The sequence below is a fragment of the Thermoplasmatales archaeon genome (assembly GCA_014361245.1).
GTDB lineage: Archaea > Thermoplasmatota > E2 > UBA202 > JdFR-43 > JACIWB01.
The window spans coordinates 1-53,429 of the sequence record JACIWB010000004.1; the positions used below are offsets into that span (position 1 = coordinate 1).

The 53,429-nt window shown below is 34.0% G+C and carries 62 protein-coding genes, 2 tRNA genes and 1 pseudogene; 14 read left to right on the forward strand and 51 right to left on the reverse strand.

Translation table 11 applies throughout. From position 1 onward, the window contains the following. Positions 1–114 precede the first annotated feature (114 nt). Genes H5T45_01330 through H5T45_01355 form a run of 6 tightly spaced genes read left to right on the forward strand, consistent with a single transcriptional unit; the run spans position 115 to position 3,793 of the window. On the forward strand, positions 115–387 hold the full coding sequence (locus tag H5T45_01330; protein MBC7128359.1) for a DDE-type integrase/transposase/recombinase: 273 nt from the start codon (positions 115–117) through the stop codon (positions 385–387). 23 nt (positions 388–410) lie between these two features. Beyond that, positions 411–962, forward strand: a complete 552-nt coding sequence (locus H5T45_01335; protein ID MBC7128360.1) for a 2-oxoacid:acceptor oxidoreductase family protein — start codon at positions 411–413, stop codon at positions 960–962. Further along, positions 959–1,204, forward strand: a complete 246-nt coding sequence (locus tag H5T45_01340) for a 4Fe-4S binding protein (GenBank protein ID MBC7128361.1) — start codon at positions 959–961, stop codon at positions 1,202–1,204. The genes H5T45_01335 and H5T45_01340 overlap by 4 nt, the downstream gene beginning before the upstream one ends. Beyond that, the gene (gene porA / locus H5T45_01345) at positions 1,201–2,313 is read left to right on the forward strand and encodes a pyruvate ferredoxin oxidoreductase (GenBank protein ID MBC7128362.1); all 1,113 of its coding nucleotides are present in this window, start codon (positions 1,201–1,203) and stop codon (positions 2,311–2,313) included. Before H5T45_01340 ends, porA begins: the two co-directional genes overlap by 4 nt. Then, complete coding sequence (locus H5T45_01350) at positions 2,313–3,206, forward strand: 3-methyl-2-oxobutanoate dehydrogenase subunit beta (GenBank protein MBC7128363.1); 894 nt, start codon at positions 2,313–2,315, stop codon at positions 3,204–3,206. The genes porA and H5T45_01350 overlap by 1 nt, the downstream gene beginning before the upstream one ends. Continuing rightward, entirely contained in the window at positions 3,170–3,793 is a 624-nt protein-coding gene (locus H5T45_01355; GenBank protein ID MBC7128364.1) for an N-glycosylase/DNA lyase, read from the forward strand. Before H5T45_01350 ends, H5T45_01355 begins: the two co-directional genes overlap by 37 nt. On the opposite strand, the gene H5T45_01360 is transcribed toward H5T45_01355, so the two are convergent. The 3 genes from H5T45_01360 to metG all read right to left on the reverse strand — a co-directional run bounded on the left by H5T45_01360 (position 3,786) and on the right by metG (position 8,261). Then, entirely contained in the window at positions 3,786–5,462 is a 1,677-nt protein-coding gene (locus H5T45_01360) for a DUF1565 domain-containing protein (protein MBC7128365.1), read from the reverse strand. The two genes, H5T45_01355 and H5T45_01360, sit on opposite strands and share 8 nt — an antisense overlap. Positions 5,463–5,541: 79 nt before the next feature. Beyond that, on the reverse strand, positions 5,542–6,174 hold the full coding sequence (locus tag H5T45_01365) for a PHP domain-containing protein (protein ID MBC7128366.1): 633 nt from the start codon (positions 6,172–6,174) through the stop codon (positions 5,542–5,544). Continuing rightward, positions 6,159–8,261 carry a methionine--tRNA ligase gene (gene metG / locus H5T45_01370; GenBank protein ID MBC7128367.1) on the reverse strand — a complete coding sequence of 701 codons (2,103 nt, stop codon included), beginning with the start codon at positions 8,259–8,261 and terminating at the stop codon, positions 6,159–6,161. The genes H5T45_01365 and metG overlap by 16 nt, the downstream gene beginning before the upstream one ends. An 88-nt stretch (positions 8,262–8,349) precedes the next feature. Here metG and H5T45_01375 point away from each other — a divergent pair, with 88 nt between their 5' ends. Together H5T45_01375 and H5T45_01380 are read left to right on the forward strand one after the other, a co-directional pair. Continuing rightward, positions 8,350–11,811 (forward strand): right-handed parallel beta-helix repeat-containing protein, encoded by a 3,462-nt coding sequence (locus H5T45_01375; GenBank protein MBC7128368.1) that lies wholly within the window; start codon positions 8,350–8,352, stop codon positions 11,809–11,811. Between the two features lie 55 nt (positions 11,812–11,866). After that, entirely contained in the window at positions 11,867–13,021 is a 1,155-nt protein-coding gene (locus H5T45_01380) for a DUF362 domain-containing protein (protein MBC7128369.1), read from the forward strand. On the opposite strand, the gene H5T45_01385 is transcribed toward H5T45_01380, so the two are convergent. Genes H5T45_01385 through H5T45_01395 form a run of 3 tightly spaced genes read right to left on the reverse strand, consistent with a single transcriptional unit; the run spans position 13,016 to position 15,610 of the window. After that, a complete protein-coding gene (locus H5T45_01385; protein MBC7128370.1) occupies positions 13,016–13,732 on the reverse strand; it encodes a DUF92 domain-containing protein in 717 nt (238 codons plus the stop codon). The two genes, H5T45_01380 and H5T45_01385, sit on opposite strands and share 6 nt — an antisense overlap. After that, a complete protein-coding gene (locus H5T45_01390; protein ID MBC7128371.1) occupies positions 13,729–15,192 on the reverse strand; it encodes an RtcB family protein in 1,464 nt (487 codons plus the stop codon). The genes H5T45_01385 and H5T45_01390 overlap by 4 nt, the downstream gene beginning before the upstream one ends. 10 nt (positions 15,193–15,202) lie before the next feature. After that, a complete protein-coding gene (locus H5T45_01395; protein ID MBC7128372.1) occupies positions 15,203–15,610 on the reverse strand; it encodes an archease in 408 nt (135 codons plus the stop codon). A 170-nt stretch (positions 15,611–15,780) separates the two neighbouring features. Here H5T45_01395 and H5T45_01400 point away from each other — a divergent pair, with 170 nt between their 5' ends. After that, complete coding sequence (locus H5T45_01400) at positions 15,781–16,749, forward strand: Dna2/Cas4 domain-containing protein (GenBank protein MBC7128373.1); 969 nt, start codon at positions 15,781–15,783, stop codon at positions 16,747–16,749. Positions 16,750–16,777: 28 nt separating this feature from the next. Further along, positions 16,778–16,882: transfer RNA gene (locus H5T45_01405), tRNA-Arg, on the forward strand. 31 nt (positions 16,883–16,913) lie between these two features. Here the strand turns inward: H5T45_01405 and H5T45_01410 are convergent. From H5T45_01410 to H5T45_01580, 35 genes and pseudogenes are all read right to left on the reverse strand, one after another. Continuing rightward, a pseudogene (locus tag H5T45_01410) lies at positions 16,914–16,982 on the reverse strand (hypothetical protein). Positions 16,983–17,044: 62 nt separating this feature from the next. Next, positions 17,045–17,374 carry a hypothetical protein gene (locus tag H5T45_01415; protein ID MBC7128374.1) on the reverse strand — a complete coding sequence of 110 codons (330 nt, stop codon included), beginning with the start codon at positions 17,372–17,374 and terminating at the stop codon, positions 17,045–17,047. Positions 17,375–17,378: 4 nt separating this feature from the next. After that, on the reverse strand, positions 17,379–17,702 hold the full coding sequence (locus H5T45_01420) for a hypothetical protein (protein ID MBC7128375.1): 324 nt from the start codon (positions 17,700–17,702) through the stop codon (positions 17,379–17,381). Beyond that, positions 17,689–18,066, reverse strand: a complete 378-nt coding sequence (locus H5T45_01425) for a hypothetical protein (GenBank protein ID MBC7128376.1) — start codon at positions 18,064–18,066, stop codon at positions 17,689–17,691. The genes H5T45_01420 and H5T45_01425 overlap by 14 nt, the downstream gene beginning before the upstream one ends. Next, on the reverse strand, positions 18,053–18,880 hold the full coding sequence (locus H5T45_01430; GenBank protein MBC7128377.1) for a metallophosphoesterase: 828 nt from the start codon (positions 18,878–18,880) through the stop codon (positions 18,053–18,055). Before H5T45_01430 ends, H5T45_01425 begins: the two co-directional genes overlap by 14 nt. A gap of 26 nt (positions 18,881–18,906) precedes the next feature. Beyond that, complete coding sequence (locus H5T45_01435) at positions 18,907–19,080, reverse strand: hypothetical protein (protein MBC7128378.1); 174 nt, start codon at positions 19,078–19,080, stop codon at positions 18,907–18,909. Further along, on the reverse strand, positions 19,077–19,427 hold the full coding sequence (locus H5T45_01440) for a hypothetical protein (protein ID MBC7128379.1): 351 nt from the start codon (positions 19,425–19,427) through the stop codon (positions 19,077–19,079). Before H5T45_01440 ends, H5T45_01435 begins: the two co-directional genes overlap by 4 nt. Position 19,428: 1 nt before the next feature. After that, entirely contained in the window at positions 19,429–19,806 is a 378-nt protein-coding gene (locus H5T45_01445; protein ID MBC7128380.1) for a hypothetical protein, read from the reverse strand. Positions 19,807–19,811: 5 nt separating this feature from the next. Continuing rightward, complete coding sequence (locus H5T45_01450) at positions 19,812–20,006, reverse strand: hypothetical protein (GenBank protein ID MBC7128381.1); 195 nt, start codon at positions 20,004–20,006, stop codon at positions 19,812–19,814. A 228-nt stretch (positions 20,007–20,234) separates the two neighbouring features. Further along, positions 20,235–20,720, reverse strand: a complete 486-nt coding sequence (locus H5T45_01455) for a DUF4352 domain-containing protein (GenBank protein MBC7128382.1) — start codon at positions 20,718–20,720, stop codon at positions 20,235–20,237. Between the two features lie 159 nt (positions 20,721–20,879). Then, positions 20,880–21,101 (reverse strand): hypothetical protein, encoded by a 222-nt coding sequence (locus H5T45_01460; GenBank protein MBC7128383.1) that lies wholly within the window; start codon positions 21,099–21,101, stop codon positions 20,880–20,882. 22 nt (positions 21,102–21,123) lie between these two features. After that, complete coding sequence (locus tag H5T45_01465; protein MBC7128384.1) at positions 21,124–23,046, reverse strand: hypothetical protein; 1,923 nt, start codon at positions 23,044–23,046, stop codon at positions 21,124–21,126. Then, positions 23,043–24,623 carry a phage tail tape measure protein gene (locus tag H5T45_01470; GenBank protein ID MBC7128385.1) on the reverse strand — a complete coding sequence of 527 codons (1,581 nt, stop codon included), beginning with the start codon at positions 24,621–24,623 and terminating at the stop codon, positions 23,043–23,045. The genes H5T45_01465 and H5T45_01470 overlap by 4 nt, the downstream gene beginning before the upstream one ends. Next, positions 24,613–24,765, reverse strand: coding sequence for a hypothetical protein (locus H5T45_01475; protein MBC7128386.1), 153 nt, complete (start codon positions 24,763–24,765; stop codon positions 24,613–24,615). The genes H5T45_01470 and H5T45_01475 overlap by 11 nt, the downstream gene beginning before the upstream one ends. Positions 24,766–24,809: 44 nt before the next feature. Further along, a complete protein-coding gene (locus H5T45_01480) occupies positions 24,810–25,151 on the reverse strand; it encodes a hypothetical protein (protein ID MBC7128387.1) in 342 nt (113 codons plus the stop codon). Continuing rightward, a complete protein-coding gene (locus H5T45_01485) occupies positions 25,151–26,029 on the reverse strand; it encodes a hypothetical protein (protein ID MBC7128388.1) in 879 nt (292 codons plus the stop codon). Before H5T45_01485 ends, H5T45_01480 begins: the two co-directional genes overlap by 1 nt. Before the next feature lie 2 nt (positions 26,030–26,031). Next, positions 26,032–26,475, reverse strand: a complete 444-nt coding sequence (locus H5T45_01490; GenBank protein ID MBC7128389.1) for a hypothetical protein — start codon at positions 26,473–26,475, stop codon at positions 26,032–26,034. Positions 26,476–26,602: 127 nt separating this feature from the next. Beyond that, entirely contained in the window at positions 26,603–27,181 is a 579-nt protein-coding gene (locus tag H5T45_01495; GenBank protein MBC7128390.1) for a hypothetical protein, read from the reverse strand. Beyond that, positions 27,178–27,450 carry a hypothetical protein gene (locus H5T45_01500; protein ID MBC7128391.1) on the reverse strand — a complete coding sequence of 91 codons (273 nt, stop codon included), beginning with the start codon at positions 27,448–27,450 and terminating at the stop codon, positions 27,178–27,180. Before H5T45_01500 ends, H5T45_01495 begins: the two co-directional genes overlap by 4 nt. A gap of 5 nt (positions 27,451–27,455) precedes the next feature. Continuing rightward, on the reverse strand, positions 27,456–29,378 hold the full coding sequence (locus H5T45_01505) for a DUF2341 domain-containing protein (protein MBC7128392.1): 1,923 nt from the start codon (positions 29,376–29,378) through the stop codon (positions 27,456–27,458). After that, positions 29,379–29,828: a hypothetical protein gene (locus H5T45_01510; GenBank protein MBC7128393.1), complete on the reverse strand. Its 450-nt coding sequence runs from the start codon at positions 29,826–29,828 to the stop codon at positions 29,379–29,381. It abuts the gene before it with no gap. A gap of 4 nt (positions 29,829–29,832) precedes the next feature. Then, positions 29,833–30,291 (reverse strand): hypothetical protein, encoded by a 459-nt coding sequence (locus tag H5T45_01515; protein MBC7128394.1) that lies wholly within the window; start codon positions 30,289–30,291, stop codon positions 29,833–29,835. Continuing rightward, positions 30,284–30,442, reverse strand: a complete 159-nt coding sequence (locus H5T45_01520) for a hypothetical protein (GenBank protein MBC7128395.1) — start codon at positions 30,440–30,442, stop codon at positions 30,284–30,286. Before H5T45_01520 ends, H5T45_01515 begins: the two co-directional genes overlap by 8 nt. Beyond that, positions 30,420–30,611: a hypothetical protein gene (locus tag H5T45_01525; GenBank protein ID MBC7128396.1), complete on the reverse strand. Its 192-nt coding sequence runs from the start codon at positions 30,609–30,611 to the stop codon at positions 30,420–30,422. Before H5T45_01525 ends, H5T45_01520 begins: the two co-directional genes overlap by 23 nt. A 38-nt stretch (positions 30,612–30,649) precedes the next feature. Further along, positions 30,650–31,609, reverse strand: a complete 960-nt coding sequence (locus H5T45_01530) for a N4-gp56 family major capsid protein (GenBank protein ID MBC7128397.1) — start codon at positions 31,607–31,609, stop codon at positions 30,650–30,652. A gap of 7 nt (positions 31,610–31,616) precedes the next feature. Next, positions 31,617–32,822: a DUF2213 domain-containing protein gene (locus tag H5T45_01535; GenBank protein MBC7128398.1), complete on the reverse strand. Its 1,206-nt coding sequence runs from the start codon at positions 32,820–32,822 to the stop codon at positions 31,617–31,619. Between the two features lie 15 nt (positions 32,823–32,837). Beyond that, a complete protein-coding gene (locus H5T45_01540) occupies positions 32,838–33,170 on the reverse strand; it encodes an HK97 gp10 family phage protein (protein MBC7128399.1) in 333 nt (110 codons plus the stop codon). 43 nt (positions 33,171–33,213) lie between these two features. Beyond that, entirely contained in the window at positions 33,214–33,414 is a 201-nt protein-coding gene (locus H5T45_01545) for a hypothetical protein (GenBank protein MBC7128400.1), read from the reverse strand. Positions 33,415–33,427: 13 nt separating this feature from the next. Beyond that, positions 33,428–34,153, reverse strand: coding sequence for a minor capsid protein (locus H5T45_01550; GenBank protein ID MBC7128401.1), 726 nt, complete (start codon positions 34,151–34,153; stop codon positions 33,428–33,430). Between the two features lie 12 nt (positions 34,154–34,165). Further along, positions 34,166–35,491, reverse strand: a complete 1,326-nt coding sequence (locus H5T45_01555; protein ID MBC7128402.1) for a DUF1073 domain-containing protein — start codon at positions 35,489–35,491, stop codon at positions 34,166–34,168. A 5-nt stretch (positions 35,492–35,496) separates the two neighbouring features. Then, a complete protein-coding gene (locus H5T45_01560; GenBank protein MBC7128403.1) occupies positions 35,497–36,753 on the reverse strand; it encodes a hypothetical protein in 1,257 nt (418 codons plus the stop codon). Then, positions 36,750–37,130, reverse strand: a complete 381-nt coding sequence (locus tag H5T45_01565) for a hypothetical protein (protein ID MBC7128404.1) — start codon at positions 37,128–37,130, stop codon at positions 36,750–36,752. The genes H5T45_01560 and H5T45_01565 overlap by 4 nt, the downstream gene beginning before the upstream one ends. Continuing rightward, positions 37,109–37,414 (reverse strand): hypothetical protein, encoded by a 306-nt coding sequence (locus H5T45_01570; protein MBC7128405.1) that lies wholly within the window; start codon positions 37,412–37,414, stop codon positions 37,109–37,111. The genes H5T45_01565 and H5T45_01570 overlap by 22 nt, the downstream gene beginning before the upstream one ends. Positions 37,415–37,485: 71 nt before the next feature. Then, on the reverse strand, positions 37,486–37,683 hold the full coding sequence (locus H5T45_01575; GenBank protein ID MBC7128406.1) for a hypothetical protein: 198 nt from the start codon (positions 37,681–37,683) through the stop codon (positions 37,486–37,488). Positions 37,684–38,016: 333 nt separating this feature from the next. After that, positions 38,017–38,892, reverse strand: a complete 876-nt coding sequence (locus H5T45_01580) for a tyrosine-type recombinase/integrase (GenBank protein ID MBC7128407.1) — start codon at positions 38,890–38,892, stop codon at positions 38,017–38,019. A 170-nt stretch (positions 38,893–39,062) separates the two neighbouring features. Here H5T45_01580 and H5T45_01585 point away from each other — a divergent pair, with 170 nt between their 5' ends. The 3 genes from H5T45_01585 to H5T45_01595 are packed head-to-tail and all read left to right on the forward strand — an operon-like array spanning position 39,063 to position 42,699. Then, positions 39,063–40,112 carry a hypothetical protein gene (locus tag H5T45_01585; protein MBC7128408.1) on the forward strand — a complete coding sequence of 350 codons (1,050 nt, stop codon included), beginning with the start codon at positions 39,063–39,065 and terminating at the stop codon, positions 40,110–40,112. Beyond that, entirely contained in the window at positions 40,113–41,855 is a 1,743-nt protein-coding gene (locus H5T45_01590; GenBank protein ID MBC7128409.1) for a lamin tail domain-containing protein, read from the forward strand. 1 nt (position 41,856) lies between these two features. Continuing rightward, positions 41,857–42,699, forward strand: a complete 843-nt coding sequence (locus tag H5T45_01595; GenBank protein MBC7128410.1) for a rhomboid family intramembrane serine protease — start codon at positions 41,857–41,859, stop codon at positions 42,697–42,699. Here the strand turns inward: H5T45_01595 and H5T45_01600 are convergent. Both H5T45_01600 and H5T45_01605 read right to left on the reverse strand, forming a co-directional pair. Then, positions 42,687–43,484 carry a hypothetical protein gene (locus H5T45_01600; GenBank protein ID MBC7128411.1) on the reverse strand — a complete coding sequence of 266 codons (798 nt, stop codon included), beginning with the start codon at positions 43,482–43,484 and terminating at the stop codon, positions 42,687–42,689. The two genes, H5T45_01595 and H5T45_01600, sit on opposite strands and share 13 nt — an antisense overlap. Then, positions 43,481–45,580: a PKD domain-containing protein gene (locus H5T45_01605; protein ID MBC7128412.1), complete on the reverse strand. Its 2,100-nt coding sequence runs from the start codon at positions 45,578–45,580 to the stop codon at positions 43,481–43,483. The genes H5T45_01600 and H5T45_01605 overlap by 4 nt, the downstream gene beginning before the upstream one ends. 49 nt (positions 45,581–45,629) lie before the next feature. On the opposite strand from H5T45_01605, the gene H5T45_01610 reads away from it, so the two are divergent. Continuing rightward, a complete protein-coding gene (locus H5T45_01610) occupies positions 45,630–46,832 on the forward strand; it encodes a histidine--tRNA ligase (protein MBC7128413.1) in 1,203 nt (400 codons plus the stop codon). Here the strand turns inward: H5T45_01610 and H5T45_01615 are convergent. The 8 genes from H5T45_01615 to H5T45_01650 form a co-directional block, all read right to left on the reverse strand. Continuing rightward, on the reverse strand, positions 46,819–47,172 hold the full coding sequence (locus H5T45_01615; protein ID MBC7128414.1) for an NfeD family protein: 354 nt from the start codon (positions 47,170–47,172) through the stop codon (positions 46,819–46,821). The two genes, H5T45_01610 and H5T45_01615, sit on opposite strands and share 14 nt — an antisense overlap. A gap of 1 nt (position 47,173) precedes the next feature. Further along, the gene (locus H5T45_01620) at positions 47,174–47,941 is read right to left on the reverse strand and encodes a slipin family protein (protein MBC7128415.1); all 768 of its coding nucleotides are present in this window, start codon (positions 47,939–47,941) and stop codon (positions 47,174–47,176) included. Positions 47,942–48,022: 81 nt separating this feature from the next. Beyond that, positions 48,023–49,441 carry a right-handed parallel beta-helix repeat-containing protein gene (locus H5T45_01625; GenBank protein ID MBC7128416.1) on the reverse strand — a complete coding sequence of 473 codons (1,419 nt, stop codon included), beginning with the start codon at positions 49,439–49,441 and terminating at the stop codon, positions 48,023–48,025. Between the two features lie 42 nt (positions 49,442–49,483). Further along, positions 49,484–49,636 (reverse strand): hypothetical protein, encoded by a 153-nt coding sequence (locus H5T45_01630; GenBank protein MBC7128417.1) that lies wholly within the window; start codon positions 49,634–49,636, stop codon positions 49,484–49,486. After that, on the reverse strand, positions 49,626–50,261 hold the full coding sequence (locus H5T45_01635) for a V-type ATP synthase subunit D (protein MBC7128418.1): 636 nt from the start codon (positions 50,259–50,261) through the stop codon (positions 49,626–49,628). The genes H5T45_01630 and H5T45_01635 overlap by 11 nt, the downstream gene beginning before the upstream one ends. After that, positions 50,258–51,619: a V-type ATP synthase subunit B gene (locus H5T45_01640; GenBank protein MBC7128419.1), complete on the reverse strand. Its 1,362-nt coding sequence runs from the start codon at positions 51,617–51,619 to the stop codon at positions 50,258–50,260. The genes H5T45_01635 and H5T45_01640 overlap by 4 nt, the downstream gene beginning before the upstream one ends. A gap of 33 nt (positions 51,620–51,652) precedes the next feature. Beyond that, a complete protein-coding gene (purH, locus tag H5T45_01645; protein ID MBC7128420.1) occupies positions 51,653–53,137 on the reverse strand; it encodes a bifunctional phosphoribosylaminoimidazolecarboxamide formyltransferase/IMP cyclohydrolase in 1,485 nt (494 codons plus the stop codon). 44 nt (positions 53,138–53,181) lie between these two features. After that, a tRNA-Lys gene (locus tag H5T45_01650) sits at positions 53,182–53,255 on the reverse strand. Between the last annotated feature and the right edge of the window lie 174 nt (positions 53,256–53,429).

Here is a 53,429-nt window from a genome sequence, read left to right on the forward strand (position 1 = left end):
GGTCCACTCAATATAGAGGGGAGAAAACAATATGCTCTAATAGTCATTGATGGTAATTCAAGATTACACTGTAACATTTATGATAGAATAAAAACAGAAGATGTGACCCATTCTTTGAAAGAAACTATTGAAAAATGGTGTAAGAAAGAAGGTATAGAAGTTGAATATACTCCTCCCTATTATCCACAAACAAAAGGAAAGATTGAAAGAGCCATAAGAACTTTCAATGAAGAATTTCTGAAAATGTTCTTTTATTACTTCAGGAATTTATTGAATGGTTTAACAATCATAGATACCACATGGGTATCCATGATTATCCTGCCAATGTATATTTTTCAAAAAATGTTACCGATGTTACTTGACAATACAGGAGGAAAAACTTTTTAATTGATTTGTAATACATTACCAAAATGCTAAAAGAAATAATATTTTATGGAAGAGGTGGTCAAGGCGCTGTTACAGCTGCAAATCTTCTCGCAAGTGCCGCCCTGAAAAGCGGGAATAGAGGAGTTCAATCTTTTCCCTTCTTTGGAGCAGAGCGCAGGGGGGCGCCAGTAAGAGCTTTTGCAAGGATAAGTGATGATGAAATTCTTTTGAGGAGTGAAATAAAGGAGCCAGATATTGTTGTTGTGCTTGATATAGGTATAATAGATGCAATTGATGTGACTGCTGGATTGAAAAAGGAAGGAATTATTTTGCTGAACAGCAATCGCGAGCCATCTAACTTTTCTTTTCCATTTAAGGTTGCTACTGTTGATGCAACGAGCATTGCAATAGAAAATAAAATTCTTGTAGGAGGAATACCTGTGGTAAATACTCCCATAGTTGGAGCACTTATAAAGCTAATTGATGGAGTAAAGATAGAAGCTTTATATGAAGCAATAAAGGAAAGATTTCCTGAAAAAATTTCTCAGGGCAATATAAATGCAGCAAAATTGGCTTATGAAAGGGTGAAAATATGAAAACCGCAATATCATATCCAATTGAAGGAGCGATGGGGAAAACAGGAGCATGGCGTGTATTTAAGCCAGTAGTGGATGAGCAGAAATGCATAAAATGCTATCGCTGCTGGATTTTCTGCCCAGATTGTGCAATAGAAATTGAGCAATTTCCAGTTATTGATTATAACTACTGCAAGGGTTGTGGAATATGTGCAAATGAATGCCCTGTAAAAGCGATTTCAATGGAGAGGGAGGGAAAATGATAGTAATAGATACAGCAAATCATATCTCTGCTCTTGCAGCAAAAATGGCGAGACCAAAAGTTATAGCTGCATATCCTATAACCCCTCAAACAACAATTGTTGAAAGGCTTGCTGAATATGTTGAGAAGGGAGAACTTGATGCAGAATTTATAAGAGTTGAATCAGAGCATTCAGCAATGACAGCATGCATTGCGGCCGAAGCTTGTGGGGTAAGAACTTTTACAGCTACTTCCTCCCATGGTTTGCTTTTGATGCATGAAATGCTTCACTGGGCGGGGCTTGCCCGCCTGCCTGTTGTGATGGTGAATGTGAATCGCGCAATAGGGCCCGGATGGAATATATGGAGCGATGCAAATGATTCGATGGCACAGCGCGATACTGGATGGCTTCATTTTTATTGCTCAAGCAATCAGGAGGTTTTTGATACAATTATACAGGCATATAAAATTGCTGAAAGTAGCGAGGTGATGCTTCCTGCGATGATTTCATACGATGGATTTATATTAAGCCATACATCAATGCCCGCTGGAATTCCTTCTCAAAAGGAGATAGATGAATTTTTACCTCCTTTTAAGCCGGCATGGAGCATTGTTGATGAAACAATAACTCATGGTAATATAATTGAGCCATTAAATTATGCAAAGGTAAGGTATGATATGATGCTTGCGATGGAGAAAGCAAAAAAAGTTATTGAAGAAGTAGGCGAAGATTTTGGAAAAAAATTCGGCCGCTTCTACGGGCTCGTGGATGAATATAAATGTGAGGATGCTGACTATGTAATAGTTGCGATGGCTTCCATAGCAAGTGAGGCAAAGTTTGCGGTTGAAAGGCTTCGAAGCAAAGGAGAAAAGGTAGGCGTAGTAAATTTGCGAACGCATCGCCCTCTGCCATTTGAGAAATTAAAATATGATAAGTTGATTGTAATTGATAGAAATATTTCTCCAGGGCTTGGAGGGATAGTATATAATGAAATTAAGGGAAAAGTAAAGGAAGCATATGGTTTCATAGGAGGGATAGGAGGGATGGATGTTAGCTATAAGGATATTGAAAGAATTTATGAGCTTGCAAAAAAAGGGAAGGAAGGTTTTTATCCATTTGAGGTGAGCTAATGGCAATAAAAGATTTGCCAAAAGAAGAATATATTCTAAAAGGGCATGCTGCCTGCCCTGGCTGTCCCATTACAATTGCCCTGCGAACCGCATTAAAAGCTCTTGGTAAAAAGGTTATATTTGTTATTCCCGCTTCATGCAGTGCTGTAATTCAATCTCTATACCCAAAGACATCTTTTGCATTTCCAACACTGAACATTGCATTTGAGGCAAGTGCTGCTGCAGCAAGTGGAGTTGCTTCTGCTCTTAAAATGCTTGGAAGAGATGATATCACGCCTGTTGTATGGGCTGGAGATGGAGGGACATATGATATTGGCTTACAGGCTTTATCTGGAGCGCTTGAAAGAGGGACAAATTTCATATATGTTTGCTACAACAATCAGATGTATTCGAACACGGGCATACAGCGAAGCGGAGCCACGCCATACGGCGCATGGACAACAACAACATGGAGCGGGAAAAAGGAATATGAGAAAAATTTTGCAGAAATTGTAATGGCTCATCGCATTCCTTATGTAGCAACTGCAACAATTGCATATCCCGAAGATTTATACAGAAAAATGAAGAAAGCGAAAGAGATTAAGGGGGCGCGCTATATAGAAATTCTTGCTCCCTGCCCGCCTGGATGGCGCTTTGATATGAGCAAAACAGTTGAGATGGCGAGGCTCGCTGTTGAAACAGGAGCATGGGTTCTTTATGAAGCAATTGATGGAAAAATTGAATTCAATCTTGAAAGCAAAAAAATTTTGGAAGGAAAGGAAAGGAAGTCAATTGAAGAATGGCTTAAAATGCAGGGAAGGTTTGCTCATCTTAGAGTAGAGGATATTGAAAAAATTAAGAAATGGATTGATGATAAATGGGAGCATTACAGGAAGATTTACTCAATGAAATAAAAATTTTGTATGAAAAAAGGAGAGAGGATATAGAAAAAAGGATAGATGAATTCAAAAAGGAAAAAAATAAGGAAGAAATTCTTGCAGAACTTATATTCTGCATTTTTACCCCTCAATCAAAAGCAAAATATTGCTGGTGTGCTGCAAAAAATATCTTAGAAAAAAATTTAGTTTGTGAGGAGGAAATAAGGAAGGAAATAAGCAGGATAAGATTTAAAAATAAGAAAGCAAAATATGTTTTGAATGCAATGAAAAATTTTGATAGAATATTTGAAAATATAAAAGGTATGGAAGGAGAGGAAGCAAGAGAATATCTTGTTAAAAATATAAAGGGTATGGGATATAAAGAAGCAAGCCATTTCTTGAGGAATATAGGAATTGGATTAAATCTTGCAATTCTTGACAGGCATATATTGAAAAATTTGAAAAATCTTGGAGTAATAGATGAAATACCATCTCATCTCTCTCGAAAAAAATATCTTGAAATCGAGGAAAAAATGAAGAAATTTTCAGAAGAGATATCAATACCTATGAGCCATCTTGACTTGCTTTTGTGGTGCAAAGCCACTGGAGAAGTTTTTAAGTAGAAGTGCTTTCTTTTGTGGAAAATATTACTAAACCCATTACAACAAAACCTTTTCTTGTTTTTTCCTTTCCTCCCGCTTCAAGATAAACTTTTATTTTAGAAAAGGTTATTATAAAGAAAGCTTCTCCCATTATCATGTGTGGAGGAATATCAAATTCGTCACTCTGATTGTGCTCCCTACCCATCACATTAAAAATTACATAATAAGATGCATTAATTGCTTCATTTTTTCCATTATAAACACCAATAACATATCCAAATCCATAATCCTTCTCTTCCCTTAGTTCGCTATTAATACCCGCACCGATATAAAGTTCAACATCACCTTTTTCCTCTATATATTCATATGCCCCTATGTCGTAGTTGTCCCCCTGTGGTCTTGGTATGCCATCATAATCAATTGGTGGGGCATTGTATGGTGTGCCTGCATCTATGGCAATGCTACCTTCTTTTAGATGGAAATCCCAGTTTTCCAAACTAATAAATAAGCTATCAATATCAAAGCAAACTAATGAATTGACATCTTGCTTGCTGTAGATATTCCAGCCCCCTTTTTCAATATCGTTTAATGAAAATTCCTCAGTATATGCAACTGAAATAGCTCTATCTGCATTATCATTGTGGAATATGTTATAATCCCCGTGATAATTTTCTACACTCATTTCTTCAAATGCCAAACCGATGTTATCTCCTTCCGCCACTATGCAATTATACATGCACAAGCTATCGGAGGAATTTTCTACCCATATATTGTATATTTTTGCATCCACGAAATCGCAGTTTTGGAGGAAAATTCTCCCTTCTTTTCCATCCCAGTCCAATTCAGCATTTGTAATACCATTTCTGTATCCCAAACAATTGACAAGCATTATATTATCCTCCCATAACTTATAGCCAGAATTCCAGCAGTGATGGGCTGAACATCTGCTCAGCGTAGTATTTTTTGCGCTGATGTCAAATCCATCAAATACATCATAAGATTCACACCCAATAAATGAAAAATTTTGCTGGTTTCCGTGGCCGAGGGCGAAGCCATCCGCATTCTGGCTGATATCGCTGGCGGAATGGGCGGTGCAGTTAATGAACAGACCATTGTAACAGTCTTTTCCTCCAGATGGAGAGGCATCTATTCCATAAAGGGTGAAATTATATACTTCTAAATTTTCAAAAACAAAGTCATGTGTTCCATCTGCAGCACCAATTCCATAAAAAACATTCCATACTTTACAGTCGCGTATCTCAATATTGGATGAATTTATAATCCATATTCCTGTATCACTCCAATTGCATACCTCAATCCCTATAAATTTAAAATATTTGGAATTAATAACTACACCCGTTCCTTCTACATTTTTTCCATCTATTACTGGCTTCTCTTCCATATAAGCGGAAAATAAGATGTAGCCATTTTCATTTCCTTCTCTTGAAATATAAACCTGTTCGTTGTATGTTCCCCCTCTTATATAAACTGTATCTCCAGCTTTTACCATGTCTGCGGCATGCTGAATGGTTTTCCATGGAAAATTGATTGTTCCTGGATTGCTATCATTTCCCCAGGGAGCAACATAATATACGCCCCCATTTTTTATATTATAAGGATATAATTTTCCGCTGCCTGACAAGGTAAATAAAAAGATTAAACCAATTAGCAGACTAAATAATTTTTTCACAGTTCTAAAAAATTTTTTTATATTTAAGGGTTGCGAAGATTTCACTATTTGGCAAAGTTGTGAGCTCACTATATAAAAATCAAACTCTTTTAAATCCTCTTCTTACAAAAGAGGCAAGAGAATAAATTTTACATTTGAAAGGATTGAAAAAATTGTTTTCTCCTCCTATTTTTACTCTCTTTTTAATTATTTCCTCAATTGCATCATCTACGCTCTCTGCATTCATTTCAGTATATACTTTTCCCATTTCCCATAAATAGTGGCCATCGCTTCCGGCGGTGAATGGCATACTTTTTTCATTTGCATATTTAATTGCTTTTTTATTCTGATAAGGAAAATTCCTCCCATTCATTGCTTCAATTGCATCAGCATCAATCCTTAATTTTGAAAATCGAAATGGATGGGCAACAATTGCTATTCCTCCTTTTTCATGAATTTCTTCTATAACATCTTCATTTGCTTTTATTTCCTCTTCTATGCCTATTGCAAGAATATGCCCCTTTTTTGTTTTTATTTCCATTCCTGGAATTACAAGAAAATTTTCAGCAATCTTTGCTGCATTTTTCGCCCCTTTGAGCGTGTTGTGGTCAACAACAGCCATACCTGAAAAATTCATCTTTTTCATATAATTTACAATATCCTTTGGCTTTTCATTTCCATCAGAAGAATAAATTGTATGTATATGCAAATCAAATCTCATCTTATTACGCATCCATCCTTAACATTCCCATCAATTTCTATGTAGCCAGCCTCATCTCTCAGGAACTTGCCATTGTAATCAACCTTTCCATTTCTGGATAGCATCCTTATCTTGGAAAACTCCTCGTAATCTATTTCTTCTTTCGCCTCTTTTTTTATTCCTTCAACGAAAACATCTCCTCCTTCCTTACCTTTTGCGAGCAAAATAAACGCCCGCCCCATGTCGGCGGCGAGCAGCATGCCCTTTGATGCTACCCCCCTTATTTTTGTTTCCTTAAGGTTTGCGAGATATACAATTTTTTTACCGAGCAATTCCTCTTTGCTATACCATGGCTTTATTCCAGCAACAATCTTTCTTTTTCCAAGCTCTCCAACATCGAGCTCAATTATGTATAGTTTATCAGCATTTGGATGATCTTCGATGCTTTCTATTTTTGCTACCCTTAAATCAAGTTTTGAAAATGGCTCTTCAATTATATCCTCTATATTTAGCTTGCTGAAAAGAGGATATGGAGATGACAATTCATTTTCCTCAATTTCTTCTAAAGCTTCATCCCATCTGTGGGCAAAGATGCTATCTTTATAGCCGAGCATTTTCCATATTTTTTCTGCTGTTTTTGGCATGTAGGGCGAGGATGCTATTGCAATAATTTTTACAATTCTTAGGCAGACATTTATTATGCTCTCGCATCTTTCTTTGTCTTCCTTTATATACTTCCATGGTTCTGAGGCATTTATATACTGATTTCCTATCTGCGCAATTTTCATTACTCTTTTTATTCCTTCCTTGAAGCTGCAATTTTCAATCATTTGCCCAACTTCAATAAAATTCTTTTTGACTTCTTCAAGAGTTATTTCATCAATTTTATCTGCTTTTTTGTATTTAGTTACCCTTCCAAAGTTCTTATATGCAAATGAAATTACTCTATGAATGAAGTTTCCATAAATTCCAACAAGCTCATTGTTATTTTTTGCAACAAAATCCTCCCACTGCCAGCTTGTGTCGTGCTTCTCTGGCATATTTACTGCAAGATAATAGCGGATTGCATCAACATTAAATTTGCTGACTATATCTGGAAGCCATATTCCAATGCCCCTTGATTTAGAAAATTGCTCTCCAGAGAGGGTAAGGTATTCATTTGCTGGCACATCATATGGCAAATTCAGCCCGCCGTGTGCCATAAGCATTGCGGGCCATATTATTGTATGGAAAGGGATGTTATCTTTTGCAAGGAAATAGTAATGCTTTGCCTCCTGCTCCCACCATTTTTTCCATTCATCGCTTTTTCCAATTTTTTCAGCCCATTCCATTGAAGCGGAGAGATAGCCAATTACTGCATCAAACCATACATATATTCTCTTATTTTCATATCCTTCAATTGGCACCTCTACTCCCCAAGTTAAGTCACGAGTTATTGCTCTGTCTTTTAATCCCGATTTTATGAAATTTATCGTAAAATTGATAACATTATCTCGCCACCATTTCTTTTCTTCAAGCCATTTAATTAATCTATCTTCAAATTCTGATATTTTAAAGAATAAATGCTCCGTTTCTTTTAAAAATGGCTTGCTCCCGCAGATTTTGCACACTGGCTCAATTATCTCGCTTGCCTCAAGCGTTTTTCCGCAGTCAATGCACTGGTCTCCTCTTGCTCGCCCATTGCAGTATGGACATGTTCCTTCAACATATCTATCTGGCAGAAATCTATTACAGTTATTGCAATAAAGCGCAAGAATTTTTTTCCTGTAAATGTAATTTTTTTCATATAATTTAAGGAAAAAATCCTTTACAACTCTTTTATGAAATTCATTGCTTGTGCGGGAGAAGTTTTCAAAAAATATTCCAAAGTCCTCTATATTCTTAACATGCTCCGCATGATAGCGGTCAACAATTTCCTTCGGACTCACTTTTTCTTTTTCAGCAGTTATTGTGATGGGCGTTCCATGCTCATCGCTCCCACTAACCATGAGAACTTCATTCCCTTTCATCCTATGATACCTGCCAAAGATGTCGCCGGGCAGGAGACACCCAGCGAGCGTCCCAAGATGCAACGAGCCATTTGCATATGGCCAGGCAACTCCTATGAATATCCTTTCCATAAACATGTATATTTATCCTTTAAAAATAAGTTGTGGTCTGCAATATGAAAATAAAAAGATATATAAATAATAATTTGTTTTGTAAGCGATGAAGGGGAAATATTTGATATATGGGCTTGTTGTGTTTGGGTTAGTGATAGCAATGATTAACCTACCTGTTGCAACAGTGGGTATTGTAGAAACTCCAAATATATTTATTGATAAAAATAAAAACGGGCAATATGATGAAGGAACAGATGAGGGATACACTGCAATTCAGGATGCAATAGATGCAGCAATTGATGGAGACATAATAAAAGTTAATGATGGAACATATGAAGAAAACCTTGTAATAAATAAGGAAATTTCATTGGTTGGAGACCCAGTTATAGATGCTCAAGGTGGAATAGGAATAAGTATAGAAGCAAACAATACTCTTGTTGAAAACTTTACAATATTTAATGGTACAACTGGAATTTATGTTCATAATGAGTCGTTTACAATTCAAAATGTAATAATAAACAATTGCACAATTTATGAATGCTGGGCAGACACGGGAATTTTCTTCTATGATGTCATAAATAGCTGGATTAATAATACCCAAGTTAATGATACAGACACTGGTATTTATCTTTATTACTCAAATAATAACAACATAACAAATTGCAATGTTTCTGATAACGATAACTATGGCATCTACCTTTATTATTCCTCAAACAACAATATAAACAATAATACTATCAATGAAAACGAGTATGGTGTATATCTAGATGAAGACTCAGATGACAACCTAATAGAATATAATAACTTAACTGCTAATGGATACGGCTTTTACATTTGGTATGCAAATAATAATAAAATAGGATACAACTTCATAAATCAAACTTTATGGAGCAATGGTGGCTCATGCCCATTCCTCTATACTTGGGATGGAGAAAAGTATAATTTTGTTGCTGATTTAAATGGAAGAGGAATTCTTGCAATTCCAATGAACAATGGCTATAGACCACCTCAACCTGAAGATTTCGCAATAATAGAAGGAGATAAGTTAAAAGATAGCAGTGGAAATTATCTAATTCAAATAACACAGGAATACGATGAAATTTCTTATCTTGATTTGATAGAATTATTTGCTATCGATCATTCACCTGATTTAGAATTATATACTGGATTGCTCCTCAATGAAGTTGGCAGGATATATACAGTTGGAAAAGAGCATATTAAACCAATTTATGCAAAAGAAAATGGAGAAGATTGTCTCTCAAAAATTCTTAATAAAGATGGAATATACACAGAGGCAAATTCTGATATAAATATTCTTGAAGTTGGTTTCAATGATTTATCATCTGCAAGTGAAATCAAGCTCATCTTGAATGGCTACGCAGATTGGACGCCTGGCGTTTCTGGAAGGACACAAAAATCTTGGATAAGATTCATTCAGGTAAAGGATGAAAGCGGTGAATGGAGAAATGTTTATTCTGGAAACGAAATAATTACTCCAGCGGCCATGCCAAGAACATATGTTGTAAACTTAACTGGAAAATTCATTACAGATTATTCAATAAGGGTAGGGTTTGGTTCAACTGTTAGATGGGATTATATTGCAGTAGATACAACTCCAACAGAAGAAGTAGAGATAAATAAAATAGATATGATTTCAGCTGATTTGCATTTCAGAGGATATTCTGAATTTGAAGGAATTTTCCCAGATTATTACAAAGTTAAAACAAGAGCCCCACCAACATTTTCAAGCCCATCTGGCTATTTCACTAAATTTGGAGATGTTTTACAATTGCTAACAAGCATAGATGATAAATTTGTTATAATGCACCACGGAGATGAAATATCAATAGTTTTTTCAGCTATAAATGAGCAGGAAGGAAAGGAAAGAACATACTTGCTGCACTCCTGGGATTACTACAAGAATAAATATTATGAAACTGGAAGCACGGTTGAGCCATTGCCTTTCAGAAGCATGAGCACATATCCTTATCCAGAAGATGAGCATTATCCAGATAGTGAGGAATATTTAGAATATTTAGCAAACTGGAATACAAGATACTATGAAGGAGAAAAAAGGGCGGGAATTTCATTGCCATATTCAAATAATACTCAGATATACAACAATACAATAATTGGTGGACCAAGTTGCTATGCTATAATGCTTGAAGGGGAAACAAATGCAACTATAAAAAATAATACAATTCTGGATGCCTATTGCGGAATATATCTATGGGACTATTGTGAAAATATTAACATAACAGGAAATACAATACAAAATTGTTCCTACTGTGGAATATATGTTGAATACGGTGAAAATATAACTATAACAAGCAACAATATCTCTGATAATGGCCACGGTGAGAGTGGTGGAGGAATATATTTCTCCAATACAAATAATTCAACAATTTCAGAAAATTATCTTACAAATGATAGAACAGGAGCAATAACTTTATATGATTCCCATCACAACAACATAATTAATAATGATATAATTGAAAACTGCGGTTGGTACTATGGAATGGCTCTCTTTGATGGTTCTTCCTACAATGTTATAGAACTAAATGATGTAATAAATAATACTGGTTATGGAATACTCATATCGAACTCTCCTTATAATGAAATAATAGAAAATTATATCGCAAACAATAATTGGTGTGGAATATATATAGATATAGAAGGAGATTCAAATCATACAAAAATAATTGGAAATACAATTTGCGGGCATGATGATGAATATGAAGCAGGAATATATGTATATGGGGGATACATAGGGGGGGATTTAGATGGAGAAGACGACTCTAATTATTACTATAACACAGATACTGAAATTCACTGGAATAAGATATACAATAACACATATGGTTTGGTTTACTGGATTGGTGGCATGCCAGCCACACCTTACATAAATGCAACTTATAACTGGTGGGGAAATGGAAACGGACCGAGTGGAGAAATGATTGATCCTGTAACTAATGAGCAATCAAATGGCGATGGAGATGAAATTTATGGAGGACAAGCAAATGACAACATCCATTTTGACCCATGGATTGGAAAAGTTAATTTATATAAAGGATGGAACATGATAACATTGCCCGTCTGGAGTGAAGACATTTTAACAGCCGAGGATTTGGGAAATTACATAAATGGAATTGCTGGCTATGATATATGCACTGTTATAACAAAGTGGGATGCTTCTTTGCAGAAATATATAAGCTGTGTAGTTGGAGTTGTTGGCAACTTTGAACTTAAGCCAGGAGAGGGATACTGGATATTTATGAAAAACAATTTCAATTTCAGTATAGATGGAACTGAGATTGAGCCATCGGTTAATATAACATTGAGGAGAGGATATAATTTAATAGGCCATACAAAAGTTTTACCAACAGAAGCACTTGATATCGGAAAAAATATACCAAATTGCACAAAAGTAGGAAGATGGGATGCATCAAGCCAACAATGGCTCCCTGAATGCATAGTTGAGAAAGAACTTGGCAACTTCGATATTTCGATAGGAGACGCAGTGTTCATATTCAGAAACAAAGGAGATGTAATAACATGGAATGGATAGTGCTTTTCCTGGCTAATTTAAGTTAAAAATATATCCCTAAAAAGAATTACAATTGTTGAAAAGCAGGGTTGCAATTGCTAAAAATGAAAACATATATGAAGCAACATTAAAAGCCCTTGATTACTTAGAATATGATTTAAAAGGGAGAATATTAGTTAAACCAAACCTAACTCTTGATGTCCCAATTCAAAGGAGGGCATGCACAAATCCAGAAGTAGTTAGTGCAGTTATAGATGCAATAAGAAACTGCGATGGCGAACCTTTTGTTGGAGAAAGCTCGATGGTTGGATGCGACACAATGATGGCTTATGAAAAAAGTGGCTTGAAAGAAGTTTGTGAGAAGAAAAAAATCAAGTTTATTGATTTCAATAGATGCGAGCCAGTAAAAATTAAAATAAACGGGGAATTTTTGAAAGAAATAGTTGTTGCAAAAGAAATTCTTGATTTTGATAAAATTATATCTGTTCCAGTAATGAAAACCCATGTCCTCACTGGAGTAACTCTTGGAATGAAAAACATGAAAGGCCTGCAATACAGAAACGAAAAAATAAGGTTGCACGAAAAGGGAATAAGAATGCTCCATGTTGGAATTGTTGACATAAACTCCGCTTTCAAGCCCTATCTTACAATCATAGATGCAAGCTATGCGCAGGAGGGCGATGGCCCAGTCGCTGGCAATGTCAGAAAAATGAACCTTGTTATAGCAAGCGGGGATGTTGTGTCTGCTGATGCAACCGCCTGCAGGGTTATGGAAATAAATCCATATAGCATTTACCATATTAAAAGGGCTGAGGAAAGGGGGATTGGAAAAATAAGGGATGTTGATTTGCAGGGAGAAAAATTAAGAAATGTTAGGGAAAAATTTGAAAATCCGGCATCTGGAATAAAATATAGGGTATTTGATTTTGGAATGGTTTTTGCCTCTAGATTAAAAGGTAAAATTGCAGAAAATGGATATGTTACAATAGCAGATTTAATGAGAACAAAACCTTTTATAAACAAAAATTGCAAGAAGTGTGGGAAGTGTGCTGAAATATGCCCTCAAAAAGCGATAGAAAATTTTAAAATAAATCATAGAAAATGCGTTTCATGTATGATATGCATGGAAGCTTGCCCCTTTAATGCAATAAAACCAGAGAAAATTTCTCTTTTAAGAGGAGGAAAAGAAATTATCAGATTTTCCTTCAGAACTTTTTTTAAAAAGTTATAAAATAGTTATAACAAATGCAATAAGAGCAACAATTGATATTGATATTAAATTTACATCGCTGTTATTCAATATTGCATCGGATGAATTTATTGTTCCTTTTCCTTTTGCTTGAAATGTTGCCCCCAAAAATGAGTCAATGTGACAGCCAAAAAATCCAAGAAAAGTGCAGAGAAGCATATTATATATGCTTATTTTAAGAATAAAATAAGCAGAAATTGAAATAATTAAAGCTCCTATAAAAGCAGCAATTTCTCCGAGCAAGGAAATCGCCCCATTTGTGCCAGGCGAGACCTTTTTCATATTTGTTATTAGATATGTATTGTTAGAAAAAACACCTATTTCTGAAGCCATTGTATCAGAAAGGGCAACAGCTATAGAGGCAACAAAAGGAATGGAGAGATCTTTATTTAAGTAAAAAGAAAATAATGCTATAAATGTGGGTATTATCCCATTAGCAATTACATTTGATGCTTTTCTTGACTTTCTTTCAAGCAGTCTCCTTTTCTTTAAATTATGTCTATAACGTGTTACAACTGCTCCAACAACAAGAAAAATAAAAAGAAGGGAAAACCATTCAAATCCCCTTGCAAGCAGTATTGCCATACCTATTGCAACCGCAGAAATTGCTCCATTTAAATCAAGAATTCTGAAATAGAAAGATAGAATGCCGAATATTAAGCATATAAGTATTTTAAGAACTAAAACAATCATCCTTTCACTACACCCAGTGGAACCATCCTTGCAACTTTTAATGATAAACCCGCTCCATGAGTAGCATTTACAACCATGCTCACATCCTTGTATGCGTCAGGGCTTTCTTCAGCCATCACAACCATGCTCGCTGGGTGCGCGTATATGCCCTTCCCTTCAAGCATTCTCGCAATCTCTGAACCGCGCCATCTTCTTTTTGCCTCTTCTCTTGACATAACTCTCCCTGCTCCATGGCATGTTGAACCAAAAGCTTCTTCCGCCTTTTTTGTTCCCTTGAGCAAGTAACTCTCGCTTCCCATATCTCCAGGAATTAAAACAGGTTGTCCAATGCTTCTATATTTACCTGGTATTTCACTGCTATCTGGGCCAAAAGAGCGTGTTGCGCCTTTTCTATGAACGCAGACTTTCATTCTTTTACCATCGATTTCGTGCTCTTCAATTTTTGCTATATTATGGCAAACATCATAAACTATTTTCATTCCCATATTTTCCGCATCTTCCTTGAAAATCTTTTCAAAAGACTGGCGCACCCAGTGCACAATCATCTGCCTGTTAGCCCACGCAAAATTTGCCGCACACGCCATTCCTTTGAAATATTGCTCCCCTTCCTTGCTCTTCAGGGGGGCGCAGGCTAACTGCCTGTCTGGCAACTCTATTTTATATTTTTTTACTGCCTGCTCGAGGACACGGAGATAATCAGTACATATCTGATGACCGCAACCTCTTGAACCAGTATGAATCATAACAACAATCTGGTTTTTTTCAATCCCATAAATTTTAGCCGCATTTTCATCAAATATTTCTTCTACTTTCTGAATTTCAAGGAAGTGATTTCCTGCTCCAAGTGAGCCAACCTGACTCATTCCTCTTTCTTTTGCTTTTTCAGAAACAGCTGAAGCATCTGCTTCCTCCATGCATCCATTTTCTTCTAAATATTCCAAATCTTCTTCCCATCCATAGCCATGCTCAACAGCCCATCTTGCTCCCATCTGTAAAACTTCATCAAGTTGAGGCTTATTAAGCTTTATTTTTGCTTCACTTCCAACACCTGAAGGAATATTCTTAAAAAGCTCATCCGTCAATTCTTTTATTATGCTTTTGTTTATCTGCTCAAATTTAATATTTGTTCTCACAAGCCTTACCCCACAGTTTATATCAAACCCCACTCCTCCAGGAGATATTACTCCTTCTTCATATTCAGTTGCAGCAACCCCTCCAATTGGGAAGCCATAGCCCCAATGTATGTCAGGCATTGCAAGTGATCTGCCCACTATTCCAGGCAATGTTGCAACATTTGCTGTTTGCTCTGGTGCATTATCTTTTCTTATTAAAGGAAGCATTTCTGGCAATGCGTATATCATTCCCGGCACACGCATGTTAAGTTTTCCATCTATGCCTTTATAACTTTTTGGTATCTCGTATCTGTAATCATCTATCTTATTTAAAGGTCCGTTCCACATTTTATTCACCTTAAATATCAAACAATACCCTAATAACAAAACCTTTTTTATTTCTTTTTATCTCGAGCATATGATATGCCACACCTTTTATCTCAACCCCATATCCATGCTTAGCCCTATCATATTTTTCTCCGTATGCAGTTGCTACTAATTTATCATTTATTTTTACTCTGAAATCTCCAAAAACAAGTTTTTCAACATCGTGTAAATAGATAAGCTCTGAAAGCCAGTCAACAAGAAGCATTTCATCATCTCCCTCACGGGCAATTTCAATTTTCCTCTCAATTTTCCTCTCAATTTTCCCATTGTTTGTTATTATTGAAAACATTCCTTTTGCTGCATTTTCAAACGCTTCTTCAATATTTTTTCCACATGCTTCTATTCCAATGTCTGCGGTATGCTCAATTATCCTATACACATCTAATAAGTTAGAAGGATTATAAAAATCTTGGGGGAAGGTAAAAAAGAATTAAAATAAGTGTGGAGGCTAATTCTAACCCTTCCCCTCATAACTATTATAGCATCTATTTTTTAAATTTTTCGGATTTTTTACCAAAATTTTATATTTGGTTTAAAAATCTCTATTAAATGTTTGTGTCAGCAGGAGATTTGGAAAAATATGCTTATTGTCCCCTTTCATGGTGGCTGAGCAAAGAACATAAAGCAGTTTATTCTGAAGGAGTAAAGAGGGATAAAGAAATAAAAAATGAAATTGTTGAAATAAAGGAGAAGGAAGGAAAAATAAGGATATATAATATTGCTGTAACTTTTTTTTCAGTGTCCGCTTCAATAGTTGCAATTCTTGGTATAATATTTTTATATTCGCATCTTGAAAAAATCTGGTTATATCTCTTTTTAATAATTTCTCTTTTATGGCTCTTTAACTCTTCCTTCTTTTTTTATAAATCTTTGAAAACAATAGATGTAATAAGACCCTATTACGAAAAAATAATTATATTATCATCAGTAGTAGCAATTATTATTGCAATTTTTGCAATATTATTTTCTCTTCCAAAAAATGAAAATTTAAGTAGATTTCTGGAAATACTAGCTCTTTCATGGGTAATTTCTGCAAATATATTTTTCTATAGAACAATGTCTTTATCCGAAAAAGTTATTGAAAAGAAAATCAGGTATATGCCAGTTAAAGGAGAAGTTGTATATATCGGGAAGGATAAGCCATCTGAAGAACTAATTTCAAAAAATTATGGAATAAGGGGGACACCTGATTATATAATAAAAATTGATTATGATTACATTCCTGTTGAGGAGAAGTCATCTAACTTGAGTTATCCCCTCATGCACCACGTAATACAGCTGATGGCATACTGCATTATTGTTGAAGAAAATTATGGAAATGTTCCCTATGGGATACTTCGCTATATGGGAAAGGAATTTAAAATACCCTATGAAGAAAAATGGAAAAATAGAGTAATTGATTATGCAAATGCAATGAGGAGGGATATTGAAAGAAACGAGGCACATAGAAATCACAATAAAAAAATAAAATGCGATAACTGCCTGCGAAGAGAATGGTGCCCCGAAAAACTCGATTAAAAATATATATAAAGTATAATTTATAAGAGGGCGTGTGGCCCAGCCAGGATAGGGCGGCAGCCTCCTAAGCTGCAAGCCGCGGGTTCAAAATGCAACTTGCAATGCAAGTTGCTTGAAAATCCCGCCACGCCCGCCTTCAGAGTATCCTCTATAAATTTGGAAATATTTATGCCCAATTTTTTTGCTTTTTTCCAAAGCTCTTCATCAATTCTAATTGATTTTATAACCCGCATTGTATATACAAATGTATATACAGCGGGTTAATATGGTTTTTTATAGAATTTAAAAAATTGATTTAAAGATATTTTCTTGCTTCTTCCAGGCTTACTTCCTCAATTGTTTTATATATTCCTTCTTCCTTCATTTTTTTAACTGCCATTTCTTTCTCAATTCTAATGCAAGATTTTATATGAGTTATGATATCTTCCTGCAATTGCCTAATTTTCCCCATCATTCCATTTTGAATATAAAAGTCAAATCTTTTTTGAAAAATATTATTTGCAAAACTTAATGCTTTTCTAAAAACTTTTTCCTCGTCTGTTATACCACTTTCAATTAAGCTTTTTACATATCCTTGAATTCTGAGCCATTTATTTGCATTTTCATCAAAAATAGCTTTTTTCAAAAGATTATTCATGTTCCTCACTTTCTATTTTATCTCTAAAATTTAACCCTACCAGCAATCTTTCTTTTTCTGCCTGCACTTTTTCCATTTCTTCTTTTTCATCCAGCACCCAGCCCCTCCCGTTGCACTTTGGGCATATTTTCTTTGAGCAATGAGCCCCAAGCCCCCCTGTGCCAATATTCATATTTCTTGCATGCCATAAATCTATAATCTTTTGTATTATCTCAGGCACTTCCCTAAGCAAAAACCTTTGTTCCATTAGTAAAAGCTGTAACTTATCTATATCGCTTTTTGTAACATCAGGTATTAGCAAATCATGTTTTTTCATTTCTTCCCCCTGCAATATCTAAAAGTTTTTCTCCTAAATCTCTTGCCTGCGCAATGGATAAAATAATATGCCCGAATGTTTTCCAATCTTTGTATTTTCTTTCCATTATTTCTTCATTTCTTTTTCCAAAAAATACAATATCCACCTCTAACCCCCTTTTTTTATTTTGCTTTAAATCAATCGCTAATCTTGGCTTTCCATTTCCTTCTGATGTTGCTATGTTTTTATATTTTCCAACATTATTCATTTCAATAGAAGAAATTATCTTAAATTGATTATTATAAGTAGCAATTGCTTTTACTTCCTGCCATCTTCTTTTGATTATTTTATCTACTTTTTTATCCTGAAAATTATTCTGAAGCATGTATATCCCCCGTATCTGGAATAATTGTTATTTTTATAACTCCTAAATCTGTTGGCGGGTATTCATATCTTTCAACATATGAAGTTGTGCTGCCTAATGCATAACCTTGTAAAAATGAGCCTGTTACCCCTCCTATTTTCTTTTTGTAAATCAATTGTTGCTTTTTCTTTCCATTTATTGATAATTGGGATATTGTTGTTAATATTTTTTTATGAGCATGCCCTAACAGATAAATATCAGCATCAAACCATGCCATCAAGTCCTCCAATCTATTTATTTTGTTTCCCCCTCTGCGCCCCCCTGCCCGCCCATGTGTGCTGAAAATAACAAAATTCCGTGTTGCTTTTGTTTTCCAATTATCCTTTCCCCTTATGAATTGCAAAGTTGTAAATGCAGAATACCGCAGATTTTTAACATTAAATTCTTTTGCAATTTCTTCTGTTACATCAATATGATAAAATCGCCTTATCGCTTCCTCATGGTTGCCCGCATGCAAGCCAATGCATTTATGTTTTATTTTTTCAAATAAATTAATGAATTCATTTTTTTGTTCCTCAACTAAATTATCTAAACAATTAAGAAATTTTTTTGCAACAGCGGTTGGATCAAATCGCTTATCTGTATAATTTATCGCCTCAAGATAATCTCCCATTCCTATCCAAAAAGTATTCTCTTTTTCTGCGATCCAATCAATTAATGCTTTAATTTTTTTAATATCGCAACCCGCATTTCCTATGTGTAGATCCCCGATTGGAATTATTCTGAATTTCTCGCCCTTTTTTTCATATGTTATTTTTATTTTATTTATTTCCATTTTCCACCCCAAGTATTTTTATAAAATCATTTCCCTTTCATTCTTCGCATAGAAAGATTATAATATCGCAATAGTGTTTTATTTTCTCCATATCCTCTTTTATTTTTTCCTTGTCTCTTAGCGCCGCCCGCCTTCATTAAATCCAGCGGTTCTATTGAGCCTGTTTTATAATGTTCATTGCCTCTTTCTTTTATGTTCATCTTCCTCTTATTATTTTATTAATCACAAGTTTATCTACTTCTTCCCGTGTTAGCCCAAATTGCTCATATAAGAAGTTGTAGCGTGCTGCTGGAATCTGCCCTGTAAGTTCATAAATTTCCTTTGTTTTCTCAATGGCTGCCCCCATTCTTTTCATCTCTTTTTCTTCTATTGCTTCAATTACTGCTTCCTTTATTTTGCTATAATGGATGGAATTGAATTTCTTGATGTATTCTTTTAAAAAAGAATTTATTACGGGAGAAATTTTTAGTGAATGCTCTTTTATAAAAACATATATATCTTTATCAATTGTAATTTTCAGAATTGCTTTGTTGCCCTTAACCCGCATATTACCCCTCTATTGTTACTGTGAATTTTTTTCCCAATTCTTCTAAAATATTCTTATCAATTTCTCCATACCAGCCCTTTCTTTGATTATCAAATTTAAATCCAATTGCTTTTAGATATTCTCTCTCATTAATTGTTTTTCTTTCCCCATCTGTTACAAAAACCTTAAATAAATCTTTTTGTGGTTCTTTATTCTGTTTATATTGAAAATTCCTTAAAAACTGATTTGCTTGAGCCCGTATTGAAGCAATGATTTCAACATTCATTTTTTCTGCTAAAACCCCATGTTTTTCAAGAAAATCAATGATAAAAAGATGCTTCATGCATTCTTTTTCAAGGGCATTCATTTCTTCTTCTGTTAAAAATTTATTGAAATCCATGCATTTCACCTCTTAAAAAGTTTAATCGTTCTTTTCCCAATCCTAAGTGCTTTGCCGTTCTTCAAAAGTCTCTGTATTGCTTTGCTGACTTCACGAGAATTTACTTTAAAGCCATTCAATCTTAATTCTTTAGTTAATTGTTTCAATGTTATTGTTTCATATTTCCATTCATGTAATATATCTTTTACTGCATCATCCATTATTTTAACTTTTATTTTCCTTAACTCTACTTGCTGCGGCTTTGTGTGTTTATAAAAATTTTGCTTAATGCTGTTAAAAATTTCCTTGTTAGTCTGGAGAGCGGAAGGCAGCAATCATGCTTATCGCCGAGCTTTTTTGTTGTTTTCCACCCCACATTTTCAATTCTTATTAAAAATTATATAAAAAATATAAAAAAGTTGCAGGGGGGATAGATGTATTTATAATTTTTACGGCGGCAATAAGCCTTCATCTATTACCATATCTGTAAAATAGATATATTCTTCATATTTGAGATATATGTTTGTTGTGTATAGCGTATCATATGGCACTTCAAAAACAATTTTTGTTGTGAAATCCCCGCCAGGTAATACATCTACAGCTTGATGCCCTATTTCATCAGCATATGTAACTGAATGATGGGCATATCTTATGTTATCTACATACAAATACCAATTCCATGCATTGGTGCTTATACTTTCCTTGTTATGATTATTTACTATTCTTATTGTTACTACTGCATAAATATATCCTTCTTGTGGTTTAGAATATGCTCCAATCTTATTTTTATATTCTATTTCATAATCCCATAAGATAACATTTTTATTTTCTGATTTTTTTTCACTTGGATAATTCAGCAAAGATATGAATGTAATTGTGAATAATAATCCTATTATTATAGAAATGGCTATAATTATTTTTTCTTTTTTATTCATGATATATAAATTAAAAATTTTTATATAATTTTTTTTATAACCTTTATTTCATGTGGAAATTTTAAAAAACTATTATTTTACACAAGCGGATGGGCATAATGGGCATAATGGGCATAATGGGCATAATGGGCATAATGGGCATAATGGGCATATCTTATGTTATAATAGCTTTAATATAATTCCAATAATTAAAGTAATCAATCCACCGCTTAAGCCTCCTAAAATTTTAAAATAGGTTTTATGAATTGCAAGTTCTTCCTTTATCTTTATTATGCATTCTAATTTGCGTTGGATCTCCTTTATTTCTTCCATAATCATATCTATTTTTTCTGCATTCCTTATTGTTAGCTCTTTTAATGTTTCTTTATTATCATTTTTCATCCTACCACCTCATGTTAAACTGTTAAACTAATTCAACCCCTTTCATTAACTTAGCAATTATACTTTCTATAACATCTTCTGTTTTTCTTCCAAGATAAAGATATGTGCGCCAGCGCCCAGATGGTAAAATTTTATGCTCATAAGAATGCACGCTCATAAAAACATCAACTAAATCATTATTATCAAGTGAATGCAAATAAAGCTTAACTTTTTCAACTAAACTTAATGAATTTATACCCTCAACTTCTATTTCAACAAATTTGTTTGGCGCATTATAATTATTTGCAAAATAATCTGCTATCTTTTTTGCAAATGAATATGTTATTAATTTGTTTATGTTTAACTTATATGGCTTTACTCCATACGCTGCTTGAGAAGATGCATTGCTTGCTGTTGCAACAATTTTATCATAATTAAATCCAAGCTCAAAACATAGATCCTCATTATAAGGAATATTTAAAATCAAAAATTTTCCATCTGGATAATCATTATTTGTTGAAAATTTATACATCAAATCATCTACATATTGCAATAAAAATATGCTGAAGGCATAGTATTGGTTATTTGATAAATTAACAGGATTATTGAAAAAAATCCAATCAGTCCATTGGATATTGTTGTATAAAGAAATCGCATTTGTTTCTGCCAATGCCTTCCCCCGCCAGGCAACACACCACCTGCTGCTATCATATCCTTGCACAAAACAGCCAAATTCATTTATATGAAAATTATAAGTTGTGCCGCTATTATTTTTTACATATAATCTTACTTTATTTGTTGTTACTCCTGAAGCAAGATGCAATTCCCTTGCTAAATCTGCATCAAGATTTCCTTGCTCTACCCAGCTGCCACCAACATATGCATATATTTTATATACAAAATTTTCAACCTTATCACATATTGCGATAAAACTAACAAAATTTTGTGATGATGAAAATTCATAATCAATTGTTAATTCATCTCCATTATTCAGGTAAAAGCTTACATCAGTATAAAAATTTCCATCATATAAATTTGCCAGGCTCCCGCCACTTGGTGTTTTATTCGCAGTTACTGAGCTTGGTTGCACAGATTTTGCAACATTATAAATACATATTTTTAAATCTCCATATTTTTGCGATAGCTTTTTACCTCTTAATTTAATTGCATAGAGATTAGTATAAAGATTTGTGGCCTTGAATATTTGATCTATAATTCTATAATTCTTTCCCAGCCCCACCCCTTCATCATAATCAACAACATTATTTTTTATATAATCTGCAAAATTTTCCTCACCGATTATTTCAACATAATTTCTTATATCATCTTCAACTTCAACACTTGCATTTAAAATTAGCCTATCTGGGTTATCACTTGCATTATCACTAAATTTTTTTGGGCTTGCTGGCTCGCTTCTTTTTATATAATTTATTCTTTTTCTGCTGTTAGCTGTATCCCAATCCATGAAGAATATGCAGCCATCAATTTTTGATAAATATGCTAAGCAATCCCCAAGCATCATTCCATCAAATACTATTTCTTGCTCTATTGCTACCCCTGATGAATAATCTATATTCTTGGTTATTGTTTCTGGAAAAAATCCATCCATCAATGCTGCGGCAATAGTTGCAGTATAACTTCCAGCTGGATATGTATAATTTGCTTCATATCTATACAAATCATAAGTCAAACCCGCACATTCAACTTCTAACCCAACCACTCCATCAAAAAATCTTCTTATATATTTTATATATCCTCTGAATTCCTCTACATTGTTTATTTTAATTACTATTTTTTTACCTATGTTTAAACTTTTCCAATCTGTGCCTGCATCTCTTAACTGAAAGGATGCTGTCTGATATTCTTCATTAACACTATTGCGAATATTTAATTTTTCTACCACAAAATTTTTTTCTGTTAAATTGCCCCAGCTATCGCCTATTAAAATGTTTATTGTTGGTTTCATCTTCCAGCCACAGCCAAAACTTTTTGTATAAATTCTCTTGGGTCAGTTGTAATTGTAACCCCATACATAGTTATATTTGTTGTTGAAGAAGTTGTTGTTATAGGAGTTGCTGCCGCTGTTGTTGATGCTGGCAATGATAATCTTTCTATTTCTGGCAAGCCCGGCAGTTTTGCAATTGTTGCATTATAAAAATCTATTATTGCATTAATGCAACTAATGACTGGAGATATAATATAACTATTTAGAAATCCTTTAAATACTTCTGCCCAATTTATGAATATACTTTTTGCTCCTTCCCATAAATTGCTCCAACTTATAGTTATTGTGTTCCAACATTCTTTTATGCCACTTATCAATACCTTCCATATTCCTGTAAAATAATCTGCCCATCCTACAAATATATTTTTCGCATTTCCCCATAAATTACCCCAGCCTGCAACTATTTCATTCCATTTTTCTTTTAAGAAATCTACTAATTTTTTAAATGCAAACATTGTTGGATTTGTAAATAATAAAACTTTATCACCTGCTTCAATTAAATCATATATGAATGCTCCAAATGCTATTTTTGCATCATGTATTTTATTTTTTAGTAACTCATATTTTGCTGCTGTTCCTGTTTCTATTATTATTGCTTGCTCTAACATTGTGCCACTCGCATTTTCTATTTCCTTATTAATATCCTCAAATGCACTCTTGCCTCTATTAACTACCGCTGCTAAAGCTGAAATTGCCCTTACATCTGCCAAGCCAAGCAAATAGAATATCTTCTGCTGCTCTGTTGTCCCTGCAAGCGCCTTCATTAAATCAAACATTATATCGCTGAAATCTCTAAACCTGCCACTGCTATCATAAACTTTAACACCCAGCTCCCTTAGTATCTCCATTGTTTTTTCATCGCCAGCAGCAAGATTTAGCATTATTCTTCTTAAAGCTGTTCCTGCCTGGCTTCCTCTTATCCCTGCGTCTGCAAACATATCAAGAGTTGTAAGCAAATCATCCAAACTTACACCCAGCGTGGCTGCAGCAGGCGCCGCATACGAAAATGCTTCCTGCAATTCATCCATGTTTGTTAAGCTTAATTGTTGTGCTTTTGTCATTTTATCAAGAGCAATAGTTAATTCATCAGCTGAATAAAGAAATGTTTTCATTATCGTCATTGCTGTGTCTGAAGCTTTGCCCATATCTGTAAAGGTAACTTCTGCAAACTTCGCAACAGTTGGCAAAACTTTCAGAGCTGTTTCAGCATCTAAACCAGCTGAAGCAAGATAATAAAGCCCTCTTGCAGCATCTTCTACATGAATGTAAGGCATTTGCTTCGGAATTTCTCTTATTACCTTCATAGCTTTATTATAAAGCTCATCTGAAAATTTGCCAAACATTGAAAGTGATTTCCTTAGTTCTCTATCTACATTTGCAAATGCCTCAAACGAAGATTTTGCAAGATATGCAATACCTGTAACTGCAGCAGCAACTCCTACACCTTTTAATGAAAGAAATGAAGATGTAATATTATTAATTACTCTACTTGCTTCATCAGTAGCTGAAATTAATATATTCAATCTTTCAGTATTCATCTTTAAGCCTTCTAACTATTTCTAAATCTCTTAATGTTGCTTTCTCTACCTTTATTTTTTCTCCCTCAAACACTTCAGCAAGATATTTCACATCTTCTATTCTCATTTTCCTTGCCTCTTCACATGATATATGCAATGTCAATGCAATTATCGCAATTGCTTTTTTTATTTCTTTATACTGCTTCTCTATTTTTGCTTCCCATGAAAAAAATCAACACCACCTTCGCCCTCTGCCACCTCTGCTAATTTTTCCATCAAAGCCCTACTCAATTTTCTCTGTTCCTTCAGGGAAAACTTCTTTATTGTATCTGATGTAACATTTTTATCTACTCTTGAAAGAATTGAAGCAAAGAAAGCGAAGGCGCCCTCCTGCTCTGCAAGCGCCTTCACTTCATCGATATCAAGAGCATCTTTGTATTGCTTTTTTACTTCAATTATTCTTTTCAGTCTTGCCTCTTCATCTGCTATAGTTACTTCTGGGAATTCGAATTCTTCATTATTATTTATCCCTTGAATTTTTATCCTCATCAGCTCACGCTCGCTGTTTCAGCAACAAATGGCACAGATGTAACAACAACAGCATCTTCATTATTCATTTTAAGCTCTAAGCTCTGGAATGTTGAATTTGAAAGTGTCATTGATGTTGGATTTGAGATGCCAAAAGAAATCACTATATTTGCTTTATTTAAATTTTCAACAAGTTCAAATTCTGTTTGAGCTCCTTTTTCAAGATATATATCAAGTGTGCCTTCCACTTGCACCTTGCCAGCGACAAGATTATCTATTTTGTTACCTTGCACTTTGTAAATCCTTTCAAGATTGTTATTTATTGTTACTGAAAATGTTCTTGTGCCATAGCCGTATGTGCCTCCTCCTCTTGCTACACTTGCCCCGCCGTATGTTGCATATGTGCCATTCAATGCATTTGCATGCCTCAAATTTGCATAGCTGCTTAATGGGTCTGTTGATGATACTACAACTTCTTTTGCAATATATTCTGTGCTAACAATAATTGGTTCCCCTACTTCCCCCCTAACTTCTATTGTATTCGCTTTGCACCCTTTTATTGTATAGTATTTCCCTCCATAAGTTATTATAAAAACATAGCTGTTTAAATCATTGTCCGTATTTCTGTTTATTGCTTCTGATAGTGCCGTATTCCCCTGCTGCAAAAGATAATCAATTTTAAGTGTATATTCTTTCTGCTTTCCTATTGTTGTCACACCATCAACATCGCTTATGCTAAATAGCACCTCGGGGTTTTCATCTGCTGTAAGCAATATGTTTTTTATTACATCGCTTGGCTTTTCCAAATATGTTACGCTTGATGGGTTGTATAGCCCGCCGCCATAGCTATTTTCTTGCAAATATTCTATATTTGCACTAAATCCTGTCTGTATCGGCATTTTTAACTCACCTCATTTATTTCAATTATTTCAATTTCTATTAGCCTTCTTTCTACCTCATTTTTTTCTAAACCTGTTAAATTTCTTACATTTAAAACTCCTATTATACAATTTCCAAATGCATTTATATTTTCATAAATTTCATAAATTAAATTATCGCATACTTCATTAATTAATTCTTCCCAATCATATACTTCCGTTCTTTGTATATATACATTACAATCTATAAGATGGCTGCAAAATAATTTTTTGCCGCCAATATCTGCCACATCAAAAGATGTGCTTGCATTTGATAAAACCACCAATGGTAAAGTTTTTTCATAAGCTTCTTCTGCCTTTACAATAGGCACATTCTTTATATTTGTTGGTATATAGTATTTTGTGCCTATTTTGCCATCATATTCATTTTGGAATAATTGTATTATTATATCTCTTTTATCGCTCATATTCTTATTATTATCTTTTCATCTTTTTCTGCTTTATCTATTAAATCCTTTATCGCTTCCTTTAATTCTTCTTTATTTGATGCTTTTATTTCTATTGAATAACCTAATTTTTTATCTAATCTTGCCCTCATGTTCCCCTCACGGAAGTTTTAATTTTTTTAATGCATTCATCATATAATTTCATAAAATTACTTCCTCTTTCAACTATCATTTTATTTTTTTCTAAATCAGCAATTGTTATTTTTTCCTGCCCTTTCAGCCTACTTTCTAAAAAGAATGCAGTTAAATAGATAACTGCCTGTGCAAATAAATCTTCATTATAATTTTTTGGCTCTGAATAATATGTTATGTATATCTTCGCATTTGAATAAATTTGATTTGTGCCATCCCTTGTAACTTTTATTTTGCCCTCATATTTATCTATGATTTCAACCTTGCAATAATAATAGTTATCATTGTAATAATAAATCCCATAGCAATCTGCGTATTCATTTATTGGCGTATTTTTAAGATAAAATATTGTATTTTCTCCATCAATTTCATTTTTATCATTTTCGCTTAAATCTTCCCTAACATGTTTTAATAAACATGTGCTTATTACATTCATTTGTGCTTTTTCTATCATTTGTTGTATTTCATTATCGCTAACATTTTCGCTTATGCCGGCCGCCACCCTAACTTCAGTTATATCTGTTATGAGCTTCATTTTTCCAACACCCAAACAAAATATTTATCTATTTGTCTATTCCCAGCGCCATCTGTTGCTTCAATATAGAAAATCCATTTGCCAGGTTGCAAAAAATTTATTAATTTATAAAATTTGCCTGTCCCTTCATTATCCATTTCTTCTTCGTCAATTTCTCCCGATGGTTTTATGATTTTGATTTTCACAGTTAAAGGATTAACATATTCATTATTTTTTTTATATTCAACATTTATTTTTCCTGTCTCATTTAAATAAAAATCTGCATACATATTTTTCATCCTCTTGCAAATTCTATATTTGTCTCATATAATTTAGCAAATTCTATATTTGTCTCATATAATTTAGATGCTAAAGCATTTCTTTCATATAATTTTTTAAATATTATTGCTAATGCAAATGGCAACAAAATTGAAAATGAAGCAATGCATGCATCATCTAAATATATATTTTCTTCTAATATTATCTTCAGTATTTTAAATATTTGATAAACTTCATCAAGAGAAATATATTCTTGCAATTCTTTATATGTTTTCTTTTTAATTGCTTCTTCAAGCTTTATTATCTCGCTTATGGAAGCAATATAAATTAATTTTTGAAGAAAATCAACAAGTAAAATAGCATCGCTTTTTGTTATATTTGCTGATTTTTTAATGCTGTCTATAAGATTAATTACATCTTGCCTTTCAAGCAATGCATTTTTAATTATTATATCTGCAATATTAATGCTGTCTGAAAGAATTAAGAAAAATGTTAATAGAATGCTATCTGATAATGTTATATTTTCAGATTTAATTACTTGTAAGTATTTACTTATGCTTTCTTGCAAATTAGCAATTTCTTCAATATTTTTTGATGTTGATTTTTTTAATTCATCGAGCAGCTGCAATGTGTCTTCAAGAATTATCGATAAAACAAGCTCTGTTATTATATTATCTGATAAGCTTATTGTATCTAATTTTTTAACTTCTGCATATTTTGAAAGTAATTCATTTAAAGTTATATTATCTAATTTTTTAACTTCTGCATATTTTGAAAGTAATTCATTTAAAGTTATATTATCTAATTTTTTAACTTCTGCATATTTTGAAAGTAATTCATTTAAAGTTATATTATCTGCTCGTGAAATATCTGGTTTTTTTACTGATAAGTCACTTAACCCCATCCCATCCTGCTTTATGGTTGAAATACCTTTTGCGATTGTATCACTTAAAGTTACTGTATCTGTGCAGGTTTTGCTATAAAAACCAGGACTTGTCCAGCTTCCAAAGCTATTCCAGGATGGGTTTGTTGTAAGATATTTCCTAACTCTTAAATTTTTAAATCTTGAATAATAGCCAGTTCGCCATGAATAACACCAAACACCACAGAGACCGCTTGTTAAAGTAGTGTCTGTCGCTGAAATTTCAACACTTTCAAATCTATAATATAAATTTGAGCCATAAGCACGAGCTAAATATTTGTAATATGTGCCAGACGATAGATTTCCCGATGATGTCTGTGCAAGAGAGGTATCTACACCTGTTGTTTTATAACTTATTGCATGCGTATCTGGACTTTGACTTATATCTGTAAGAAAAGAATATGCCGCAGGTGTTGATGTTCTTCTTGCCCCCAAACCTGCAACATTTAATACATTTGTTAATATTTCTACATAAAGTTCTATATCTCCCTGCTCTCCAAGGGGAATTATTCCCAACAATATTTCATGATGCCCTGTCCCTGATGTTTTGGTGATTTGATAATATCCAGAGCTCCAAGATAACGAATAACTCCCACCATCCCAACCAACACTATAAAATCCATAAGAGCTACGTTTATCCGTGCTTGCATTATCAAACCATAAAAATGTATCTTCCCCAGATGAATATTCACTTGCACCTGAATTGCCACAAAAAAGATAAATAGTAGATGGAGCAGATGAAGGAATTTTTAGCCATACCTTCCTTTCCACTCCATCCGTATAGCTTTCTGTCCATTCGCCAAGTTGTGTAGATGTAACTGGACTATTTGTTGTTCCAAATCTATGGTCCTTCATATCAGAGTAATAGCAATGCCCTTCCTCATAAATTATATTATTTGCTGGATCATTTGTGCCATTACCTCTTTTTATTATAAGTTGCATAGTATAATCTGCTACTGAGTTGCTTATATTTAATGCATAATAGCCACTCCAGCCGCTGGAAGGATCAAGAGCCATTTAAATCTGTTCTATAACAAGTTCCTCATTCGCCAAATAGCAAATCACATCTGTTTTTGTGCCATCTTGCTTAACTACTTTTGCATATACCTTTTCAATATCTGAATTTATATCTGTAATTTCAAAATATTTAAGTTCCCCATTTTGCACTTTTCCTTTTAATTTGCTTCTGATTTTTATATCAAATGTTTCTGGAGTTGGAACTATTACTTCAAATATTGTTGGGTCTTTGTTAAACCATTCAAAATTTGTGCCATCAAAGCTCACTGCATAGATATCATGATTTGCTTTAATTACTCCTTTTTCATCTCTATACCATAAAATCCAGTGATGATATATGCCATTTGGTTCTGTTGTGCCATAATAATTTAGTTTTACTATTGCATCTTCACCATATTTTGCTTTATAGGCACCAATAAGAGCTTGTTCTAATTCTTCTCGGGTTGTCATATTATCAACTTACTACTATTTTATAAGTAATCTGCAGTGCATCTCCATTGCCAACATTTATTGCTGAAAATACTTTCCTGCACAGCATTATTCCATTCGAACTTGCATTAAACACTCCAGCCTCAGTTATTGCATATGAGCTTGAGAAGTTGAAAGTTGCGACCAACTGAGCTGTATCATCCGTCACAGTTGTTGTTACCCTTGAGCCTGTTGCATTCGTCCTCATTACTTCATTAACAAGTGCCGTCTGAGTTGCATTTTCTTCCGTTGTTCCTGTTCCTATTGCAATATAATCAAATTTATCTATGCCTGTCACATCATTTAATATTAAGCCAGCCACTGCCGCCTTGCCGCCATTAACTATTATATTGTCATATGTTCTTTCATCTATAACCTTACCATCCCTTATATGCTTAATATTAAATTGCCCTTTTAACTTAATATTTTCATTTATATTATTCATTTTCCCCCTCCAGCTCTACTAAAACTTTTAATTTACTCCCAGCTCTTGCGATTATATCATCGCTTGCTTCTTTAATTTCACCATAAGCAATGCTCCAGCCTGTTACAGCATCAATATAAAAATATCCTCTATTCAGTTTTACTTTTTGCATTTTTCCCCTCTTCTAAAATTTTATAATCCTTTCCTTCAATAATTTCATTAAGTATTTTTAATATTGCTTTTTTACCTATATTCACATATTCCTTTCTGCCAAAGAAAGTGCCATCTCTTATGCTCATTATGTAAGCATCATCCTGCATTTTCTTAATTTCTATTTTCATGCTAATCTTTTAAATAAATAAAGAAGGGAGAAAGAAGATTATGCCTTTGCTGAAATCAGCAAGCAAATTCCATTGTTATCTATTTTACCGATTGCGTATGTAAATGAAGCAACAACTTCATGTATAAGCTTGCTTGGCTCATAATTTAATTCAATTCTTAGTGGGTCATTTGTGGCAACTGCCATGCTATATTTGTTATCTATCAAAACACCTTCATATCCCGTTGTATTGAATGAGCCTACCGGGCTTTGAGTTGTTCCTTCATATGTTGCAACATTTGTTGTTTCTATTATCTTAACTCCAAGATATTTTCCTATTTCTCCTGTCATTACAACTTCATTGCTTCCGTATTCGCTTGCATTTGTAAATTGGTCATCATCCCTCAATGCTTTAATTTGTCTTGGATGCAAGAAAGCATATAGTTGCCCCTCTACGCCTCTGTTATTTTCTCTTATTTTTGTTATTGCCTCATTGAATAAGGCAGGTGTTAAAATATCCCCTGCATCAACTGTGTTATCTGAGCCAGCAAGCACATATGGCACGGTTAAACTTGCAATGGTTGAATTTGCAAATGCCTGCAATATCAATTTATCCTTTTTCTCTGCAAGCCATGTTGCCATTTCATCTTTTATGAAATCCCCAATTGGCATATTTATGAAAGCCCAGTCCTTAAGTGCATCCTCAGTAATTTCTGTCATAAAACCATATCTTGATAATGGCAGATTTACTGCGCTTATATCAAAATTCTCACTTTCTAATGCAGTTCCTGGTGTATATGCCCATGTGCTTGGCTCTGTCATTTTCTTTATTATTGGCACTCTGAAATAATTTCCTTGTATTGTATATACTCGCCCTGCTTCGCCAAGCACCGCTTCTGCCTTTGTATTCGCTGCTGCCCTCTTTATTATATCTTTTGCCCATTCTGCAAGCTCTTTTCTATCGCTTATAGCATCCCAATCTGTGCCTCCGCCTTGCACTAATTCTATAATACTTTTCATTTTTACATCACCCCATTATTTCCAACATTTTTCTAACATATTCTTTTGTATTATCAATATTGCTATCTATTGAAATAGATAGCCTTTTACTCTTATTTTTTAAATTTTCAATTTCTTTTTCTTTTTCTCTTAACAAATCATTCAACCTCATTATTTCTTTTTCAAGCCTTTCAATTATTTCTTCATGCCTGCATCTTTCTGTAACTTCCTTTCCAAATTCTGGTGGCTCTTTTTCAAATTCCTTATAATGAGCTGCCAAATGCTGATATACTCTTTTCTTATCTTCTTCTGGAATATCAACCCCACCTCTTGCCCCCATCAATGCCGCCATCGCTGCAACCACGCCACGCCATACCACCGCCTTATCCTTTGCTCTATGATGTGGCAATTTCATATCTGTAAATCTATCAGGCGGGTTCTTCGGCATCCATGCAAAGCATGAAGCAATTTCTTTCTTTTCTTCATTGGTTAATTCTTCCCAGCTTTTATCTGTGAAATCTTTTAGTTGTGGTGCTTCCCATGCTTCATCCTCAACCTTATCATATTTTTCTGGGTTATCTGGCACTACCCCAAATTCTACTTTTTCCTTTTCTTCTACTATTTCTTTCTTTTCTGCATTTTCTTTGCCTTCTGTTATTTCCAACATATCACCTCCTTTTTCATTAAAACTTATGGTAACTGAATTTAAATTGCCATATCCGCTACTGCATACTTCAGCCACTATTTGATTATCAATGCTGCAACCAATGCCGCAGCCATCCGCTGGGCTGCATGCCCCCCTTGTAACTAATGCCAAATGGTCAAATTCTAAATTTCGCCCCACCTTTATTAATTCTCCATTTACTTTTTCTTCATTTATATCCATCCATACGCCTACGCTAACCTCAGCAGGCACGCCTGCCAGCTGCCTTAATTTTATGAAGCCTTTAGCAACATTATATTTTACTGCATCTTCAACCAAAACCAGGCTAACTTTCAACTCATTATTTTTGAATTCAGCATCCTTGATAAAACCAATCTCATCCTCTACTTTATCGCTATGGTCTAAATTTAGTGGCTTACCTATAATTGAAGCATATGATTTTGCAATTTCTTCAGATGGAATATATATTCCATTAAAGATTTTATCCCCCACAAGAGCAATTGCTTCATCAACTTCTTTACTTTCCTTATTTTCTTTTAAATTACAACTGAAGAATTTTAATTCCTTCATTTCACCCCTCCTATTCTAAACTCCTATTCTAAACTTAAATTGGCTAAATTTCATTCTTGCCTCCTGCATCGCCGGGCGTAGATATGGTTGTGCCATCATTTTATATGTGCCAAATTCAACATATGGAGCATATTCAACATTTGTCCCAACTGCATATGCGAGTTTATCTATTTTTTCTGTTGTAATTGAGCTTCTAAGCCTGCCCGTATCTACCGGGCATATTCTTTTAGCTTCTTTTTCAATGAAGAATGCAACTTCCTTGAGCAATGCATCTATATTTTCTTCTTCAGTTATTGAATTTAATGTTTTTTGCAATTTTTCAAATCCAATGATTTTAGCTGCAATCATTTCTATAATAATAAATTATTTTTTTGCATCTTATATATAAATTTTATCTATACGCTACATCACCGCCATATAATTCTTTTACATTTTCATCATCCTTTGGATGTATTACAATTCCATATATGCCAAGTTTTAACATTTTATTTGCAATTTTCATTATCTTTTTCTCATTTTTTATATAGAAATCGCTAAATTCTTTTTCATCATTTATTAAAGAAATTATATCAATTCTAAAATCTTCCTCCATAATTTTCACCTCCTTAAATTGCTGGGGCAACCGCACAGCGGCATAATGGATGGGCTGGCGGGCGTTCATCATTGTAATCATGTTCCGTGCCATCCAATGCTGCGCATTCATCGCAAGTTCTTTCATCAAAAGCTGTTACCCATATCCATTTTGAAATCTCATTTTCTTTATATTGATTTACCGCTGCCTCATTATAGGCTCTTATTGTTTCTGTTCTTGCTATCATATCCGCCCTGTATTTGCTCATATCCTCAATTTTTCTTATTTCTTTACTGATTTCCTGTATAGATGCACCCCTTAAATACAATTCTGATAATTTTGATTTTAATCTTTTTATGCATTCATCGCCTAATCCTTTAGCCAAAGAAAATCCATTTCCTTGTAAAATTTCAATTGCTTCTAAATCTCGGGTTGTAAAAGTATAATTTGAAATATCAATACCTGCTTTTTTCAATTCTGCCGCCGCTGAAAGCCATCCTTTTTTATATCCTTGCTCAATATATTTTGATGTAATTGCCCTTATTTCCCTTTCAAATTCTTCTGAAAATTCAACATCTATATAATAAAAGTAATCATCTATGCTTAAGTTTTTTATTGATTTTTTCAATGCTATCTTCTGAAAATTGTATATTACCTCAAGCTTCTTTTTTAACCTTGAAAATCGCTTTGCAAATACTCTTTTTAATTCCTTTGTAAAGTTGTTTCTTATCCCTGCGGTTTTGGTTGGCTCTTTCTTCATTGCTTGCCCACCTCAATATCCTAATTCTTCTGCAATTTTTCTTTCTCTCTCCCATTCTTTTAGCCTGAGCTTATCAACTATGTTTTTATCTTTTTCTGTTGCTTTTTCTATATGCAATTTTTCATGCAATTTCTTCTCAACTGCCTCAATTCCTTCCTCAACTTCTTTTAATCTTGCTGTGTCAAAATAAAGATTTTCAATAGTCTCATATATCAAATCGCTTGGATAACCAATTTCCCATAGAATTCTGGCACATCTGCATTTTATTTCAAATATTTCTGCTTCCTCTCTTTCATTTGTGAAAAGTGGCAACCACCAAATATTGAAATCAAAATTAGAAAGATATGCCTTATAAATTCTTTTTAATATGGGAGTAAATATTATTTCTTGCAAATTCTTAATATCTTTGTAATAATCCGCTAAATCAACTTCACTTCCTGTTACTGTCCCTTTCTGCACACCTAACAAAATCATGTGCGGCATCCTCAAAGCCGCCGCCAAGTTAATGTAAAAATTTTCATTGAAAGGATATGTATTAATTACGCTGGGGCTTTTTAAATCAAAATTCCAATCCCCATCAAGCACTATTCCGCTTCTTGGGTTTAAATTTTTTATAATATTTTCAGCATCCTCCATTTCTTGCTCAGTTGCTGTTGTATTTTTCTTTAATATAGGAAATGGCTTTCCTGTCATATATAATATTTCTCCTACAGCAACATCTGCATTCATTTTTGCAAGTAAATTGTTGTAAGCAACCTCTATAACACTAACTCCATAATGCCCTTCGCCATATGTATAGAATTTGCAATGTATTATGCGTGTCGGATGAAAATTTATATGAATACCATTATAATCATATTCATATGCTTCAACATCGCCTGATTTATTTATTCTTAGCTTCATTGCTGGTGGGTAAATTATGTGTATATTTTTAAGCCCTCCTTCTTCAAGCTCCATTTCTGGATTATCGCCGCCGTCATCAAGCTCAAGGAAGCCATCCCCATAAATCAGCGTGTTTATTGCCAGAAGTTTCAATTTCTCTTTTAGATTGGTTCTTTGATTGAAATCATATATCTTTTTTCTTATTTCCTTATCTGCATCTGTTTCTTCTACTGCCTTTATTATATCCCAGCCCTCTCTAAAAATATCCTCTGCCTTTTTTGTTATTCCTTTAAATATCAATGGGTCTCGCCTGAATGCAAGCTCCTTATCTCTATCGCTTATTCCTTCTTTTTGTATTGTGCTGAAATAATTTGTTGCTGTTGAAATTGTTTTCTTGAATTCCTTTCTTTTTTTCAAAAACCCAGCCTCTTTTTTCCTGAATATATTCAACTTCATCTTTTCTACCACCTCGTTTTTTCTACAATTTTTGGCAAATTACTTTTCTTGAAATTTAATGCAAGAGCAATAGCCCAGAATAAATCAGCATGCCCAAGCTCCTCACTTCTATCGCTTTCAAATTTGAGTATATTATTTTCAGTATATTTTCTCCTAATTGCTCTAAATGAAGAAATAACAAATGCATCATCCATAATGAAAAATTTGCCCTGTTGCATTAGAAGCTTGAGATTTAAAACAAGCTTTTCCTTGAGCTCATTTGTGAAAGTAATCGCCTTTGCCGCATATTTGCCCGCCAGCCTCTCCGCCAGCATCGCCCCTATTCCTGTTGCATCTATCATTATGCTTTCAAATTTGAAGTTTGAAAAATAATATGAAAGAATTTTTTCCTGTTCTTCGAATGTCTTATTTTTTATTATTTCATATTTAACAAGCTTGAATTTATCTCCCTCCCTCTTTATTATTGCTAAAGCTGTGAAATCTTTATGCCTTCCAATATCTACACCTGCGAGATAAATTCCATTTGTTAATTTTTCATCTATTTCTACATCTATACATTTTCGAATTAGCTCTTCGCTGAATTCTTGCTCTTTTTCTTCATCAAGAAATACATTATCGAACTCTTGAGCAAATGTTTCTTCATCAATGTTTTTCCTTATTTCTTCAATATTATTAAGATGCTTGCATTGTCTATAATTTATTGTAATCTTTTTGAAATGCCCATTCTGCCAAAAATCATAGAAAAGATTTCTTTTGCTGAAAGGAGTAGAGCAAATTATTAACTGCCCTCCTCGAGAGATGCTGGGGCTTGCGGCTTGCCATATTTCTTTATCAAGCCCGTAAGGGAAATGAGCAAATTCATCGAATATAATTAAATCAGCTGAAAAGCCTCTTATTGTCTTCGGGTTTGATGGCAATGAATAAATTGCTCCTTTGCTAAAAACTATGCTTGATTTTGTTTCTTCTTGTTTTTGTATTATAAAATCATTTTCAAGTGTGTGGAGATGATTATAAATATATTCCATTAGATGTTTGCTCTGCCTTTCGGATGGAGATATAATTAATGTTGTTTTATCAAGGAGCAATGAATTAAGAAGCCCCCAGCATGCAAGTAAATCGCTTATTCCAACTTGCCTTGATTTATTTATTATTACATTTTCGCCGCCGCAAAACTGCTTTAAAATATCTATCTGATAATCATACATTTCTTTGCCTTCTTTCCTGAATATATTTTTTGCAATTGTTATTATTTTTTCATTCATTTTTCCTTCAAATAATCTTTTAAAACTGAAATATCAATTTTGCCGCTGTGTTCCATTTTCATTTGCTCCTTCTTTCCAAATTCATCCCAAAATCTTCTTTCAAGAAGCCATGCCGCCGCCTGCCATGAGCCATCTGTTGCCGCCTTCTGTATTAGCTGAAGATTATTTTTTATGAATTCTCCAACAGCTTTTTTATATTCTGTATAAAACTTCCTATGCAAAGCACTTTTTCCTTCCTCCCCCTGCTTTTTCCATCTACAAAAGCACTCCTGGGTTATGCCTATAACATCGGCTATTTTGCCATCTGGAAGCCCCTGCTTTGCCAAATCATACACAATTTTTATTATTTCATCATTTAACTTTGTTTTTCTGCCCATTTTATCGCCTTTTTTACAAATTTACCTGTAAAAATGAATAAGAAAATAGTAATTATAGATAATTCAATTTTTGCTTCTTTATATTCATTAAAATGAAGTATAAGATAATCATTTGTGCATCCTAAAAGAAAAATATAGTATAAGAAGTAAAAATGAAATAAAAGAAGGATATCCATAACTAAATCAAAGTAGCTGCTTTCTAATTTTCTTTTCAAGCTCTCTATAAATTTCCCTAACTTTTTCAATTTCATCTTTACTTCTTTTAAACTTTTTATGCTTTTCATCCCAAAACTTCAAATGGAAATTTCTGCCATTTACCTCTTGCAAATAAATAAAGAAGGGAGAAAGGGGGGCCTCATTGCTTTTCATGCATATCTTCGGCTAAAGCTATTGCTATTGCACACCCAAGCCCAACAAGGGCACAAGCAAGCCCTGTCTCGGACGGCAATGTGCCAATTACGCCCTGCAATGCACTTCCAAGTATCCAGAATATTAGCCCCAGCGGTATCCCATATGCAAATGCTGCCGCTATTCTTTTTCCTAATGCTGCCATTTTTACACCTGTGGGGCAAATTTGGCAAAGCCATCAAAGCCAGCATTTAATAAGCTTGAATTGCCGCCCTTTAGGCGATGAATGCAAAAAATCTTTTTTGCCTTTGCCCCACAATAATAAATTATTTTTTGCAATTTCTTTATAAATATTTCGCCCTAAAAGTGCCTTTACCCAGATGACTATATTATTATTTTTTTATTATATTATTATTTTTCCAACATATCGATATCGATAATACATATCGATATCTCACTAAATTAATTTGCATTCATTTTCAAGTGCCTTTACCCAGCCATCTTTTACACAAAACCCCCTACTTTTTGTTGAAATTTTTCATTCGCAAATCCTCAAATCAGCCATAACCTCATCATAAATTTTCTTTAAATCATTTTCATCCATGAATGCGTAATGTTCGGCATCAACATCCCTCAATGAATGCCCCATTAAAATGCGCTTTGCAAAATAATTTCCATTTCTCCTATCCCATTCCTGGCTAAAGAATTTTCTCAAATCCATTATTCTTATTTTGCTTTTTCTAAAATGCTTTGAAATGCCGCTGAAGAATGGCTTTCCTTTTACATCTTTAAAATAGCATCGCAGCACCGCCTGCGCCTCCCTGCTGAAGAACGAAATGCGATGCCTTTTTGTCTTTGAATTTCCAGCCCTCACATATACAATTCTATTAGCCAAGTCAATATCATCCTTATTGAGCTTGTATAATTCCTCAGCTCTCAAGCCTGAAGTAGCCCCTAAAAGAATTAATGCCCTGAATATCTTTTTATTTCCCTTGTATTCCTTGCTTTCCATTTCATTTATTAGATTTCTTATATCATCTATGGTTATTTTCCTTGCTGAATAATGTTTCATCTTTGGTATTTCTATTTCATCCGCCCAATCAATTTTTAAATATCTTAAAAATTTTCTTATCTGAAATGCTTTCTTTCTGAATGTTTCTACATCATCCTTTGTTTTAAGTTTAATTAGATAATTGATTGTTCTTTCCTTGCTTATGCCATTTTTTTGTGATGCTAAATAATCCTGCAATATTTTTTCTATATTCTTGAGCCAGCGCCTGCTTTCAATTTTCAGCGATATTTTTTTAAGATATAAATCAAGCTCCAAATCAAGCCCTCCTAACTCGCCTCCTAAGCTGCAAGCCGCGGGTTCAAAATGCAACTTGCAATGCAAGTTGCTTGAAAATCCCGCCACGCCCGCTTTTCTTTACAAAATTTTTAAAAATTATTTTTTAATTCCATATAGAGGACAATGGTAGCAATTTTGTTTACCTCCACATCTGAAAGCCTCAGCTTTTTTCTACCATTGTCCTCGTCCTTTTTAACTTAAAGCAAAAATTAAATTCTTTTTTGTTTTTCAGTAGCATGAAAAAAATTGCCTTGCTTGTGGTTGTGTTGATTTGTCCTGCAAGTCTTGCAATTCCAGAAAAATTTAGCTGGCAGGATATAAATGGTGTTGATTTTACAACCCCAGTGAAAAATCAGGAGCCATGTCCGAGTTGTGAGGCATATGCAATTGTTGCTTCTCTTGAAACGATGGTTCAGTATAAAGTAGGATATCCTTTTGGATGCGATTTATCAGAAGCACATCTTTTTTTCTGTAGCGGTGGAACATGTAAATGGGGAGTAAATGTTACTGATGCAGCCAATTATGTTGTTAATTATGGAGTTCCAGATGAAGGTTGTTTTCCAGACCCTCATAGAAAGACGGATTCATCCTGTGATTCTATTCCTGGATGGGAAAACAGAACGGTAAGGATAAAGGAATGGGGATGGGTAAGTAATGATATGGAAAGTATTAAAAAGTCATTAATAGAACATGGTCCTCTTGTGATATGTATATATGTATGGGAAGATTTTATGCATTATAGAGGAGGTATATACACCCATAAGTGGGGTAGATTAAAAGGAGGACATCTTATAACATTGGTTGGGTATGATGATATAGAGCGATGCTGGATATGCAAAAATAGCTGGGGTAAAAATTGGGGGGAGAATGGATGGGTAAGAATATCATACGATGCAAATTTATTCATAAATAACTGTTACGGGGGGACTGGCATACTCTATTTAGAAGGAGTTTATGGAAATTTTATGCCGGATGTTCCAAAAATTTATATTGAAAAGCCAAGAAGGTATCATACATATATATTTGGAAAGGAGATCCCATCCATCTTTGGAAGAGTATTTGTTCAGGTTGGAATTCCAAGAGTTATTGGATTTACATATGTAGAAGCAAATGTAACAAATGCTGAAAAGGTTGAATTTTATGTTGATGGAAATTTAAAGGAAGTTGACTATGAGCCACCTTTTTCCTTTAAACTCAATGAAAAATTTGGATTGCATACAGTAGAAGCATTTGCATATAAGGGTGAGAATGTTTCAAAAAGCATAGTGGATGTTTTTGTGATTTAGATGAGTTTTTCAAAGATATTTATCCTTTTTATTATTTTTAATTTTGTATATGAGGCAAGTGGCAGTGTATTGATAAGTGAAGTATATTATTATGCCCGCCCTAACAGAAATAATGAATATATATGCATAATAAATTCTGGAGAAGATGAAATATCTCTTGATGGATGGTATATAACGATTGATCCATTAAAAAATTTCAGCGAGCAAAATAAAATATTTCTTCCAAGCATAAATATGGCAAGAGGAGAAAAAATTTATCTAACCCAGAATGGAACATCTTTTAAAATGGAAACTGGTTTTGAAGCTAACTATGAATGGAATGATTGCTCTTCTTTGCCAGATATTAAAAAATATGGAAATTTTGCTCTTTCAAACAGCGGAGAAATAATATGCCTGAAAGATAGATATAACAATACAGTTGATGTGGTTGTTTATGGAAATGCATCTTTTAACGAAGGATGGAATGGGAAAAGCATAGATGGGGTAAAGGAAGGAATTGTTTTAAGGAGAAAAGATAATATTGATACAAATTCAAGTTTTGAATGGGAATATAACAGAACATATATAATTGGTCAATCTGATTTTCCTCCATTCAAAGGAAAAGCAAGTAAAGCAAAAGTTTTTTGTTCCCCAGATTGCTCATATAGTTCAATTGAAAAGGAAATAAGAAATGCGAGTAAAATTCTTCTGAATTTGTATCTATTTACAAATCCATTTCTTGCTGATTTGCTTGAAAAGTCAAATGCGGATATAAAACTACTGCTCGATGGAAATGTTATTGGGGGAATACCAATGGAAGAAAGATATATTGCCTATAATTTAAACAAAAAGGAGCTTGTAAGATATATGATGGGCAATGAAAAAGAAGGCATATACAAAAGATATGAATATAATCATGCAAAATATGCTGTAATAGATAACAGCAGGGTTATAATAGCATCAGCAAACTGGGGCAAGAGCGGCGTGCCAGTCGATGCTTCTTATGGTAATAGAGAATGGGGGATAATAATTGAGGATGAAGGCATTGCAAATTTTCTTTCAAATGTTTTTGAAGACGACTGGAACCCCTCGATGCAGGACAGCATAAAATTCGATGAAAATAGCATCACGCACGGCAGGCCCCCGCGCGATTATTCGATAAGCTATTTTATTCCAGAGGGATATTATAGTCCAAAATTTAGTCCTCTGTATGTAAATTCTTCTTTTGCCTATACAGTCATTCTTTCCCCTGATAATTCTGAAGAAGAAATAATAAATTTAATAAATTCTGCAGAAAAAAGAATTCTTGTTGAGCAGAATTATATAGATAAAGAATGGAAAAATGGTTTAAATCCTGTATTGCAAAAACTGATTGAAAAAAATGAGAGCGGTGTTGAAGTCAGAATAATACTTGATCATTCATATTATGAGGAAACAAAAAAGAAGAATGAGGAAATAAAAAATTTTTTAAAAAATATTGAAGTAAAACTTTCTGATGATCTGCCAATTCATAATAAGGGTATAATCGTAGATGATAAAGTTCTCATCTCCTCTATAAACTGGGGTGAAAATTCTTTCAGGAGAAACAGAGAGGTTGGTATAATAATTGAGAGTGCCGAAATTTCTAACTATTTTGAAGAAGTTTTCTGGTATGACTGGAATTTTAAAATAGAGGAAAAAGATAAAATTAATTATGAATTTTTATTAATTCCTTCTCTATTCATAGGAACATTTATATTACTTTATCTATACTGGAGAAGATAAGATGTTAATTGAAATCATCATTATATTGATAATAATCATTTCATTGATTTATGGTTTTATAAAAAAAATTCCATTATCTCTTATTTTAATTCTACTTAATATCATAATTTTTATAGTTACGATATTTTACATAAATTTGATAGAAGAATTTGCCTTCGCCCCTTCCTATCTTAGAAATTCGCCAAAAATTTACACAATTTTTACTTCACTGTTTATACACGGTGACTTTTATCATCTGATATCAAATATGATTGGCTTATTTTTCATAGGTTTTCCTTTTGAAAACGTAGTAGGGCAGAAAAAATTCTTTTTGGTTTACATTTTATCAGGCATTTTTTCATCAATTGCATTTTCCGTTTTCAGTTCGGGCAATCATTATCTGATAGGTGCCTCTGGAGCAATTTTCGGCTTGCTTGGTGCGTTTGCAGCCCTTTATCCGATGAAAAGAGTGATCATGCCCCTGCCATTTATTTTTGTTGAGTTGCCAGTATTGCTTTTTGCGCTCATTTATGCTTCAATAGAGACAATTTATACATTTGCTGGAATTACTGATGGGATTGCTCACTCCGCCCATATGGGGGGATTTATTGCAGGAGTGTTATCCGCTCCATTTTTAAGGAGAAAATTCGTTTTTGAAAAAAGTTTTGATATAAATAAGCTTGAAGAATTACTCCAGAATGAAAGACAAAGGAAAATTTTTGAAAGAGCAAAAGAAGCAAGGGAAAAAGAAATTAGGGATGCGTGGATAAAATATCTTCTAAAGGAAATAAAATGTCCTTTGTGCGGGGGAGAAATTGAAATAAATGGGGCAATAAAATGCAAAAAATGTGGTTACAAAAGATAATATATGGCATACCCGACAATCGCCCCGGAGTTAAGGAAAGGTAGGCCCGGCTGGGGGGAGCGGGAAGCAAAAAAAAGGAGGGCGCTTAATCCAGCAATTGCCCCACATAGGGTAAGAATAAAACCATATACCCCATTCTGGAGATATGAGGCGGTTATGAGCATTCCTGGAATCACAACATCTCCGAGCCCCATATACATTGCATCCCTTCTTGAGTGCTTTTTAAATCTTTTTGGAAAAACTAAAAGCAAGGGTAAATTGCTTGAAATAGCATTTTTTGCAAGTTTAATCATGTGCTTTGTTTTATAAACTGATATAAAATCATATATTGCAAGGGCTAAAAGTAGAATTATTATATATGGTATTGGTAGAGATGAAAATATTGCTATTATACCAGATGCAAGGAAAATACCGAATATATTTATAATATACCATTTAGGATATTTTATCAGAAGAAAAATCATAAAAATTGAAAAAATAATTGAAAAAATAAAAGAATAATGGCTGTTTATAAAATGGAAAAAAGCATCAAATATGGAAATAGATGTAATAAAAAAGAAAAATAAGAAAATATATTTTACAAGCTTTTCTCTGTATTTTAAAATTAAAAGAATTACGAAGGTGAATATAAGTATTGAAGAAATTATTATAAAAATATTTGCAGGATTTTCTGGATTTTCTATTGTATAGCCTTCTTTATGAAATGAATCTGCTACAATACAGGCGAGAAATTGGGAAATTATGAAAGCGAAAATAATTCCTATCTGTGCAATGTATTTTTTCATAATAAATTCATTAATTTAAATATCGCCTCTAATATTTTCAAAAAAATATTCTCTCTGAAAATTGGTATTGAAATGCTCGCTGGCTCACTCCATTCACTTATTCCTCCATATTCATCCTTTGCTATAACTTTTACAATATAAATCCCTCTCTTTTCCCATGAATGAGTTGCATTTACAGTTTCATTTGCAATGAAGGGACCAATCCAATCGCTCACATTTCCATCTCCCCAGTTCCATTTATAATAAATTGCATCTCCTTCTGCATCAATTGCAAATGTTGAAAAAGAATATTCGTTTTTTATTCTTCCTTTGTTTGAGCCAGCTGGCTTCTGCGGCTTTTCTGGCGGGCTATTCACATGCAGATTTATGGAAGGGTCACCGAAAAGATTTAGCTGGTAGTAGCACCATCTCATCATCGAGCGATTTATTAAATATAGGTTATCCTCTTTTGAATCCTGATTTGCCTTGCCTATACTGAATATTTTCTCTCCAAAAATTGCATCAACAAACTCACGATGGTAGCGCTGCGAATCACCGTCTGTGCGATATGACCAGAAAAAGCCATAGCGAGCGTTCATTATGCAAGCAAATGCTCCATTCTCACTTTTTGTGAGATATTCTGCCATGCAATCGTCATAATCAAATGCCCCCGCATAGCAACCCTGCGAATAAATGAGGCAATATTTATTATTTTCAAGCCCTTCAACATCTTCCGGCATTAATCTCATGTTATAGTTTGTGCTTGAATGCCCGAGGTGATGTATCATATGGGTTCCTCTATTTATAACATTTAAAATATCTTCTTTATTCCAGTAGCCATCTTCACCATCATACAATTTTGTTATATTATAGCTTAAAGGTATTCCTTTTGTGCTATATCCGTCATCATTGCACTCTCCTATGAGTTGCTCAAGATAATTTCCTCCATAACTTGCAATTCCATAATCTCCAAGATATTCACCAGCAAGACATATTTCATTCAGATAAATCTCATCTATTTTTGTTTTATCATATTCTATTGTTTTTTCCACAAAATTTTTTGCTTCCTGCAAACTATTTACACAAGCCCTCCCAACATATACCTCTGCAATTAAATCTACATCCTTGCCATTCTCCCCATCTGTTGGCTCACCCCATTTATCATCCTTATCATAATTGAATGTCCCATCAAGACAAGCATAGTATAAATCAGTTGGCATAAAAGTTTCATAGGGGTCAACATTTTCATCAAGTCCATAAACCCATAGCATTTTTGCTGGAATAATATCTATATCCCCACCGAGCAAAACATATTCAATTCCATAGTTAATATAGGCATTTCTTATATAATCCCTTAATTTATCTGCATCATACCCAATATCTTCAATTTTTTCAACAATTGTTTTTATCCCCCTGCTTTCCTTATATTCTTTCAATTCATTAAAATTGCTTTCAAGTTTTTTATTTGTAATAATTAATAGCTCATATGATTGAGACAAATCATTCGTTTTATATGTATTTAAAACTTCGGGATTATCCACTTTTTTAACCACTTCTTTTTTATCCTTTTCAACTCCTCTGAAAAGAGGATTAACTTTTCCTTCGCATAATTCAACTTCAATTGTTATCTCCTTGTAGTAAAAAATTTCTCCAGAAGAAGGTATATATTGCACTGGATGAATGGCGAGCACAAGGATATTATAGCCCCTGAAAGAATATGTTCCTATTTCAGTAAAAATTTTTCCAGGATAAACATTTAAATTGAAATTTTTAAATGGAAAGATTTTTTCACTTCCTAAAGGAATGGATTTTTCAACGGGCATCAAATTATACCCCTTTCCAAGAGAAATTTTTTCTCCTGCAAATGCATTTATTTTTTTGACATATTTACCTTGGGGTAAAAGAATATATGAAGGGTATGCAGGCAGAGCGGGCTCACCAGAATTTCCATAAGTAGAAGATTTTTCCAGATATACCTCATCATATAAGATGTTATTGCACATAATTTTTTTTAAAACAGGTTGAGAAAATGAATATTTTATTTCCATTTTATCCTTTGCCAAACTTATGCTAGGGAGAAAAAGAAGTATTGCTAATATTATTGCAATTTTATTCATGCATTGTAAATAAATCTCAAATTTAAATATAACTAATTCATTTATTCTCATGATTGAAAAACCTCGCGGAACAAGGGACTTTCCTCCAGAAGAAATGAAAAAAAGAAGGGCAATTGAGAAAAAGCTGAGAGAAATATTTGAGAGATATGGATATGAGGAAATAATGACCCCCACAATAGAGCATCTCGAACTTTTTACCCTGAAATCTGGAGAAGGAATAATAGAAGAAACATATGCCTTTGAGGACAAGGCGGGAAGAAAGCTCGCCCTGCGCCCCGAGCTGACGGCGCCAGCCATGAGGATGTATGTTGAGAGGTATCAGATGGAAGCAAAGCCAATCAAGTTTTATTATTTTGGAAATTGCTTTAGGTATGACAGACCTCAGCAGGCGAGATACAGGGAATTCTGGCAATTTGGTTGCGAGCTTATAGGGAGTGAAACGCCGGAGGCAATTGCAGAGCTTATAGCACTTGCATATAACTCACTGAAAGAAGCGGGGTTGAAAAAAATTGTGCTAAGGGTAGGAAATCTTGATATTTTAAGGAGATTTCTTGATGGAATAGGGGGAAATTTTCCGGAGATAATGAGGCTTATAGATAAAAAGGATTTTGAATCGCTCAAGAAAAAAATTGATAAGTTTGATGAATTCATGGATTTTATAAAAATAAATGATTTAAATGAACTGAAATTTGAAGAAGCAAAAAGAATGAAGGAGATAATTGAATATATTGAAGTTTTTGGTATTCCATATAATATTGATTTGTCAATAGCAAGAGGTCTTGAGTATTACATTGGAACTGTTTTTGAAATAGATGCTCCCTCACTTGGAGCGGAAAAACAGATATGTGGGGGAGGAGAATATAGCATTGTCCCAATTCTTGGAGGAAAAAAAATTCCTACAAGTGGTTTTGCAATCGGTTTTGATAGAGTTTTGATTGCTCTTGAAAGAGAAAATTTTAAGATAGATGGAAATGGGGAAAAATTTTATGTAGCATATATAGGAGAGATGCTCAAGGAAGCTTTAAATCTTGCAAATAAGCTCAGAAAAAATGGACTAAGAATTGATGTTGAATTGATGAGGAGGAATATTTCAAAATCTCTTGAATTTGCTGATAAAAAAGGAATAAAAAAAGTAATTATTGTTGCACCGGATGAATGGAAAAAGGGAAAAATTATTTTAAAAAATCTTGAAAGCGGTGAGCAGAAAGAATTAAAAATTGAGGAAATTGAAAAGCATCTTATTTCTTCCTAACAATAAGGCGGTAGCCATCCTTTCCAGTGATAACAAGTTTCTCTCCTTTTTTAACATCTTCTTCAGAAATTGCATTCCATAACTCCCCTCTGAATAAAATCTTTCCATCTTTTCCAGCTTTTATATTTTCATATGCCTCGCATTCCTCTCCTATTAGCAAACCTATTTCTGGCTTCTTTCCCCATATTTTTAATATTTTGTAAATTATAAAAAGGAAGAATAAGATAAAGATAAGAATTATTGCCAGCGATATTGCTGTTGAAATTTTGGAGCAAAATATTAAGGGATAGAGGAATATTATAGCCACTATTAATGCAATAAATATCACTATTTTAGCCATCCTATTCCTTCTTTAATCCCTTTGCAATTCCGACCATTTTTCCAATTTCTGTTCCACCAGCAACAACTATCAAATTTTTCTCCCTTGCAATTTCAGATAAAGTTTGAAGTTCCCTCAACTTCATTGCTGAAGGGGATTTATCATATAATTTCGCAGCCTGTGTCATTTTTTCCGAAGCGAGATACTCTCCTTCTGCCATTATTATCCTGCTCCTCTTTTCTCTTTCCGCCTCAGCCTGCTTTGCGAGGGCACGCTGCATTCCTTCTGGAAGGACAACATCTTTGATTGTTACAGCAGTCACTTTTATTCCCCATGGGTCTGTCGCAAGGTCTATGGTCTCCTGCAATCTTTTATTAAGCTCATCTCTTTTTGAAAGAAGTTCATCCAGCTCAACCTGTCCAATTACATCTCTTAAAGTTGTCTGGGCAAGCAGGCCAGTCGCAATCATATAATTTTGAACCTGTGTAACCGCTTTATTGGGGTCAAAAACTCTGAAATAGACAACCGCATCAACATCAACAGATACATTATCGCGGGTTATTATCCTCTGCTTTGGCACATCAGCAACCCTAACCCTTAAATCTATCCTGATTGGCTTATCAATTATTGGAATGATGAAAACAAGCCCCGGCCCCTTCACACCCAGCAGGCGCCCAAGCCTGAAAACAACAATCCTTTCGTATTCAGAAAGAACTCTTATAGAGGATGCAATAATCGATATTATCACAAGCAGCAGAATAAATAGCAGGAAAATTTCTACAGGTGTCATAATATAGAAATGCAAATTGGAATATAATTTTATTGTTATGGTTTGCCAGTTTGCATCGTCCGTTTAAAATTTAACTCAGTTTTAAAATATTTTAAAAACCCTTATTTTAGCGGTTGCATTCTGTTGCATCCTATCATATGCAATAACTTTTATTTCATGATTTGCCACCGAAAATTCACTCCATACCCATGAATACGGCTCGCTTAAATCAGTAAATTTAAGCTGATTATCTATGTAAAACTCTACTTTTTCTATACCCAAGCTTGAGGTTGCACTTGCCATTATTGTGATTTTTCCTAATATGAACGGGGCATTCATTGGAATTATTTCTCTGTCCATGATATAGAGATAATTTCCTGGCTTCAATATACTAACTTCCAAAGTAGGCAACTTTTGCATTATTGCAAAAAAGCTGAATGAAGTTATATTTGCCCATAAATAATTTGCCTGTTTGTTTATGCCTTTATTTTCATACCATCCTTGCAAAAACCATTCATTTCCATCATATTTTAGAATTTCAAAATATTCTTCATATTCCTCATCTTCATAGTATATTGATATGTTTGCCCATCTATCTCCTTTTGCCTCTATGCATTTCCCTGTGTTCCTCCAGCCATCTGGCTCAGGCAATGAGGTTGCTAATCCACTAATCGTTAAATTTCCGGAATAGGTATTCAATTCTATTTCTGTTGGGAAAAATGAGGAAAATTTGCATCTATGCAAGTCATTTTTATTGCTTTCTGTAAAATTCAAATCTATTTCATAGTTTTCGAAATTGCAATTTGAGATATTATTTTCATCTGAAAGATAGAGATGCATCCCAACTGAATTATTATAAAAATAGCAATTTATCACGCTATTTTCATTTGAATGAAACATATAAAGTGCTCTGTAATAATACTGATTGAAGGAGGAGCAATTTTCAAATTTATTGCTGTTTGAAAACCATAAAATTATTCCATCATCATTTTCATAAAAATTGCAATTTTTTATTATATTGCTGAAAGAATTATCAAGAGCAATTCCATAATTTTCATTTCTATATGCACTGCAGTTGAATATTGAATTTTCCGAGGAGTTATAAAAATAAATTCCGTAATAATGGTTGTCATAAAAGTTGCTGTTTCTTATCTGATTATTCTCTGAATTGTTAAACCCTATTCCTAAAAGATTTTCATAGCAATTTACATTTTCAACTATTCCATTTGTAACATTTTTTAGGTATATGCCACATCTCCCATTGTAAATTTTGCAATTCCTTATGATAAAATAAACGCTCGTATTTTCTATCCTAATTCCATCCTCGCCGAGCGCATTTATCTCGTAATTCTGAATTACATATGGATTTTTCTGGCTCCCATCGCCCGCCCATCCCTCGCCGCCCGCCTGGCTTGCAAAATCTGAGTTTCCATTTATATGTATTGGAGCATGGGCTGAAGCATTTATAAATAAAAATAGCCCAAATAGAAGAATGAGCCAGATAGCATATTTTAATTTCATTTTCTCCTCAAAAAATAAAGCAGGCGCTTATTTAAATTTTTTCTACTTAAAAAATTTTGTAAGCCATAAAATTAATCCAGATATGAAAAAAACAATCCATAATAGGTAGAGATAAAATATTCTTCTTATCCACTTTGCTTTTTTTTCAGGAGTATCAAAAAATTTTCCTAATATTTCATCTTCTTCAATCTTCATATTTACCAAGCAGATATTTTATCCTTTTCCTCCTAAAGAAATCCTCTCTTTCAATTTCCTCAAGTTGCCTTTCTATATAAGAAATAGTATTTAAAAGGCGGGGTATGAATATATATTCAAGAGCATTTACTCTTCTTTTTGTTTTCTCTATCTCTCTTCCAAGCAACTGTATGCTTGCTTCTATTTGAGCTATCTCAACTATTTTATTCAGTAACTCTTCCGCTTTTTTAACAGATTCATCAAACTCGCTTGATGTTGAAAATAAACTGTAAGAAATTTCCTCCTTTTCATCCATACTGAATTCTGGAATGCTAACCCCCATAATATTTTTATTGCTTAAATTCAATTTTCTTTCCCTATAAATTGTTTCAGCAAGCCTTTTTACCTTTACCCCGCCTAATACCATTTCCGCTTTTATTATTGCTTTTAAAGCATCATCTATCAATTTTTCAAGCTCCTTTCTTTTTTCCTTCCTCTTTTTTATAAGATCAAGAAAAGAGGTTACAAGAGCATCTCTTTTTTCTGATAAAAGCTTATGCCCTTTAACAGCTAACTCCTTCCTCTTTCTGACCTGCAAAAGCTCCATCCTTGTTGGCTTAACATCTTCTATAACTTCCTTTGTCATGCTCTATAATATTTCTCTATGTACCTTTCATCTATTTTCTTAAGTTCGCTTTTTGGCAATATTGAAATAAGTTTCCATCCCAAACTGAGGGTTTCTTCAAATGTTCTATCCTCGTCTCTCTCCTGCCTGACAAATTTATCTTCAAATTCATCCGCAAATTCAAGATATTTTTTATCTCTATCAGTAAGAGCTTCCTCCCCAACAACCGCAACAAGGTCGCGTAAATCGCATCCTTCAGCATAAGCAGCATATAACTGATTTGATAGAGCATGATGGTCTTCTCTTGTTTTTCCCTTTCCTATTCCCTCCGCCATCAGGCGAGATAAAGAAGGTAATACCGCAACTGGAGGATATATACCTTTATTATGCAATTCTCTCGACAAAACAATTTGCCCCTCAGTTATATAGCCTGTTAAATCTGGAATTGGGTGGGTTATATCATCATCGGGCATTGTTAGAATCGGTATCTGAGTTATCGAGCCCTTCTTCCCAATTATTCTCCCCGCTCTTTCATAATTTTGTGCCAAATCAGTATACATGTATCCAGGATATCCCCTCCTTCCAGGAACTTCCTCACGAGCAGCAGATATCTCACGCAACGCCTCCGCATAATTTGTCATGTCAGTTAGTATAACAAGTACATGCATTCCCTTGCTGAAAGCGAGATATTCAGCAGTTGTGAGAGCGACCTTTGGGGCAATAAGCCGTTCAATTGATGGGTCATTTGCAAGATTTAGGAAAAGAATGCTCCTTTCTATAGCCCCAGTTTCCTCAAAATCTTTCATAAAAAAGTCCGCTTCTTCCGCAGTTATACCCATCGCACAGAAAATCACAGCAAAATTCTCCTGCCCTATTTTTGCCTGCCTTGCTATCTGGGCGGCAAGCTCATTATGGGGCAAGCCAGCGCCGCTGAAAATTGGCAATTTTTGCCCCCTTACAAGAGTATTCATTCCATCAATTGTTGAGATTCCTGTTTGTATGGGGTCGCGAGGATATTCTCTCGATGATGGATTTATTGGATAACCATTCACATTCCTTATTTCATCTGGTATTGGAGGAGGAGAGCCATCTATGGGAGAGCACATTCCATTGAATATTCTTCCTAACATATCAACTGTTACACCTATTTCCATCGGTTTTCCAGTAAAAATTACTGATGTATTTTTTACATCCAAGCCACGAGTTCCTTCAAAAACCTGAACCACTGCTTTTCCTTCAGCTGCTTCCAAAACTTGCCCTATTCTCTCGCCTTCTCCCTTTATTTTTACAATTTCTCCATATCCTACTTCACCAATTCCCTCTACAATGAGCAAAGGACCCTTTATTTCTTTTACTGTTGAATATTTTGTTGCTTCCATTGAGAAGTAATGTTTCATTATTTTTAAGTTTTATCAATGGAGGAAGCATCTCTGCCCGGTGAACACCATTATCAAGCCATGCTCATCTGCCGCTTCTATAACTTCCTTATCTCTTATTGAACCCCCTGGCTGAACAATTGCTCTAACTCCTGCTTTTGCAGCTTCATCAACAGCATCTCTGAAAGGAAAGAAGGCATCTGATGCCATTATTGAGCCCTTTATTCTTTCCTTTCCCTTATATGTTGCAATCCATACAGCATCAACTCTTGATGTTTGTCCTCCTCCTATCGCAACGGTGCTTTTATCCTTCACAAAAACAACAGCATTTGACTTGACATGCCTTACGCATTTTACAGCAAAAACCATGGAGGAAATATCCTCCTTGCTTGGCTTCTTCCTGCTCACAAATTCCCATTCTTTTGGATTTATTTTTTTAACATCCTTCTCCTGCAGAAGAAGCCCACCACACACACTTCTTACCTCAATTTCCTTTTTTCTTTTCTCTTTTCCTAACCTGCGTATCTGCAAAATCCTCAAATTTTTTTTGCCACTGAATAACTGCAGAGCTTCTTTGGCAAAAGAAGGAGCTATTATAACTTCTAAAAAAATTTTCATCATCTCTTGTGCAACTTCTTCATCAATTTTCCTATTTACTGCAACAATTCCTCCGTATGGCGAGTAAGTGTCGGTTTCAAAAGCTTTTTTCCATGCATCATTTATTTTTTCAGATGAGGCAATCCCGCAGGGAGTTGCATGCTTCACAATAACAGCAGTTGGCTCATCAAATTCCTTAAGACATTCAATTGCATGATTTGCATCAAGAATATTGTTATAGGAAAGCTCCTTTCCCTGAAGTTGAATTGCATTTGAAATGCATGCATAATTAAAATTTTCTTTTACATAAAAAGATGCTTTTTGATGAGGGTTTTCTCCATATCTCAAATCCATTTTTTTCACATAAGGAAGGCATAACATTGAAGGAAATTTTTTTTCATATTCTTTAACTATCATAGCATCATAATATGCTGTTCTCTGCAAAGCTTCAATCGCAAATTTTAACCTTATTTTTTCATCAAATCCCTTGCCCAAATATTTTTTTGCTTTTTCATATTGAGATGGACTCGATATAACAACAACTCTTCTCCAGTTCTTGGCGGCGGCTCTCACCATTGCGGGTCCGCCAATGTCCATTTCATCTATGCCTAACTCATATGGGTAAAAGTTGCAGACAACCATATCAACTGGCTCAATTTTGTTTTTTTTCAATTCCTCTATTTCCTCATCTCTTGCGAGAATTGCTGAGTGCAATCCTGTGCTCAAAGTTTTTATTCTCCCTCCAAGCAATTCTGAAAAACCTGTATAGCTTGAAACACTCTCCACCTTTATTCCTTTTTGCTCGAGATATTTTCTTGTTCCATCAGATGCATATACCTTAACTTTATTTTTTAACAATTCCCTGCAAAAATTTTCAAGCCCACTTTTATCATAAACACTTACAATAGCAACTTTTGGCAACATTTTTTTCATGATTAATAAAAATCAATAAAAAAACTTTTCGTGAGCGGGCTCGAGGGGATTCGAACCCCTGGCCAACAGGTTAAGAGCCTGCTGCTCTACCTAGCTGAGCTACGAGCCCAGTAAAAAATAAAAATGGATATAAAAATTTGTCTGAAGGTGTAGAGGCACTTTAAGAACTTGAAAATTTGAAAAATAAGAAATGCTATACAAACTAATAGAATTAGTTAGAAAAAATATTTTTTTCTGGAAAAAGAAAAAGATAGAAATTATGATTGCCATCATTCTTTACTAT

Excerpts from the sequence above, each read along its gene's own strand:
- H5T45_01575 (MBC7128406.1), bottom strand. The coding sequence starts at position 37,683 with ATGGCAGCATTAGGAAAAAGAATAGCGGCAGCATTTGCATATGGGATA.
- H5T45_01560 (MBC7128403.1), bottom strand. The coding sequence starts at position 36,753 with ATGAATGAAAAAATAATAACAATTGCAAAAAATATATTCAGGAAAGAA.
- H5T45_01540 (MBC7128399.1), bottom strand. The coding sequence starts at position 33,170 with ATGATTGCAGCTAAAATCATTGGATTTGAAAAATTGCAAAAAACATTA.
- H5T45_01565 (MBC7128404.1), bottom strand. The coding sequence starts at position 37,130 with ATGGGCAGAAAAACAAAGTTAAATGATGAAATAATAAAAATTGTGTAT.
- H5T45_01515 (MBC7128394.1), bottom strand. The coding sequence starts at position 30,291 with ATGAATAATATAAATGAAAATATTAAGTTAAAAGGGCAATTTAATATT.
- H5T45_01495 (MBC7128390.1), bottom strand. The coding sequence starts at position 27,181 with ATGAAGCTCATAACAGATATAACTGAAGTTAGGGTGGCGGCCGGCATA.
- H5T45_01385 (MBC7128370.1), bottom strand. The coding sequence starts at position 13,732 with ATGATTGTTTTAGTTCTTAAAATACTTATATGCTTAATATTCGGCATT.
- H5T45_01545 (MBC7128400.1), bottom strand. The coding sequence starts at position 33,414 with ATGGAGGAAGATTTTAGAATTGATATAATTTCTTTAATAAATGATGAA.
- H5T45_01350 (MBC7128363.1), top strand. The coding sequence starts at position 2,313 with ATGGCAATAAAAGATTTGCCAAAAGAAGAATATATTCTAAAAGGGCAT.
- H5T45_01535 (MBC7128398.1), bottom strand. The coding sequence starts at position 32,822 with ATGAAGGAATTAAAATTCTTCAGTTGTAATTTAAAAGAAAATAAGGAA.
- H5T45_01525 (MBC7128396.1), bottom strand. The coding sequence starts at position 30,611 with ATGAAAATAGAAATTAAGAAAATGCAGGATGATGCTTACATAATGAGC.
- H5T45_01390 (MBC7128371.1), bottom strand. The coding sequence starts at position 15,192 with ATGTGGAACGGACCTTTAAATAAGATAGATGATTACAGATACGAGATA.
- H5T45_01630 (MBC7128417.1), bottom strand. The coding sequence starts at position 49,636 with ATGAAGATTGAAGAAGATGAAATATTAGGAAAATTTTTTGATACTCCT.
- H5T45_01640 (MBC7128419.1), bottom strand. The coding sequence starts at position 51,619 with ATGGAAGCAACAAAATATTCAACAGTAAAAGAAATAAAGGGTCCTTTG.
- H5T45_01615 (MBC7128414.1), bottom strand. The coding sequence starts at position 47,172 with ATGGCTAAAATAGTGATATTTATTGCATTAATAGTGGCTATAATATTC.
- H5T45_01570 (MBC7128405.1), bottom strand. The coding sequence starts at position 37,414 with ATGAAAAGCATAAAAAGTTTAAAAGAAGTAAAGATGAAATTGAAAAAG.
- H5T45_01510 (MBC7128393.1), bottom strand. The coding sequence starts at position 29,828 with ATGACAACCCGAGAAGAATTAGAACAAGCTCTTATTGGTGCCTATAAA.
- H5T45_01500 (MBC7128391.1), bottom strand. The coding sequence starts at position 27,450 with ATGTATGCAGATTTTTATTTAAATGAGACAGGAAAAATAAATGTTGAA.
- H5T45_01455 (MBC7128382.1), bottom strand. The coding sequence starts at position 20,720 with ATGAATAAAAAAGAAAAAATAATTATAGCCATTTCTATAATAATAGGA.
- H5T45_01470 (MBC7128385.1), bottom strand. The coding sequence starts at position 24,623 with ATGAATACTGAAAGATTGAATATATTAATTTCAGCTACTGATGAAGCA.
- H5T45_01585 (MBC7128408.1), top strand. The coding sequence starts at position 39,063 with ATGAAAAAAATTGCCTTGCTTGTGGTTGTGTTGATTTGTCCTGCAAGT.
- H5T45_01335 (MBC7128360.1), top strand. The coding sequence starts at position 411 with ATGCTAAAAGAAATAATATTTTATGGAAGAGGTGGTCAAGGCGCTGTT.
- H5T45_01440 (MBC7128379.1), bottom strand. The coding sequence starts at position 19,427 with ATGCGGGTTAAGGGCAACAAAGCAATTCTGAAAATTACAATTGATAAA.
- H5T45_01435 (MBC7128378.1), bottom strand. The coding sequence starts at position 19,080 with ATGAACATAAAAGAAAGAGGCAATGAACATTATAAAACAGGCTCAATA.
- H5T45_01450 (MBC7128381.1), bottom strand. The coding sequence starts at position 20,006 with ATGGATGATGCAGTAAAAGATATATTACATGAATGGAAATATGAAACA.
- metG (MBC7128367.1), bottom strand. The coding sequence starts at position 8,261 with ATGGAAAGGATATTCATAGGAGTTGCCTGGCCATATGCAAATGGCTCG.
- H5T45_01420 (MBC7128375.1), bottom strand. The coding sequence starts at position 17,702 with ATGAAAAAACATGATTTGCTAATACCTGATGTTACAAAAAGCGATATA.
- H5T45_01505 (MBC7128392.1), bottom strand. The coding sequence starts at position 29,378 with ATGGCTCTTGATCCTTCCAGCGGCTGGAGTGGCTATTATGCATTAAAT.
- H5T45_01460 (MBC7128383.1), bottom strand. The coding sequence starts at position 21,101 with ATGAAAAATGATAATAAAGAAACATTAAAAGAGCTAACAATAAGGAAT.
- H5T45_01600 (MBC7128411.1), bottom strand. The coding sequence starts at position 43,484 with ATGAAAAAATACATTGCACAGATAGGAATTATTTTCGCTTTCATAATT.
- H5T45_01425 (MBC7128376.1), bottom strand. The coding sequence starts at position 18,066 with ATGCTTCAGAATAATTTTCAGGATAAAAAAGTAGATAAAATAATCAAA.
- H5T45_01485 (MBC7128388.1), bottom strand. The coding sequence starts at position 26,029 with ATGCCGATACAGACAGGATTTAGTGCAAATATAGAATATTTGCAAGAA.
- H5T45_01465 (MBC7128384.1), bottom strand. The coding sequence starts at position 23,046 with ATGAAACCAACAATAAACATTTTAATAGGCGATAGCTGGGGCAATTTA.
- H5T45_01605 (MBC7128412.1), bottom strand. The coding sequence starts at position 45,580 with ATGAATAAAATTGCAATAATATTAGCAATACTTCTTTTTCTCCCTAGC.
- H5T45_01375 (MBC7128368.1), top strand. The coding sequence starts at position 8,350 with ATGAAGGGGAAATATTTGATATATGGGCTTGTTGTGTTTGGGTTAGTG.
- H5T45_01430 (MBC7128377.1), bottom strand. The coding sequence starts at position 18,880 with ATGGAAATAAATAAAATAAAAATAACATATGAAAAAAAGGGCGAGAAA.
- H5T45_01530 (MBC7128397.1), bottom strand. The coding sequence starts at position 31,609 with ATGAAAAGTATTATAGAATTAGTGCAAGGCGGAGGCACAGATTGGGAT.
- H5T45_01595 (MBC7128410.1), top strand. The coding sequence starts at position 41,857 with ATGTTAATTGAAATCATCATTATATTGATAATAATCATTTCATTGATT.
- H5T45_01340 (MBC7128361.1), top strand. The coding sequence starts at position 959 with ATGAAAACCGCAATATCATATCCAATTGAAGGAGCGATGGGGAAAACA.
- H5T45_01355 (MBC7128364.1), top strand. The coding sequence starts at position 3,170 with ATGGGAGCATTACAGGAAGATTTACTCAATGAAATAAAAATTTTGTAT.
- H5T45_01610 (MBC7128413.1), top strand. The coding sequence starts at position 45,630 with ATGATTGAAAAACCTCGCGGAACAAGGGACTTTCCTCCAGAAGAAATG.
- porA (MBC7128362.1), top strand. The coding sequence starts at position 1,201 with ATGATAGTAATAGATACAGCAAATCATATCTCTGCTCTTGCAGCAAAA.
- H5T45_01590 (MBC7128409.1), top strand. The coding sequence starts at position 40,113 with ATGAGTTTTTCAAAGATATTTATCCTTTTTATTATTTTTAATTTTGTA.
- H5T45_01400 (MBC7128373.1), top strand. The coding sequence starts at position 15,781 with ATGTTTGTGTCAGCAGGAGATTTGGAAAAATATGCTTATTGTCCCCTT.
- H5T45_01620 (MBC7128415.1), bottom strand. The coding sequence starts at position 47,941 with ATGACACCTGTAGAAATTTTCCTGCTATTTATTCTGCTGCTTGTGATA.
- H5T45_01555 (MBC7128402.1), bottom strand. The coding sequence starts at position 35,491 with ATGAAGTTGAATATATTCAGGAAAAAAGAGGCTGGGTTTTTGAAAAAA.
- H5T45_01520 (MBC7128395.1), bottom strand. The coding sequence starts at position 30,442 with ATGCAAAAAGTAAAACTGAATAGAGGATATTTTTATATTGATGCTGTA.
- H5T45_01490 (MBC7128389.1), bottom strand. The coding sequence starts at position 26,475 with ATGAGCGATAAAAGAGATATAATAATACAATTATTCCAAAATGAATAT.
- H5T45_01550 (MBC7128401.1), bottom strand. The coding sequence starts at position 34,153 with ATGAAGAAAGAGCCAACCAAAACCGCAGGGATAAGAAACAACTTTACA.
- H5T45_01635 (MBC7128418.1), bottom strand. The coding sequence starts at position 50,261 with ATGACAAAGGAAGTTATAGAAGATGTTAAGCCAACAAGGATGGAGCTT.
- H5T45_01445 (MBC7128380.1), bottom strand. The coding sequence starts at position 19,806 with ATGGATTTCAATAAATTTTTAACAGAAGAAGAAATGAATGCCCTTGAA.
- H5T45_01480 (MBC7128387.1), bottom strand. The coding sequence starts at position 25,151 with ATGAGGATAAAAATTCAAGGGATAAATAATAATGAAGAATTCGAATTC.
- purH (MBC7128420.1), bottom strand. The coding sequence starts at position 53,137 with ATGTTGCCAAAAGTTGCTATTGTAAGTGTTTATGATAAAAGTGGGCTT.
- H5T45_01625 (MBC7128416.1), bottom strand. The coding sequence starts at position 49,441 with ATGAAATTAAAATATGCTATCTGGCTCATTCTTCTATTTGGGCTATTT.
- H5T45_01365 (MBC7128366.1), bottom strand. The coding sequence starts at position 6,174 with ATGCGTAATAAGATGAGATTTGATTTGCATATACATACAATTTATTCT.